Raw genomic sequence first — 57671 nt, forward strand, 5'->3', positions numbered from 1 at the left:
GATGAAGAAGGTACAGTACAACATGAAAGTATAAACAACATGCCATTAGGTAGAAATGTTAATGAGTACTTAAGATTAGTTGATGCGTTAACACATGTACAAGAAAAAGGAGAAGTTTGTCCTGCAAACTGGGAAGATGGCAAAGAAGCAATGCAACCAAATGCTAAAGGAACTGCTAAATATTTAGCATCTCAATTAAATTAAAAAGACCTTAGGGTAAATTAAAAAAATCCATATTCCAAAGTAACTTAAATAAGAGTTTTTAAATTTGGAATTTAAAAATTTTGAATATTAATAAGAATATGATTCAAGAATTAGATAAAGATAACTTAGAAGACATAATTACAGAAAACGATACTGTTATTGTACAATATACAGCGACTTGGTGTGGTAATTGCCGAATAATGAAACCTAAGTTTAAAAAATTAGCAACAGAAAATGAAGATGTTGTTTTTATTATGGCTGATGCTGAAAAATTTCCTGAAAGCAGAAAATTAGCTACTGTAGATAACCTTCCTACATTTGCGACGTTTAAAAAAGGTGAATTTAAAGGCCAAGTTCAAACTAACAAATTCGACGTTCTTAAAGAACTCGTCGAAGGCGCATTGTAATAAAAATTTTTCCCTTTGGGAAGATTAAAGATAGGATTATGAAATTACCTGTAATTAAACATTTAACGCAGTTCATTGAAGACAACGATGAAGACTATATTTTAGAAACAATTGAAACTTTAGAAAACCTAACGGAAGTTCCATCTCTTAAAGATGAAGAATTAGATGTAATTGGTGAGCTAATTTCGAATATGTATGGCGCACTTGAAGTCCAGAAAATGGTTAAAGGTGGAACCGCTAAAAAGGAAGCCTTAAACACATTTATGTCTCGCGTACTAGGTTCTATTGATAAATAATAGGAGAATTAGTAGAGAGAAAAAAGGTGGCTCATTTCTGAGTCACCTTTTTATTTGCTATTAATCACTATTTATTACTATAAATCAAAACGATCTAAGTTCATTACCTTAGTCCATGCGGCTACAAAATCATTAACAAAACGCGTTTCACCATCATTAGCTCCGTAAACTTCAGCTACAGCTCTTAATTCTGTATTAGATCCAAAAATTAAATCTGCACGAGTTCCTGAGAATTTCATTGCATTAGTCTTACGATCACGACCAATAAACTCTTTATCATCAGATGTTGCTGCTTTCCATGTTAAAGAAAGATCGAGTACGTTAGTAAAGAAATCATTAGTTAAACTTCCAACTTTATTTGTAAATACACCATGTTTAGAACCATCGTAATTTGCACCTAGGACTCTTAATCCACCAAGCAAAGCAGTCATTTCTGGAATTGAAAGCGTCATTAAGTTTGCACGATCTACTAGTAAATCTTCAGCAGCTACATCTAATTTAGAACTCATGTAATTTCTAAAGCCATCTGCTAATGGCTCTAAATAACCAAACGATTCTAAATCCGTTTGTTCTTGTGAAGCATCTCCTCTACCTTGAGTGAAAGAAACATTCACAGAATGACCAGCATTTCTAGCAGCCTCTTCAACACCAGCTGTACCAGCTAAGACTATTAAATCTGCCATAGACACTGTTCCTTTGAATTCATTTTGAACACCTTCTAAGACATTCAGTACGCTATTCAATTCTTCTGAATTATTAACTTCCCAACTGCGTTGTGGCTCTAAACGTAAACGTCCACCATTTGCTCCTCCGCGCTTATCTGAGCCTCTATACGTTGAAGCCGAAGCCCAAGCTGTAGTTACTAACTGCGAAACTGATAAACCAGAAGCTAAAATCATTTTCTTTAAAGACTCAATATCAGAATCACTCAAGGTATAATTTACTGCAGGAACTGGATCTTGCCAGATTAATTCTTCAGTTGGTACTTCAGGACCTAAATAACGAGAAATTGGTCCCATATCTCTATGGGTTAACTTGTACCAAGCTCTAGCGAAAGCATCTTCGAATGCTTTGTGGTCTTTATAAAAACGCTCAGATATTTCTTTGTAAACTGGATCCATTTTTAAAGCCATATCTGCTGTCGTCATCATTAAAGCTTGTGTTCCATTACCACCAGCTTTGGGTGCTCTTCGAGCATTAGAAGCTTCAGTTGGTGTCCATTGATGTGCTCCTGCAGGACTTTTTGTTAATTCCCAATCGTAATTTAGTAGTACATCAAAATAATCTGCATCCCATTGTATTGGATTTGGTGTCCAAGCGCCTTCTATACCACTCGTAATTGTATCGTCTAAAACACCCGATTGAAATGTGTTTTTCCAACCTGTACTCATTTCTTCAATTGAAGCTCCATGAGGCTCTACTCCAACATATTTTTCTGGATCTGCGGCACCGTGTGCTTTTCCGAATGTATGTCCACCAGCTACTAAAGCAACCGTCTCTTCATCATTCATAGCCATACGGCCAAATGTAATCTTAATATCATGTGCAGATTTTAAAGGGTCTGGTACTCCGTTTGGGCCTTCTGGGTTTACATAGATTAATCCCATGTGTACTGCACCTAAGTGACCTTCTAAATCACCATCACTTGTATCGTAACGCTCATCATTATCCAACCAACCTGTTTCACTTCCCCAATAAATATCTTGTTCTGGTTCCCAAACATCTTCACGACCACCTGCAAAACCAAACGTTGGGAATCCCATAGATTCTAAAGCGCAATTACCTGCAAGAATCATTAAATCTGCCCAAGAAATTTTGTTTCCATATTTCTTTTTTATTGGCCATAATAATAAACGTGCCTTATCTAAATTACCATTATCTGGCCAACTATTTAAAGGTGCAAAACGATGCGTACCCGAAGCTGCTCCACCACGACCATCACCTACTCTGTAAGTTCCTGCACTGTGCCAAGCCATACGAATCATAAACCCACCGTAGTGTCCATAGTCTGCTGGCCACCAATCTTGAGAATCTGTCATTAAATCAATAACATCTTTCTTTAGTGCTGCAAAATTTACACTCTTAAATGCTTCTGCATAATTAAAGTTTTCACCCATTGGGTTATTTTTTGTAGCATTTTGGCGTAAAATATTAAGCTTTAATTCATTTGGCCACCAATCGCGATTACTTGTTCCGCCACCAGCTGATTTTTTTTGTGTTCCACTTAAGAATGGGCAGCTAGCAGCATCGCTACTATTAATGTTGTAATTACCTTTATTATCCATATTTGATATTTAATTAAGTTCAATTTTGATTAAAGTTATGAAATATTAGACTTTAATTACAAAAGCCATATTTTTTTAACTAATCTTTTAATAGCTAAAATTAATAGCATTAGTTACTTCTATAGCCAAATTTAATATTAATACTGTTTGTAAAACATAACAGTTATAAGTTTTTACAAGTGAAAATTGAAAACAAACTTTTTTTTAAAACCAATAAATCCGTTAAAAACAAGTTTAACGGATTTATTAAATATAAAAAACTAACAACCTATAATATTAATCTAATTATTTTTCATCTGAACTTATTAAATAAGGAGTCTTTCCATCTGTAATTATGACTTTACTATTTGCAGATTTTGCTAATTGTAAGAATGCTTCAATACTTTTTATTTTAATAATAGCAGGTGTAAGACCTTCTGCAAGAATTTTTTGAGCATCTCTTATACCTTCTGCTTCAATAATTTTACGTTGCGCCTCTAATCGTTCTTGTTGTAAAGTAAATTCCATTCGCATAGCATCTTGCTCCGCTTGTAACTTTTGCTCAATAGATCTAGATAAACCTAATGGCAATTGAATACTTTTCATTAAAACAGCTTCTATAATAATTCCTTGTGGAGTAAGTGTTCCTTCCATTTTAGTTTTAATCGCTTCTTCTATATCAGCTCTTTTTCCTGAATGCATATCTTTTGCAAAAAACTGTGAACAAACATCAGAACTTGCAGAACGGAATACAGCCGACATAACGTCTTGATAGTTAGAGCCTATATTTTTTAACACCGTTGGAACCATTTCTACCTCTAATCTGTAAAGAATTGAAATCTCAGAATCCACACTTAAACCTTCTTTACTCGGTATTCTAAGCGCTAATTTTAAATTGTTAGTTTGGATAGATTCTTTAATGACTCTTGTTGTAAAAGGATTAAAAAACACGGTGCCTTGGGTTGTAACTTTTGCCTCTAATTTCCCTAATTTTTGTCTAACGCCTGCTTCTCCTGGTCTTATAACTGCACAACTCGTTGTTAAAAAAACTAATAGTAAAAGTGATATTTTCATTTTCATAGCAATATTTTTTACAAAGTTAATTCATACTGCAATAATATTTGCATTTAGAATTTTTATAGATATCATAAATTTAAGGAGGTAAGTGAATATAAAAACCTGTATATCAATAAATTAAATCGCTAAAAATATTTTATGCTTTTAGAAAACTTTAACATGGTTTGTTGAGAAAACAAATGTTGTCTTGAATAATTATATTGGTATAACGTATCTATATTTTTTGTAACTTATAGTATCATTAAAACATAGAATTATGAGCACTACAGAATACACAAAAGTTTATTACGGCAATTTTATTTTAGTAAATCGCGTTAAAAATGAGTTAGAAAATGTAGGGATTATTCCAATTATTAAGGACGAAGGTGAATCGCAACGCTTAGGTGGACAAGGTTCAATTGGTAATGGTTTCCAAGATCTATATGTACATATTGATGAGTTGGATAAAGCTATGATTATTGTTGAACGTGTTAAGGGAGAGATGGAGGCTTAGATAGTTTAGATAGTTTAGAAAAACTACTGTTTGAGGTTAAGTCTATCCTTAAATACCTTATAAAAAACATTAGTTATACAATCTTACTTTTATATATTAAAATAAGTTCTGTATAACTGACAATATTAGGTATTACCTAAAAACAAATAAGATTAAACAAAAAAATGCTGGCGTTAAAAACACCAACATTTATAGTTTAAACGAAAAAAGAAAACCTAGGCAGTTACAGCATACATCTTCTCTCTCATTTCTTTTATCTTCTTATCACTCATGTACTCATCAAAAGACATGTGACGATCTATAACTCCGTTTGGTGTTAACTCAATAATACGGTTTCCTAAAGTTTGTGCAAACTCATGATCGTGAGTCGTAAACATTACTGTACCCTTAAAGTTTTTAAGCGAATTATTAAACGCTGTAATACTTTCTAAATCTAAGTGATTTGTTGGTTCGTCTAACATTAGAACGTTGGCTCTAATCATCATCATACGGCTTAACATACAACGCACTTTTTCTCCACCAGATAAAACATCAGACGTTTTTAAAGCTTCTTCACCACTAAAAATCATCTTTCCTAAGAAACCTCTAATATGAACTTCTTCACGTTCTTCTTCTGTGGTTGCCCACTGACGTAACCAATCTACAAGCGATAGTTTATTATTAAAATACTCGCTATTATCTAATGGCAAATACGATTGTGTCGTTGTAACTCCCCAAGCAAAATTGCCAGAATCAGCTTTAGCTTTACCGTTTATGATTTCATAAAAAGCTGTTGTTGCTCTAGAATCCTTAGAATAAACAACTACTTTTTCGCCTTTGTTTAAATTGATATCAATGCCTTTAAATAAAACTTCAGTATCTAAACTAGCTGTTAAACCATTAATATTTAGTATTTGGTCACCAGCTTCACGATCGCGTTCAAAAATAATTGCAGGATAACGACGACTAGAGCGTCTTATGTCACCAATATTTAATTTCTCAATCATTTTCTTTCTACTCGTAGCTTGTTTAGACTTAGCTACGTTAGCAGAGAAACGACGAATAAATTCTTCTAATTCTTTCTTTTTGTCTTCAGCCTTTTTATTCTGTTGTGCATGCTGTCTTGCTGCTAATTGAGAAGATTCATACCAGAATGTATAATTACCAGAAAAATGATTTATTTTGCCGAAATCAATATCAGAAATATGTGTGCAAACAGCATCTAAAAAGTGTCTATCGTGAGATACCACGATGACACAGTTGTCGTAATTAGCTAAAAAGTTTTCTAACCAAGATATAGTTTCATAATCTAAATCATTGGTTGGCTCATCCATGATTAACAAATCTGGATTTCCAAATAATGCCTGAGCTAATAATACACGTACTTTTTGCTTACCATCTAAATCTTTCATTAAGGTATAATGATAATCTTCCTTAATGCCTAAATTAGATAGCATTGCAGCAGCATCGCTATCTGCATTCCAACCATTCATTTCTTCAAACTGAACTTGTAGTTCACCTATTTTTTCAGCATTAGCGTCTGTATAATCTGCATAAAGCGCATCGATTTGAGATTTTAATTTAAATAGCGGTTTATTACCCTTCAAAATCGTCTCTAAAACAGTGTCTTCGTTGTGCTTATTATGATTCTGTTCTAAAACAGACATACGCTTACCAGGCTCTAAATGAACATGACCAGAGGTTGCATCAATTTTCCCTGCGATAATATTTAATAACGTAGACTTACCTGCACCGTTGGCACCTATAATTCCGTAGCAATTACCATTATTAAATGTGGTATTTACTTCATCAAAAAGAACGCGTTTTCCGAATTGAACTGAAAGATTAGAAACTGATAACATGCTTAGTAATTTATATATCTTAACCTTATTGAAGATTAAGATGAATTTTTAAGAGTGCAAAAGTAGAAAATTAATGCGATTAGACGAAATTAATGCGCAGTATAACAAGATTTAACGCGGCATTAACAACAGTTAAAGCATGCAACACATATTTTTGTTCATCTAACCTTTAAAAGTGTGCTGAATCTAATAAGATTTTTATCTGTTTGTTTTGGAATGTCTATTATTGCTGTGGGTTGTAATCCTAACAATAATACAGATGTTGATTATGCCTATATAGGTGGAGAAATAATTAATCCGAAAAATAAAAATATTATACTTTATAATACCAAAGGTAAAGTCGTAGATTCTATTACCCTAGATGCCAATAATAGATTTATTTACAAAATCACTAATTTACAATCTGGTTTATATTCCATTACGCATGGTGGAGAATACCAAATGATACTTTTAGAGCCAAATGACAGTATTATGCTTAGGCTAAATACTTATGATTTTGATGAATCACTAGTTTTTACAGGTCATGGAGCCAAGAAAAACAATTATCTCATTAAAACGTACTTATCCAACGAAAAAGAAGCTAAGAAATTGGTGAAGTATTCTAAAATGGTGCCTGAAACATTCCATGAATTTTTAGAAGAACGACGTTTGCATGAGCTAGATGAATTTAATAATTTTCTAAAAGACAACGATGAATCTGAATTTTTCAAATCTATAGTAGAAGATAATATTAACTATAACACCTACGCAGATAAAGAAATTTATCCTTTTGCATATTTTGGAAACAACAAACTTATTCACACTAAAGATTTACCAGAAGATTTCTATTCTTATCGAAGTGAAGTAGATTACAACGCTAATCATTTGAGTAACTTTTTTGCATATAATCGTTTTTTATTTTCTCATATAGATAACCTAGCTATAGAGTCATATTATAAAAACAATCCATTTCATAGTAAATTTGACAGGCATGCTATGACTTATAATAAAACTAAATTAGATTTAATAGATTCTATAATTAGCGACGAGACCATAAAAAATAACCTGTTAAAATATAAAGTAAGAGATTATATAAGTTATAATCATACACAAGAAGAAGCAAAAGAATTACTAGACTATTATTTAGAAAAGAGTACTAACAGTATTGATAAGCAATATATGGTTGATTTAGTATCATCATTAAAATCCTTACGACTTGGTAATCCCATACCTAAATTAGCAGTAGTTAATTACAACGATAGTGAACATCTTTTAACTTCTATAATTACTAAACCTACAATTATATTTTTCTGGTCATCTAACTCAAAAATGCAGTATAGAAATAGTCATTTTAAGGTAAATGAATTAAAAAGCAAGTTCCCACAAATGGATTTTTTATCTATTAATGTTAATGACAATGATGATAAATACTGGAAAAATATAATAGACCAATACGACTTCCCTACTATTAATGAGTTTAAATTTAAAGATACGCATACAGCTAGAAAAATCTTAGCTGTTAATTATCTAAACAAGTGTATTGTAGTTGATGAACTTGGCAATATACTGCACCCAAACGCTAACATATTTAGCTCTGAATTTGAAGAAACACTTGAAAATCTTTTACTAAAAAAGCACCTTATTCAATAAGATGCTTTTTAATCTATATTTAAAACTGTCCTAGTTTCCTTTTTTATAATCAGCTAAGAATTTTTCTAACCCTATATCTGTTAATGGATGTTTTAATAATCCTGTTATAGAACTTAATGGACCAGTCATTACATCTGCACCAAGTTTTGCACAATCTATAACATGCATTGTGTGACGTACTGAAGCTGCTAAAATTTCTGTTTCAAAAGCATAGTTGTCGTATATATGACGAATTTCTGCAATAAGATTTAAACCATCTGTAGAAATATCATCTAAACGACCAATAAAAGGAGATACATAAGTTGCACCAGCTTTAGCTGCTAATAAGGCTTGTCCTGCCGAAAACACTAAAGTAACATTGGTTTTTATTCCTCTATCAGAAAAATATTTACAAGCTTTAATACCATCTTTAATCATTGGTAATTTAACTACAATCTGATCGTGTAATTCAGCTAAGGCCTCACCTTCTCTAACCATACCATCAAAATCTGTTGCTATAACTTCAGCAGAAACATCTCCATCTACAATAGTGCAGATATCGACATAATGCTTCATAATATTATCAGTACCTGTAATACCTTCCTTTGCCATTAAAGACGGGTTTGTAGTTACACCGTCTAAAATACCCATGTCCTGAGCTTCTTTAATCTGTTCTAGATTTGCTGTATCAATAAAAAATTTCATCTAATATAAGTTTGAATTGTTGTGTTATTTAGTTAGTGCAAATTTACAACTAAACAAGAGGTCTATTTTAATATATTAATTAAAATATATTAACAACTTACTAAAAGGTGGTATTGTACTACTCTAGTATAACCGTGTAAGTTTTGCTTGTACTATATTTACATAAAATTTCTGGCTCTTCATCTGTAAAAAGTCTAAAGGGGCCATCTACAGTAACAAAGATAGTGATGTCAAAAGTACCTTTAACTTCTGGTGTGCCTTCAATACTTATAGTTCTAAAATTAACAAAATAATCTAGGCCCAAAGGTAAGTCTTCGACTTCAAAATAATAGTCGTAATCTTCATCTCTTGGTTCATTAATTATCTGAGCATTTAGGTCTACATAATAATAGCTTTCTGTTGAGCCAATAGGGAATTGTCTATTATCCAATTCTGGTTCTCTAGGAAAAATGCAACCTAAAAAATCATTACAACTAAAAAATAAAGTAAAACAAATGGGAACGAGTAAAAATCTATAAGTTTTCATAAGCGCTAATTTCAAATTTAATACATCAAATAATGTACCATACTCTCTATAGCTTATAATGATTCATCAGCAATTTCTCATAAACCTTATCTGGAAGAATGCGTTTTAAAACAATAGAGAGTTTTTGCATAAATGCACCTACTTTGTAGTGAGTCTTGGGGTTCTCAGTTTTAATAATAGTGTAAATTGCTTCAGCCATTTGTTTGGGATCACTACCTTCATCTACATGTTCATTCATCATTTTTAATGAACTTCCATATTTTACTTTATAAGGTGAATCTTTCTTAACTGGAGCATGGTAACGACCTGCGGCAATATTAGTTGCAAAATCACCAGGAGCAACATTACACATGTTTATATTAAAATCTTTCAATTCCATTCTAAAAGCTTCTGTAACTAATTCTAACGCGCCTTTGCTAGCACTATAAATACCTCTAAATGGTAAACCCATATAACCAGCTATGGAGGTTACATTAATAATCAATCCAGAATTTTGAGCACGCATGGTGGGTAATACAGCTTTAATTACGTTAATCGGGCCAAAAAGATTGGTTTCAAAATTGCGTTTAATTTCTGCGTCAGGAATTTCCTCTATAGGTCCTGTAATACCTGATCCTGCGTTATTTATAAGTACATCTATTCTAGATTCAAACTTTAAAACTTCAGTAATACAAAGAGAAATAGTATTAATCTTTGTTACATCGAGCGCAACGATAGGAAATTTACTATTTGGATAATTATTTGGGTTTCGACTTGTACCATAGACTTTAAAACCTTTGGTTTGAAGATACTCACCGACTGATTTTCCAATTCCTGAAGATCCACCTGTTATTAAAACGACTTTAGACATAATGCTTAATAAATTATAATATCGAAAAATACAAATTCCAAAATTAGTAGAACTTGTAATGAAATATCACGCTTCTTTGAAATGTATAAAACCAAAAAAATCTCGATTCGCCAAGGCTTTCAAGATTTGAGTTTTTTACAAAAAAAAAGGCAAGCTACCTACATCACACTGCTACGACCATTTACCTTTGCTGCGTTCCCGCCCTGGAGGATTCAACAGGAGCTAGTTGTGTAGGACTTGCCAGCTGCAAAGATACAATCTTTTCATACTTTTACAATCATTTAACAATCATTTTTAAACTGAATTTTATTTAATAACTTGCCGTAAAATTGAAATATCATTATGCACTTATCTAAATATATAATTTTCACTTGTTTATGCCTATTATTAACTAACTGTGACGACCATAAAAAAACAGGATTCTCAATAAAAACGAATGTAAAATCAATAACGCTTGGTGATACATTAAGTCTATCTATTAATAATCCCAATAAACTTGAGATTATTAATGTAACCTATAAATTTGACAATAACCTTTTTAAAAACAACTCTGCAGTTAACAATGTGCGACTTGGTGCTAAAGAAATCACAGCAATTATAAGTTACGATGATAAAACGGAAACAATTTCTAAACTAATTACTGTTTATAATAATGTTATTCCTTCTAAATATACTTATGAAGTCGTGAATACCTATCCTCATGATATGTCCTCTTACACCCAAGGTTTAGAATTCTATAACGGTGAACTTTATGAAAGCACAGGTCAAAAAACAGAATCTAAATTAAGACGCATAAATTTTGAGACTGGTGAAGTTCTTAAAAACCTAAATTTAGAAGACAGGTACTTTGGTGAAGGGCTTACTATACTTAATGATAAAATCTACCACCTTACTTGGCAATCTAAAACAGGTTTTGTTTATAATGTAGATACTTTTGAAAAATTAAGCAGCTTCAAATACGGCAAAAGTAAAGAGGGTTGGGGGTTTTGTAACGATAGGAAAAAGCTTTACAAATCGGATGGTACAGAAAAAATCTGGTTATTAAATCCAGAAAACCTTACTGAAGAAAGTTATATAGAAGTTTACACTGAAAAAGGAAAAATACCAAGCCTTAACGAGCTAGAATGGATTAACGGCAAAATATTTGCGAATATCTACCAACGAAACGGAGTTGTAATTATTAATCCAAAAAATGGTGGTGTTGAAGGTGTTATAGATTTTGAACCACTTAAAAAACTAGTTACACAGCACGATGAACTCGATGTTTTAAACGGCATTGCTTATCACCCAGAACGTCAAACAATTTTTGTAACTGGTAAAAATTGGGATAAACTATTTGAAGTTACGATAAAGAAACAATAGGCGAAGTGTAATTAAGATGTCTATCTAAACATTCCATTTATTTAATGCAAATATTCAAAAAAACGATTACCGTTTCAAAAAAAGACTTAGATGATCTTAACCACGTTAATAATGTGCGTTATGTACAATGGGTTCAAGATATTGCCAAAGAGCATTGGCTAACCTATGTTTCAAAAGAGATTTTAAATACTTATTCTTGGTTTTTGGTAAATCATTTTATTGAATATAAAAGTCAGGCATTACTGGGTGATAAACTGCTTATAAAAACATTTGTTCCAAAAGTTGAAGGAGTGAGTACTATTAGACACGTAGAAATTACAAATGCCAAAACAGAGCAACTCATCGTTAGTTCTAAAGCAAAATGGTGCTTAATAGATTCCCAAACGCAACGACCTAGTAGAATAACAAATGAGATTGCAGAACTCTTTAAGTAACAATTCATACTATTTCAAAGTAGAAAGGGTCTATAAGGTTAAAGTTTTTTTAATGTTTTATGTTACTTAGATAGAAAAACCTTTCTTTAAAGTAACAATCAACTAACAATGCGACTATTATTAATATTAGTGCTATGCTTAAGCTTATCTTTTACAACAAGCGCACAAACCTTAAATGGTAAAGTTTACGATGCCACTACCACCGTAAATGGCATAAAAATTTTCAATAAAACACAAAAGAGACTCACTGCAACTGATAAAGAAGGAAACTTTGATATTATTGCTAAAGTAAATGATACCATCGTTTTCGAATCTTTATTTCATCATCCTAAAGCGGTTGTTTTAAGATCTTATCATTTTAATGAAATAGCTGTTTTTGAGCTAAAAAAACTAATTAACGAACTCGATGAAGTTGAAATAAAAGCAGAACCAAAACAGCCTGTATTTAAAGTAGAAACTTATAATACAGAACTTAAAAATATAATTGCTGAAGACATTAAACGAAATCCAGAAAAATACCAGTCTGCAGGTGCTACTTATGGTGTTGATTTTATCTATTTAATCGGTCAAATAGGAAAACTTTTTAAGAGTAAAAAATCAAAATACAGAAAAAACTATAAGCCAATATCCTATGAGCAGCTAGATTCCTTAACAATAAAAAGCTACCTTTTTAATGATAATCTCTTCACTAAAGACTTAAAAATACCACTTCAAAATAAATATTTATTTTTTGAGTTTATTGAAGCTAAGCAGATAAGTTCAGAATTACTTTTAGAAAAGAATAAGATGCAACTACTAGATAAATTAGTAGTAAATAGTCAGCTGTTTATAATTCTTTTAGAACAATACGGTAATCAAAAGAAAATAAAAGACTAACGCTTTAGACTATAATTCTCTTGATACATAATAAATCCTAACTTCAAAAGTTATATTTTTAGCCCTAATTATAATTATCTCTTATGAAGCAATTGCTATCATTCTTTATTTGTTTAGGAGTCTTACTATTTTGGAGTTCTTGTCGTAATGATTTTGAATTTTCCCAAAGCACTGGTAATTTAGAATTTGCTAGAGATACCGTCTATTTAGATACCGTTTTTACAAATATTGGTTCGAGCACCTACAATCTAAAAGTTTATAATCGTAGTGATGATGATATCGTTATTCCTACAATTCAATTAGAAAATGGTACTAATTCATTTTACAGAATGAATGTAGATGGCACTACTGGTTTAGAAGGAGCACAAGAAGGTAAGTTTTTTGAAGATATAGAATTATTAGCTAACGATAGTTTATTCATTTTTATTGAAACCACTATAGATATTGAATCACTTTCTGCTTCAGACACGCAATTTTTGTATACAGATCGTATATTATTTGATTCTGGTAGCAATCAACAAGGTATAGATTTAGTAACCTTAGTAAAAGATGCTGTTTTTATCTATCCAAATAGAGATGCAACAACAGAAATTATAGAAACCTTAACTTTTGATGTTGATGGTGATGGTTCACCAGATGAAACCACATTGCAAGGCCGTTTTTTAGAAGACACAGAACTCACATTTACTAATGAAAAGCCTTATGTTATTTATGGATATGCTGGTGTAGGTGCAGGTCAAACATTAACTATGGAAGCTGGTACACGTGTATATTTTCATTCTGAGTCTGGTATTATAATTACAAACAGTGGAACCCTTAATATTAATGGAGCACTAAGTACAGATCAAGATCTTTTAGAAAACGAAGTTATTTTAGAAGGTGACCGTTTAGAGCCTTTATTCACTGATGTTCCTGGCCAATGGGGAACTATTTGGTTATTTAATGGTAGCGAAAATAACACGATTAATTATGCAACTATTAAAAATGCAACTATAGGAATTTTAAGCGAAGGAAACCAGGACGCAACTGAACCTAAACTCACAATTTCAAATTCTCAGATATATAATTCTAGTAGCTTTGGTATTTTAGGAAGAGCAACTTCTATTACTGGAGAAAATGTAGTTATAAATAACTCTGGTCAATCCTCTTTTGCAGGTACAGCTGGTGGAAGATACAATTTTACACATTCTACAATAGCAAATTACTGGAACAGTAGTTTTAGACAATTCCCTTCCCTTCTACTCAATGATTTTATCTTACAGTCAGATGGTTCAGTGGTTACTAATAGTTTAGAGGAAGCTAATTTTACAAATTGTATTATCTATGGAAATGATAATCCTGAATTTATTTTAGAACAAGAAGGAGATGACTTTAATTTTAAATTTACCAATTGCTTATTACGATTTGATAGTGACAATTTAGAGGGAACTACGAACTACAATTTCGATGATATTCTATTCTATGAAAATAATCGCTTTAACCAAAACCCAAGTTTTGAAGACGCTTTTGAGAACTTAATGCGTATTAGTGACGATTCTGGCGCAAATGGCAGAGCTCTATCCTTAATACCTGCAGGAACTGATATTTTAGGCAACATTAGAGGTGATGGTGTAGAACCAGATTGCGGTGCTTACGAGAGTATTGTTTTTGAAGATTAAAAAACACATGTTTTTGAAACAAAAACTAAATTATTTAAAGTTTTTAATTGAAATCGCCAAATACTTATGGCCAATATTTAATGGCTTAGTAGCACTACCCTATTTTATTGCAGTAATCGCAAAAATAAGTCGTCCAGAAGTCAATAATTTACCAACAGATTATCTCATCGTAATTGGCATAATTTTATTAGTGTCAATAGTTCTAAATCGTTTATGGATTTTAAAACTAAGAAAAAGCCTTTCAAACTAAATTGAAAGGCTTTTTTTGTATAAATAGAATATAGTATTAAGCTGTAAACAATGGTCTACCTCCCATTAAGTTATTCACTTTTTTAGCAACACCTTCTAAAACAGTTTCGTTATTGTGGTTATTAATAACTTCATCAATTAAATCTACAACATAAGACATATCATTTTCTTTTAAACCTCTGGTTGTAATAGCAGGTGTGCCCACTCTAATACCTGAAGTTACAAATGGTGATTCGGTATCAAACGGTACCATGTTTTTATTAACCGTAATATCGGCTTTTACTAAAGCATTTTCAGCATCTTTACCTGTTATGTTCTTATTTCTAAGATCAATAAGCATCATGTGATTATCTGTTCCGCCAGAAATTAAATCGTAATTTTTAATTACAAAAGCTTTTGCCATGGCGTCTGCATTATGCTTTACTTGTAACATATAATGCATAAACTCATCTGTTAATGCTTCTCCAAAAGCAATGGCTTTAGCTCCAATAGCATGCATTAATGGTCCACCTTGGTTTCCTGGAAAAATACCAGAATCTAATAGCCCTGACATTTTACGTAGGTTTCCATTTTTTAGTTTTAAACCAAATGGGTTTTCAAAGTTTTCGCCCATCATTATCATTCCACCACGCGGTCCACGTAGTGTTTTGTGGGTTGTAGTTGTTACAATATGGCAATGCGGTAATGGGTCATTTAAAATACCTTTTGCGATTAATCCAGAAGGATGAGAAATATCACCTAATAAAATAGCACCAACACTATCAGCAACTTCTCTAAACTTAGCAAAATCCATATCTCTAGAGTAAGCAGAAGCACCAGCTATAATCAATTTTGGCTTTTCTTGTTGCGCAACATCATTCAGCATATCATAATCAATAAGACCCGTATCTTTTTTTACACCATAAAATTTAGGGTTATACAACTTACCAGAAAAATTAACCGGAGAGCCATGAGTTAAATGGCCTCCATGAGATAAATCAAAACCAAGAATAGTATCACCAGGTTTTAAACACGCATGGTAAACAGCTGTATTTGCTTGGCTTCCAGAATGTGGTTGCACATTAGCATAAGCTGCGCCGAATAAAGTTTTAGCACGCTCTATTGCAATAGTCTCTACTTCATCAACAACTTCACAGCCTCCATAATAACGCTTACCAGGATAACCTTCAGCATATTTATTAGTCAATACAGAACCTGTAGCTTCCATTACTTGGTCACTTACAAAATTTTCTGATGCTATAAGTTCTATACCATCAGTTTGGCGTTCTCTTTCAGCTTGTATGAGTTCAAAAATTTGTTCGTCGCGTTGCATAAATAAAGTCTTTGTTAAATGAATACAAAAATAGTGAATACATTAGTTTAAATATTAAAAAACGTGTAGATTTGATTAGAAATTAATGAACATTTAATCAACAATTATAATATGCCATTATCAGCTAATAATCCAGACAGAATTTCATGGTTACACGTTAACAAAGATTCAGATTTCCCTATTCAAAATATTCCTTTTGGTGTTTTCTTAACTAGAGACGACATTATTACTATTGGTACAAGAATAGGCGATACTGCAATTGATCTTGGCGCATTACATCAATTAGGTTATTTTGAAGGTATTCCACTAACTGATGATATCTTTTTACAAGATACTTTAAATGATTTTATCGCGGATGGTAGAAAAACATGGCGTTTAGTTAGAGACAGAATTGCTCAGATTTTTGATATTGATAATGATAAATTAAAAAACAACAATCCTCATAAAGAAACGATTCTATTTCGTTTAGATGAGATTGAAATGAAATTACCAATTCAAGTTGGTGATTATACAGATTTTTATGCCAGTAAAGAGCATGCTACTAACGTAGGTACCATGTTTAGAGATCCTGAAAATGCATTGTTACCTAATTGGGTGCATATGCCTGTAGGTTATCACGGTCGTAGTTCTTCTATTATTTCATCAGGAATTCCTATACATCGTCCACAGGGACAAACGATGCCAGAAGGTGCAGATAAACCAATTTTTGGACCATCACGCTTAGTAGATTTTGAATTAGAAATGGCATTTATTACAACAGATGCTAATGATTTAGGTGAACCAATTCCTATTAACGAAGCGGAAGAATATATTTTTGGTTTGGTTTTATTCAACGATTGGTCTGCGAGAGATATACAGAAATGGGAATATGTACCATTAGGTCCTTTCTTGGGTAAAAGCTTTGCATCGTCAATGTCACCTTGGATTGTAACATTAGATGCTTTAGAACCTTTTAGAACAGAGAGTCCTAAGCAAACTCCTAAACCGTTAAAGTATCTTCAAACCAAAGGAAAAAAGAGTTTTGATATTAATTTAGAAGTAGGCATACAACCAAAAGGAGCAAAAGAGACGACGGTTTGTAACTCTAACTTTAAGCATATGTATTGGAACATGTCTCAGCAGTTAGCACATCATACGGTAAATGGATGTCCTGTTAATTCAGGTGATATGATGGGTAGTGGAACAATCTCTGGTCCAACGGAAGGCTCATATGGTTCAATGCTAGAGTTATCTTGGAAAGGTACTAAATCACTAAAAATGAAAGATGGGAGTGAACGCAAATTTATTAATGATAACGATACGGTAATTATGCGAGGCTATTGCGAGAGAGATGGAACACGTATTGGTTTTGGCTCTGTTAAAACACAATTATTACCTGTTTTTAATCCTAAAAAGAAGAAATAATAATATTTTACTATTTAGAAATAAAGAAGCTCGTGATTCATAATTACGAGCTTCTTTATTTTAAAAAGGCGCATTACATGTAAAACTAATTTGCTCTTTTTTCATAGGATGCTCAAAACTCAACCACTCTGCATGAAGATGTAGTCTATTTGAAAGTACTCCATATAAATCATCACCGACTATAGCCATATTTAAACCTTTATAATGCGCAGCGTGCACTCTAAGCTGGTGCGTCCGACCAGATATAGGATAAAAATGAATTCTAGTTTTACCGTTTTCAACTTTTAAAACCTCATATTGGGTTCGAGCCGCTTTACCATACTCGTAACACACCAATTGTCTTGGTCTATTATCTAGGTCTACTCTTAGTGGTAAATCTATTGTACCTTCTTCTGTCTTTAATTCACCTTCTAATAAAGCCACATAGCGTTTTTTAATGGTTCGCTTTATAAACTGTTTTTGAAGATGTTTATGTATCCTTTCATTTTTAGCGACTATTAACAGACCCGATGTAGACATATCTAAACGATGCACCAATAATGGCCCTGTTGCATTTGGCAGATAAGCTTTCATTCGAGATAAAACTGAATCCTTAATAGTTTTACCAGGTACAGATAAGAATTCATTAGGTTTATTTAAGACCAATAAAGAATCATCCTCATAAACAATCTCTATTTCACCCGTAAAAGTTCCTGATGTTAAAATAGGATTAGGCTCTACATTTAAACCTTGCATCATATGACCTAATATGGGTTCACATTTACCACGACAAGACGGATAGTATTGTTTATGCTTCCTTACTTCAGATTTTGGTGAACTTCCCCACCAAAATTCAGCCATAGCTATTGGAGTCATCTCATTTTTATAAGCAAATTGAAATAGTTTTGGTGCGGCACATTCACCAGCACCAGCAGGTGGTTGTCCTAAATCAGTTGTATTGAAAATATCAATTAAATCTTTAGATGTTCCCTTGTGATTTAGAAAGCGATATTTCTCATGCAATTGCTTTTGTAATACTGCAGACCTCACTTTACGTTCCGCTTTTAAACTATCTATTGGTTGTTGAAATGTTAGTAAGTTGGTTTCAGTAGCTTTAATTTTAGCATTCCAATCTTTTTTTAAATCCCTTAGCCTAAAGTGATAATAAATACTTTGCTTTTTTAAATCTTCTATTAAATCCGCATAAGCTTCAATAGATAAATTAGCTTTGCCTTCTATCCTTTTCTCATTTCGTTTTTTCTTTTCAAACTTTATAAAGGCTTTAAAATTTTCTAAAGCTTTCTCATAACTAAGTTTTATAGTATCAATATTTTCTTTTGCGTCTAAATAATCACTGTTTGCTTCTAAAACTTCAATTTCTGAATTAAATACGTTTAATTTAGCTTCGCCTAGTTTGTAAAACCCATCAGGATTCAAATTATCATAAATAGGAGGCACAAATCCGTTTAAAAAATTATGCTCTGCTAGCTTACCAGAAAATGCCGCTAAATAACCTATTTTACCAGATTTACATTTTACAACCATAACTCCAAACATTTTACCTATTTTTAGCCCAGATTTAGCTCCATCTAAACCAAAATTATGATTAAATTCAGATTGTGACATTAAGTAATCTTGAAGTTCTTCAGATGCTTTTACTGTTAAAGGATGTGGCGTATAATAAAATGGATAGGTAAACGCTTTGGGTAAAATCTCAGTGTTTTCAGTATCTATAGAATGAAAAAAGTTGCCGTCGCTTGCAAACATTAGTTGGTATTATTTAAGCTGCAAAGAAACAAAATAATAAATCAAAATAGTACTTTTTGAGTTTGGCATCAAAATTGAAATTACAACTATAACCTTAACAATTAAACACAAGATTATGAAACGATTTTTACTTTTAACAGTCCTAGTTTCGGTACTGGTATCTTGTAGTACCAAGAAACAAATTGAACAGGCCATTAGTCAAGGAAACTATGATGTGGCTATTAATGATGCTTTAAGGCGACTAGAAAACAATAAAGACAAAAAGCGTAAACAAGAGTATGTAAAAATGCTTAAAGATGCTTACGGTAAAGTCTTAGCAGAAGATTTGGCTACAATTAAGCAATTAAAAAAAGACGGCAACCCTGAGTTGTTTGATGATATCTATGAGAGCTATATAGATTTAGACACCAGACAAAATGCAATAAAACGCATTATGCCATTACAAATAAATGGTAAGCCTGTAACCTTTACGTTTAATGATTATAGTGATGCTATTGTAGATTATCGTTATAAAACATCAGATTATATTATTGATAAAGGTATAGAAATATTAGATCTTAACGGAAAGCAAAATGCTCGTAAAGCGCATGGCTTATTTGAGTATGTAGAATCTATTAACCCAAATTTTGAAGAAGTAAGAGATTTAATGGAAGAAGCACATTATAAAGGAATCGATTATGTTTTTGTTTCAATAAAAAATAATACTGAACAAATTATACCAGAACGTTTAGAGGCTGAATTATTAGATTTTAACACGTATGGACTAAATCAATTCTGGACAACCTACCATGCTGTAGCAGATGATTCTTTGAATTATGATTTTGCCATGGAATTACAATTAAAACAAATTAATATTTCACCAGAACGAATTAATGAGCGCCAATTATTAAGAGAAAGGGACATTGTTGACGGATGGGAATACGAATTAGATGCCAATGGTAATGTTGCTAAAGATAGCTTGGGTAACGATATTAAAGTCGATAAAATTATAAATGTACGTGCTCGATTAGTAGAAGTCATTCAAACCAAATCTACACAAGTTATTGCAGATGTTGTTTATAACGATTTAAGTAAAAATCAAATCATTGACACATTTACCATAGACAGTGGCTATGTTTTTGAAAACATCTTTGCCCGTTTTAAAGGTGATAGACGTGCTCTAAACAGAGACGATGCAGATCTTATAAGGCTGCAACAGATTAACTTTCCTACCGATGAACAAATGGTATATGATACAGGTGAAGATTTAAAACTGAAACTAAAGGATATAATTAGTGCCTATCGCTTGGGTAATTAATTAAAAGCCTCTCAAATTTGAGAGGCTTTTTTTATATATAATTTCAGTTTTAAAGATATCTTTGAACTATTAAATTTGAAACATGGAAATAGTCTTCGCCACAAACAATCTCAACAAAATAAAGGAAGTACAAGCTTTAATGCCTAAGCATATTAAACTACTTAGTCTAGCAGACATAATGTGTATAGAAGACATACCAGAAACACAGCCTACAATTGAAGCTAACGCAATACAAAAAGCCGAGTACGTTAAAACTAACTATGGTTATGATTGTTTTGCGGATGATACTGGTTTAGAAGTTAAAGCTCTAAATGGTGAACCTGGTGTTTATTCAGCCCGTTATGCAGGTTCACAGCGAAATTCTAATGATAACATGACTAAGGTATTAACTGAGTTAAACACTAAAAGCAATAGAAACGCACAGTTTAAAACCGTAATAGCACTACATTTAAACGGTGAGTTAAAAACGTTTACTGGAATTTGCAAAGGTGAAATCACCAAGGAAAAACATGGTAAAGACGGATTTGGCTACGACCCAATTTTTAAAGCTGAAGGTAATATTAAGACCTTTGCTGAAATCTCATTAGAAGAAAAAAACAAAATTGGTCATCGTGGTAAAGCTGTTAGTCAGCTCATAGAGTTTTTAGAGAGATAAGAATTGCATCTATTCTTAACCTCAATAAAGCAAAGATTTAGATGAGGTTAATTTTCTTTTATAAATTTAGTTCTAGTTAATTACGAAAAAAAAATAACGATGAGAAAAATACGCTTACTTTCCTTAATTATTATAACTACAATGAGTTCTTGTAAAGAAGATGTAAACAGGAAAGAGAGCGAAGAAACAAAAGATAAGATCTCAATTAAAGAAGGATTAAACGAAATTCATTTTTTCACTACAGATAGCATTAAAATATATGGTGACTTATATAAACAGAGTAATACAGCTCCTACCCTTTTAATTTTTCATCAAGCTGGTTCAAATGCTAAAGCAGAATATAATAGCATTTTACCAGAGCTAGAAAAACAAGGATTCAATATTCTAACAATAGATCAGCGTGTTGGTGGAAATCATTTTCACGGAGGCACAAACAGAACCGTAAACGAAATTAAGAACAAGCAATACAATTATTGTGATGTCTATCCAGATTTAGTTGCAGCATTAGCTTATATGAAAAATAGCCGTTTTAATGGTAAAATAATAATTTGGGGAAGTAGTTATAGCGGATCTTTAGCGATAAAACTAGCCAATGAAAACCAAGACATTATAAATGGTGTTTTAGCTTTTTCACCTGCTTCTGGTGGACCAATGGAAGCTTGTAAACCAGATGCTTATTTTGAATCTTTAAAATTACCGTTACTACTTTTAAGACCCTTCTCAGAAATGCAAAGTAGACAGTCTCAAGCTCAGTTTGATCTAGCAAAGCAGTATGGTCATCAAACTTATATTGCTCAAAATGGCGCTCATGGGTCTTCTATGTTAGATGCTCGCCGTGTAGAAGGTAGTACTGTAGACAACTGGAAAACAGTAAACACTTTTTTACAACAGTTTAAATAAGATGGCTAAAGTTTTATATCGTATTTATGTTATAGAATTATCGAAACGTGTCTATACAGAAAACACAAAATTTAGAAATGCTAATCCTCAATTTAATGGTGTATTAGAATGTTTATACGTTGGTATGACTAGCAAAATGCCTAAAGAACGTTTTTCTCAACATAAAACTGGTTACAGGAATAAAAAAGGACATAAACTATCGTCTAACATTGTAGAAAAATATGGCTTGTATTTGCGACCAAGCCTCTATAATCATATTGATCCATTTTTCACTAGAAAAGAAGCACTTGTAGCCGAAGAACAAATTGCATTAGAATTGCGCAGAGAACGTTACGCTGTTTGGTTTAACTAAACAACTAAAAAACTCTTTAGTGTTTCCTCATAAATTTTTTCATACATAGGTACAACATTGTGTAAATCAAACTTCTTTGATTGTTGTTTTGCATTTGCTTTAAATTGATCTAAAACATCTAGATCAGATAAGATTTTAAGTGCGTTTGCCGTCATATCTTTAATGTCATTTACATCACTTAAATATCCTGAATATCCATGTTCATTAACTTCTGGTAAACCACCAGTATTAGTAGATATAACTGGCACACTACTTGCCATAGCTTCTAAAGCTGCTAAACCAAAACTTTCTGTTTGTGATGGTAATAAAAACAAATCACTAAAACATAAAACACGATCTATCTCATTACTATTTCCTAAAAACACAATACGGTCAGAAATACCTAACTCTTCAGCTAAACGTTCTGCTGGTTCTTTTTCAGGTCCTTCACCAACCATCATAAGTTTTGCAGGAATTTCATTTTGAATATTATTAAAAATCCTAATAACATCTGGGATCTGTTTTACTTCTCTGAAGTTACTAATATGTGTTACAATGCGTTCATTATCCTCTGCCATCATAGCACGTTGGCAATCCGTAAAATTACTTTGATGTTTTTCTAAATCAATAAAATTAGGGATAACTCTAATATCTTTCTTAATATTAAATAAGCGATTCGTATCTTTTTTTAAATTTTCTGAAACAGAAGTCACTGCATCTGACTTATTGATACTAAATGTTACAGCCGGCTTATAAAATGCATGGCTTCCTACTAGTGTAATATCAGTACCATGTAAAGTAGTTACTATTGGGATATAAATACCTTCATCTTTTAGCATCTGCTGAGCCATATATGCGGCATATGCGTGTGGTATAGCATAATGTACATGTAACAACTCAATGCCGTGTAGCTTAACCATATCAACTAACTTACTAGACAAAGCTAACTCATAGGGTTGATAATGAAATAATGGATATTCTGGCACATGTACTTCATGAAAATGAAGATTACTACCTAGTAATTCTAGCCTTACTGGCTGCTTATAAGTTATAAAGTGTATCTCATGACCTCGTTTTGAAAGTTCTAAACCAAGTTCTGTAGCCACGACTCCACTACCTCCAAAGGTAGGATAACAAACAATTCCTATTTTCATGTAAAAGTTGTAAATATTTAAAGTTAATAAACTATAAAGTCTCAATTTTATTAAAATCCTTACAGTTTTATCTAAAATTATAAAGTTATATATTTTAAAGAATTAGGTTTCAACTTTAAGTGCTTTTTAACTTTATAATTTTAAGCACTTAATTTATTCAATAATCGCCTCATAAATTAAACGTTGAATTTCAGTTCTAATATTTTCACGTAATAATAAATTTTTACCAGCCTCTGGATACGTTCTATTCGCTAAAAAGATATAGACAATATCTTCCTCAGGATCAGCCCATGCATATGTTCCAGTAAAGCCAGAATGCCCAAAACTTGTCATAGATAAACATCCACAAGTAGGTCCTTCTTCACCTAACTGTGGTTTATCAAAACCTATCCCTCTTCTATTGTCTGAATCGCAGTAATAACAGGTATTAAATTTATCTACAGTTTCGTTTTTAAAGTAACGTTTGCCACCATAAAACCCTTTCTGTAAGTACATTTGCATTATTTTGGCAACATCATTTGCATTGCTAAAAACACCTGCATGTCCTCCAACACCTCCTTGCATGGCTGCTCCCATATCGTGTACATAACCGTGTACTTTTTTATAGCGGTAATAATTATCGACTTCTGTTGGGACAATATCCTTTAAACTAAATTTTTCTCTCGGATTATAAGTGGTGTAGTTAGCACCTAATGATTTATAAAAACGATCTTGAGTAATCTCACTTAAAGATTTATCATAAAACCCCTCTAAATATGATTTTAGAATGTAATAAGGCAAGTCACTATAACGATAACGTAACCTAGAAAGTAAGTCTGTTTCAATAATTATTTTTTGAATTGAATCTTGGTAATCGTTACGCATAAAAAGCGTATTAATGACTTCTACATTAAACTCCTTACTTCGTTTTGATCTGTAATATTTAGGGTCTGGCTTTTTAGTGACACTATCTAATGTGGCATAATAAAAAGGAATCCAAGGTTTTAGTTGCGCGTAATGAGACAACATTTTTTTAAGTGTTATGTTTTCTTTGTTAGAACCTTTGTATGCAGGTAATAGTTTTCCTAATTTTGAATTTAAAGATATAGAACCTTTCTCTTCTAGCTCCATTACAATTGGCAATGTTGCTAATATTTTTGTGAGCGATGCAACATCATAAACATCATCAAAATCTACTTTGTTTTTTTTAGAATAGGTATGGTAACCAAAATTCTTATTGTAAATCACTTTACCTTTTCTTGCCACCAATAATTGAATACCCGGAGTCATTTTGTTATTAACAGCGTGGTTTGCAACTGAATCAATTCTACTTAGTAATTTTGAATCCATACCAACAGTCTCAGGCAAACCATAGCTTAAACTTGATAACTCGTTATAAATTTTACCAGTTCCTACTGGAAAAAATGGACCAGTACTTACTGGTAATTTACCTTTAGCTGCTATTGCACCAAAAACGAGTTGTGCCGATTTTTGTTGTCCAATAACGCTATTTTGATAGCTCATTACAATCCCTTCTATATTATCAACTGAAGCTAATTGGCTTAAAGCATAAGGTCTTGCAAATACATCTAGAACCACTGTATTAGTTCTCGCTATTTCATAAAGCCATACAAGTTCTTTATCAGAAAACTCAAAGTTTTTCCACGGGTTAGCATTTGATTTGTGAAAACCAACAATTACAGTATTGTAGTTTTGTAATTTGATTATTAGTTCATCTAGCTTATCTGCTTTTATATGATGAACTTTAGTGTATTTTTTTAATTCGTCTAAAAACACAGAACCTTTATCATCACCTAAGGATATATAAGCTACTTTTTTTGTTTCTAAATCTCGCAGTGGTAATATGGATTTTTCATTCTTAACAACTGTGATAGCATTCTCAATTAAAGCCTCGTATAACACATCGTCCTTTAATCTGTTTAAATCTTCATGAAGATTGTACAATCCTATTGGACTATAATTATTTAAACCAACCTTGTATTTAGCCATCAATACCTTTTTTACAGAATGTGCTAAACGCTCTTCAGTTATTAATCCTTCGCTAAAGGCCTCCATGAATTTGGCAACTGCTTTTCCTGGATTTTCAGACATAAGCATTACATCATTGCCAGCAAGAAAAGCCATTAAATCTATTTCACCACCCATAGATATAGATTTAGTCGTAACTCCATCTATTCCTTTTGAAACATAATCTGCAGCACCTTTCATAGTCAATGCATCTGTAAAAATGAGACCCTTAAAACCCAACTCATCTTTGAGTATATCTGTAACAATATGTTTTGATAACGATGAAGGAAACCCTCTCCTAGATTCTAAACTTGGGACATTAAGATGCGCCACCATAACACTAGATAAGCCTTCTTTTATTAATGTTCTGTATGGATATAATTCTACTGAATCAATGCGCTTTTCACTAAAAGAAACAGTAGGAAGTGTTTTATGAGAATCTGCTTCTGTATCACCATGACCAGGGAAATGCTTTGCATTGGCTAAAACACCAGCACTTTGTATGCCTTTCATAAAAGCTAAGCCTTTTTCAGTGACGTTATCTCTATCTTCACCAAAAGAACGATTACCAATAATAGGATTTTTAGGATTTGTATTAATATCTACAACTGGCGCAAAATTAAAATGCACACCTAAACGCTTACAATGTTCACCAATTTGTCGACCAGTCTGCTCAACTAATTTAGTGTCTGAAATAGCACCAAGTGTCATATTCCAAGGAAAAGCATAAGTAGAATCTAATCGCATACTCAAACCCCATTCTGCGTCCATACCCACTAAAAGTGGAATATTAGTAGTTGCTTGTAGTTCGTTATTAAGTCTTGCTTGTCTAATTGGTCCTCCTTTAGAATATATTAAACCACCAATTTTATCGTTTTTAATAAGATTTATAATTTCCTGTTTTTTTAAGCCATCACCATTAGAAAAAATCTGAACCATAAATAATTGCCCAATCTTTTCTTTAGTTGACAATGAACCATATATGCTATCTACCCATTTTTGCTGGGCAATCGGGTCTTCTGAAAGTAACGGATTATTGACAAGGTCTTGCGCAAGGCTGATTTGAAAGCAAGTACATAAATAAATGAGGGCAACGTAACGCATGGGCAATCTTATTTCGTTTGAAGGTTTTTTTACTAAATAAACTTTAAAAAATAATGCAAATTGACTGTCAATCATTTTCAACTTCATTTAGTAATAACGAATACTATGCCAAAATAGCATAATTAATTAGTAAGTTAAAAGACTTTAGGAGAGAATTATAAACTGCTTTATCATCAGCTAAAAATTGAATAAACTTATACTGTTGATTATTCCAATAAATCAATATGACGATCATGATAACCTAACAAATACAATACACCATCTAACCCTATGCTAGAGATAGAACTTTGCGCATTATCTTTTACTTTTGGTTTGGCATGAAAAGCAATACCTAAACCAGCAAGATTAAGCATTTGTAAGTCATTTGCACCATCACCAACAGCGATAGTTTGACTTATATTAATACCCATTTCATCCGCTATTAATTGAAGATATTCAGCTTTTTTATTGCCATCAACAATATCACCAATATAACCACCAGTTAACCTACCATCCTTAATTTCTAACTCATTCGCATAGACATAATCTATATCTAATTTTTCTTGCAAATAGTGACCAAAATATGTGAAACCACCAGATAAAATAGCCGTCTTAAAACCATAGCTATGTAATGTATCTATTAATCGTTTTGCACCTTTAGTTATTGGTAAATTAATAGCGACTTCGTTAAGAACGTCCTCACTTAACCCTTCTAAAAGTTTCATACGTCTTTTAAAACTTTCATTAAAGTCTATCTCACCTTGCATTGCAGATTCTGTAATGGTTCTAACTTCCTCACCAACACCAGCAAGTTCCGCTAACTCATCGATAACTTCGGTTTGTATTAAGGTAGAATCCATATCAAAACAAACCAAACGCCTATTTCTTCTAAAGATATTATCTTCCTGAAATGCAATATCAACATCTAAATCTCTAGAAAGTTGCATGAATTTTTCTGTCAACTCAGTTTTATTCTCTATTTTTCCTCTTATAGATAATTGAATAGATGCTCTAGGATAAGTCTCTGTTCTAACAAGCGATGTTCTTCCTGTTAGCCGTTTAATAGAATCTATATTTAGGTTTTTTTCTGAAATTACTTTAGTGACTTCAGAAATTTGCGCTGCGTCTAATTTTTCGCCTAAAATGGTAATTATAAAACGATCCTTACCTTGAAGATTGACCCATTTTTCATAATTTTCTAAGGTTATTGTTGAAAACTTTGCAGTGATACCTAACTCATAAGCTTTAAACAATAAATCTTTCTGAATAGCAGAAGACTGTTCACCAGAAGCAATTTCAAACATTATACCTAATGACAGTGTATCATGTATATTAGCCTGACCGATATCTAATACTTTAGCACCATATTGAGCTAAAACACCAGTTAAATTAGAGGTTAATCCTGGTTTGTCTTGTCCAGAAATATTAATTAAGAAAATATCAGTTGCCAAAACTTAGTATATATTTTAGATTTATAGTTAGGCTTATTTTAAAAATCGACTATGCCAGCTTTCACTAGCTGGCACTTCCCAATTCTCATTAAATTCGGCAATATTATGAACTAAGTTATTAAACACAATCGTATTTTTAGAGACAGATTTATTTTTTGCCATAGCCTTAAAGTCGAGTAATGTCTTGTAGGCAATAAATTCTCCTTGTTTGTAAGAAACATTCATTTTATCCATTAAATCTACATTATATTGCTTCTCTAATTCTTGTATGAAATGAACAGAAGCATCGATAGAACACCCAGTAGCATTGTTTATGCTTTGGTTTAATGAAATAACGATAAAACGTTTATATACAATCTTATAGCCAGATTGTAAATCTTTTCCGTGAGCAGTCCAAACTTCAATAAAAGTCTCAAGTTGACATTCTAATTGTGTGAGTTCTACATCAGAAAATGAACGGTTAGCTTGGTATATCCAAACACGAGATTCTTCTGGCAATGTATCAAAATCTACTAGCATAAGTTTTTTAATTTCAGTTACAAAAATAAAGCTTTACATCCAATCTTTATTCTCAGACTCTACTTTAAAAAGTAAATAATTCTTAATATTAAATGCCATAGACAACTCTATATGTGGAATCGTTAATGGTTTTGAAGCCGAGAAAATTACAACAGATGCTAATCCTCTACTTTTCTGAAAAATAGATTGATTTAAAGTCACTGCTTGCACTTTTTTAATTTCTAAAAAATCAGTACTGGTATCTATAAGCTTTCCACCTCCAACAACAATATAATCATCATCTAAATGGTAATAGGCTTTTTTGTAGGCATAAAGCGCGTTAGCTATAATATATACAACCAATGGTATATTTATAAACAATAACGTCTTTGGTCCAAAATAGAGTCCAGCATTAAGTAAAACAACAACTAAAGCACTTGTAAATAACAATCTGTGCATTAAATATTTATTTGGCTTATTCTTTAGTAATCGTTTTTGGACATCTGGATAAAATTGATCTAATAACTCATTGATTTGCAACTTCCCTAAACCAACAATATTAAAATTAATTTGTTGCTTTTTATTAGCCATAGCTTGGGTAAAAGCTAATTTATACAAGCCAAAAGCACGCTTTAATCTATTGGTAGATATTGTTGAATTTTGAATACGACTAGCAGATAAACTCAAATTTATCTTATTTAATAAGCCTTTTGATATTTCTAAGCCTTCAGTTTTACGCTTTACGGTTAAATTAAAGTTTTGAACAAACATTCTAATCATAGACAAAAAGAATGATGAAATTAATAATGCGACTACTATCGTTACATTAAAAAGTAGCAATGCCATAAACGACTCACCGTCTAACTCAAACCAAGAACCAAACCTTGATGTTAAATTTAATTGATTCACAAACTCCTTAAGATCCTGATAAATACTAATGATAAAGGCGAAAATTAGTGCAAAACTTTTAAAATGATTTTCACTAACTCCTTCTAGTAATAATTTTTTAATTGAAGCTTTAAAGTAAATAACCTCCTCTACCTGAACATTTTTGCCTACGTCATTAGCTCTAGATGATAACATTAAGATTGACTTTAAAGCTTCTGCTTTAGGTCTTGAGAGCGCAGAGATTTCAATTTCAGTTTTGTCATCACCTGCGGTTTCTATTGATAGTGACACGACATTAATAAGCTGTTGCAGCACATTTTGTTTTATATATACATTCTGAATTTTTGAAGTAGAAACCGAAATCTCTTCTTTATTAAATATGCCTTTTCTTAAAAAGAAGTAATCGTCTTTTACATAGAATTTAAAATTCAAATATCTAAAAACAGCTAGTAAAAGAAAAACTACAATGATACCTAAAACAGGTAAAACAACCTTTAAACTCGTAAAGTCTGGTGATTTATCACTTTGCAAAAACTTAAGAACTAAGGCTGCAAAGATAATTATCATCGCCTTAAATATTTTGAATATACTAACTCCAAAAATGACAATAATCCCTTTAGCAGATTGTCTTGAAGGGATTTCAAAATTATGAGCGCTCATTAATAATTTTAATTAAAAATGCATATTGAGTATCTGCAACGTCCTTAGGCAGACCTTTAACAGCTATGTCACCACCTGATTGACCTGCTGAATAAATTTTTAAAGTAGACAGTCCTAGTTTACGCGCTAAAAAGGAACGTGCTATTTCTATGTGTTGAATTCTATTATATGGAAGCGTTACTGTTTTATTTACCAAATAACCATGACTGTAAGTCATATCCTTTTCGCGCATGGCATACATTCGTTTTTTGAAACCTATGTAATACATTACAATTGAAATGATACATAAAGTGCAAATCAATCCTATGAGATACCAGAACACTTCGTTTATACCACTATCGTCCGCAAAACTATACAACGCTAAAAGAATACCAACAAATATTGCGTAGATAAAGCAGATATTAATCAGTATAATTTTAAAATATTTAGCAGAAATAGGTATTAAGTCTAAATCTTCTGACTTAGGAAGTATATCTATATCAATTTGAATGTTAGAAAATAACGACATTATTTTATGAGATAAAACTATGAGTTAGCAATGAGCTCTGCAACATCTAAGACTGTTACAGTGCCTTCTTTTTCTTTGGCTTTAATACCATCTGTCATCATTGTGTTACAGTATGGACAACCTGTAGCAATAATATCTGGATTTGTTTCTAATGCATCTTCAGTTCTCAGTACATTAATTTCCTTATTCCCTGGCTCAGCATCTTTAAACATTTGTGCACCTCCTGCACCACAACATAAGGCAGTACCTTTGTGACGTTTCATTTCAGTTAACGTTGCATTGGTCGTTTTAAGGACGTTTCTTGGTGCATCATAAACTTTGTTAGCACGACCCAAATAACAAGGATCGTGAAACGTAATACGTTTTCCTTTATAGGTATTACCTTCAATGGTTAAGCGACCAGCCTCCATTAACTCTTGTATATATTGTGTATGATGAATAACGTCATAATTACCACCAAGACTAGGGTATTCATTCTTTATACAATTAAACGAGTGTGGGTCACAAGTTACAATACGTTTAACTTCGTAAGCATTAAGTACCTCAATATTCATAACGGCTTGCATCTGAAATAAAAACTCATTTCCTGCACGCTTAGCTACATCACCAGTATTACTTTCTTCTGTACCTAAAACAGCAAAATCTACATTAGCTTTGTGTAATACTTTTACAAAAGCCTTGGTGATTTTCTTTGCTCTATCATCATAACTACCAGCAGAGCCAACCCAAAATAAGATTTCTGGTTGCTTTCCTTCTGCCATAAACTCTGCCATGGTTGGCACTTTAAGTTGCTCGCTCATATGCTTCTATTCTTCTTTTGCCCAATTTAAACGGTCCATTTGGTTATAAGGCCAAGGTGCACCATTGTTTTCAATGTTAGTCATCATATTATTTAGTTCCATTGGCGCAGCACTCTGCTCCATCACTAAATAACGACGCATATCTAAAATAATTGATAATGGGTTTATACTAACAGGGCATTCTTCTACACATGCGTTACATGTGGTACATGCCCATAATTCTTCATTTAATATGTAATCACCTAAGAGTTGCTTTCCATCGTCTTTAAACACACCGTTATTAGCATCTATATTCTTACCAACTTCTTCTAAACGATCTCTTGTATCCATCATTATCTTACGTGGTGATAATTTTTTACCAGTAAGACTTGCAGGACATGCTGACGTGCAACGTCCACATTCAGTACATGTGTACGCATTTAGGAGCTGAACTTGACTTAAATCCATAACATCACTCGCACCAAATTTAGCTGGCACTTCGTCTTCAGCAGTTTCTGCAGGTGCGGCATATGGGTCTGCATCAGGATCCATCATCAGTTTGACTTCATTTGTAACAGCTTCAAGATTATTAACTTTTCCTTTTGGCTCAACACTTCCATAATAGACATTTGGAAATGCTAAAAGAATGTGTAAATGTTTAGAGAAGTATAAATAATTTAAGAATACTAATATCCCAGTAATATGCAACCACCATGCAACACGTTCTATATTATGAAGTGCATCTAAAGAAAACCCTTCAAACCAAGGTGCAATAAATTGAGAAATTACATTACCAGAATCCATTGTTTGAAAAGCCGTATCTGTAGCGTTCATTACTAAGAATAAACACATTAAAACAACTTCGAAATACAAAATAATATTACCATCGCTCTTTGGCCAACCCTTCATTTCTGAACTTAAGAAACGTTTCACTTTAATAACATTTCTACGTAACCAAAAAATAACTACGGTTATCAAAACAGATACTGCTAAAACTTCAAAAGAACCAATTAGAAATCCATATACAGAAGTCGGTAAAATTTCTAAACCTATACGATGTGTACCAAAAATACCATCTATAATAATTTCTAAAACTTCAATATTTATAATTACAAAACCAACATACACAACAACATGTAAAAACCCAGAAACAGGTCGCTTTACCATTTTACTTTGACCAAGTGCTATGCGTACGACGTTTGTCCATCGTTCTGATTTGTTATCACTAGCATCAACTGCTTGTCCTAATTTAATATTACGAATAAGCTTATTAATGTTTCTAGCAAAATAGCCAACTCCTAAAATTAGGATAATAGCGAATATTATGTTTGGTATATATTCCATATTTGAAATAATCTAATTTTTTTGATCTTCGGTTGGTGCTTGGTAAGGAATTTCTTTTTTAGATAGGATACGTCTGTATCTTGCAGGATGTAACTTAATATCTAATAGTAATAATTCCATTTCTTTAGAAGCTCCTTCTAAGTTATTGTAAAGCGTATCATCCTTTAAAAGCTTACCAATAGTACCTTCGCCATTATCTATGCTAGTTAATAAACTTTGCATACTTACTAAGGTCTTATTTAAATCTGCAACCGTATTAGAAAGTCCTGCTCCTTTTAATTCTTCAGCTAACTCACTTAAATCTTTACTTGTTTTATCAAAATTATTTAAGATAGAGGCTATTTTTTTATCGTTTTCTTTAATAACTCCTTGTATTGAATAGGATAGATTTTTAAAAGACTTTAATGTCATATTTAATTCCGCTATTGCACTTTTTATACCAGTATCTGACTCGTCTATCACCAATGTATTTAAACTTCTCATTAGTGTATCTGCTGAACGGAGTGTAATATCTAAATCTGTACTTACTTTAGTAAAGTCCTTTTCTAAAGACGACACTAAACCTGACTTAACTTCTGATTTGATAAAATCTCCCGGTTCTGCTTTAGCACCATCATTAGAATCTATTATAGCTAATCCATTACCAGTCATTAAACCGGTCTCATACAAGCGTATAAGACTACTTTTAGAAAATTCTAATTGTGGATTTACTGAAAATAAAACACGTGTTTTACCTGTTTCAAAATCATAAATTATGTCTTCAATTTTTCCAATTTTATTTCCTTTTACAGTCACTGGAGATGACATACTTAAGGCATTATAATCAAATTCAGTGTAGTAAGAATCTGTGCTTGATAAAATATCACCACCTTTTAAATACGAAAATAAATATATAAATAAAGCGATGCCAGAAAGTACTAATATTGCTGTTTTAACTTCTCTTGATATTTTCAATGGGCTTTGCTTTGATGAGTAACAAAATTAGTAATAAATTTAAAAAAAGACCGAAGGTTATACTTATTTAATTTGAAGCTGTATTTAGGGCTTCATCTATTGGGACTCTTTTACCATTTTTAAAGGCTACTACAAAACTAGACGAATAACCTTTAGACTTAGCTTCTTCTTGCATTTTTTTAACTTTGTTATAATCTGAAGTAACACCGTAATAATACTTGTAAAGTTTTCCAACCTTATCTTTAGTAATACCCGAAAGTCCACTAAAATTATATGACTTTGGTGCTAAATCTTTAGAACTTGCGGCAATCTGCACTTTAAAGGTAACATCTTTATATAACAATGGTATGTCTTCTAATTCTGGATTTAAACCTATTATACTACTCCCAACATTTTGATCAATCTCCTTTTTATAAGCTATAATAGCATCCTTTAAAGCAGTTGCAATCTTTGTTTGTCCATTTTTTGAGTTAAGGTAAGCACCTTCATTTTTATTTGTAATAAACCCAGTCTCCACTAAAACACTTGGCATATAAGTATTATGCAACACCCAAAGGCTTAGTTGCTTTATCCCTCTACTCTTTCTTTTAAGCTGTCCACTAAAATTATCTTCGATTTTTCTAGCCAACTGTATACTTTGTTCTATGTATACTTCTTGCTCTATACCAATGGCAATGCTAGACTCTGGAGAACTTGGATCAAAACCCTCATAATGCTCTTCATAATTATCTTCTAAGAATATCACCTCATTTTCTGCTTTAGCAACAGCCATATTTCGCTCAGAATTTTTAGCACCTAAAACATAAGTTTCCGTTCCATAAGCTTGGGTGTGATGTGCATTACAATGTACAGATACAAATAGATCTGCGTCAGCTTTATTGGCAATCTTCGCACGATTTCTTAACGTTACAAATACATCTGTTTTTCGTGTATATATAACTTTATAGTTTGGGTTTTTCTCTAAGGCCTTACCTACTTGTAAAACAATTTTTAAAGCAATATTTTTTTCTATATATCCGTTTTTTGTAGGCCTACCTGGATCGTGACCACCGTGACCTGCGTCTAAAACAACGACAAACTTATCGTTCTGAGCTTCTAAACCACCTTGTGATGTTAAAGAATTGATAAATGTGACAACTAAGAATACTATTATATATTTACGGTACGTTTGCATATTTAATTTAACGGTTTATAAACTCTAAATATTACACTAATGTTAATTTTTAAAGTTTATGGTGTTAATGGATTAATGACAAAAAAATAGTTTTACTTTTGAGGGGTCAAAAACCGAGCCATACTTTTACAAAAATACACCTAAAAGGATTGCGTACAAATAGTCTACACATACTTTTTACCTTGAGTTTTACAGTGTTTATCAACATGTTTAGCTTCGCACAAGAATTACCTCCAAAGAAGAAAGATATTCCGCCTAAACGTATAAAAGATTCTACAACTATTAAAGTAGATTCGCTCTTTAACACCAAAGAAATAGACTCTACAAAACAAGATTCCGTAAAGAAAACCGAATTTTTAAAAGATATTGTTACCTATAAAGCTAAGGACTCTGTAATTACAGACATTATTAAACAGAAAATATTTCTGTATAACGAATCTCAAATCAATTACCAAGATATGGAGATTACAGCAGGTGTTATGGTTATAGATTATGGTAAAAACTTAATTTATGCTGGTAGAATGAAGGATTCTACAGGTTATACACAAAAGCCAATATTCACACAAGGCTCTAATGTTATAAAACCAGATTCTATTATATTTAATTCTAAAAACAAGAAAGCAATAATATTTAATTCTGTCACAGAGCAAAGTGGAGGTACCATAATTTCTGAGCGTACCAAAAAAGAGAATGATTCTGTGTTTTTTATTGGTAGAGGAAAATTTACAACTTCAGAAAACATTGAAGATCCCGAATATTACTTTTTAATGGATCGCGCTAAAATTGTACCTAATAAAAAGATCGTTACAGGTTTTACACAGATGTTTATTTACGACGTGCCTACACCAATTGCTATGCCTTTTGCGTTTTTCCCTATGTCTAAAAAACAAACCTCTGGTATTATTTTTCCATCATTTGGAGAAGACACAGGTAACGATAGAGGTTACTTTTTACAAAATGGTGGGTACTATTTTGCAATAAACGATTATGTAGATTTAGCCGTGTTAGGTGACTATTATACTAACGGAAGTTATGGACTTAGACTAGAAAGCACCTATGCAGCACGTTACAAGTTTAGAGGTAATGTGGCCTTTAGATATGAAAATTTACTAAACAGCGAACGTGGTTTTCCTGATTTTGCACAAAATACGATCTACAACATCAGATGGTCTCATAGCCAAGATGCAAAAGCCAATCCTAATTCTAGATTTACTGCATCTGTAAATTTAGGAAGTAGCCAGTTTTTTCAACAATCTATTAATCAGATTAATCAGGCGAATATTTTAACCAATACCCTTGCCTCTTCTGTATCGTACTCTAAAACGTTTCAAGGAGAACCACAAGTTAACGTCAATTTAACCGCATCACATTCACAAAATACAAATACAGAATCTGTAAACTTAACGCTACCTACTGTGCAAGCATCTATGGGTAGAGTCTTTCCGTTTGAGCCAAAAGCCGGAGTAAAAAAAGGTATAATACAGAATATTAACTTTCAACTAAATTCTAGAGGAGAATATCGCATCAATACAACCGATTCTTTATTTGGTAAAAGTGAAATGTTTGACGACGCATTAGCTGGTATGCGCCACAGTATTCCTGTGAGTACAAATTTTAAAGTGTTTGAATATTTTAACTTTGGCGTTAATGCTAATTTTGAAGAAACTTGGGCGCTAAATACCATAAATCGATTTTTCGATGAAGGAACAGAAGAAGTTGTTACTGTAGACCAAAATGGCTTTGACCGTTTTTTAACTTATAATGTTGGCGCAAGTGTTGGTACAACCTTATATGGTATGTATAACTTTGAAAAAGAAGGTAAAGACCCAAAAATACAAGCTATACGCCATGTTATAAGGCCGTCTTTAAGCTACTCGGTAACACCAGCTTTTGATCAGTATTACGAAACCTATGAAGTTATTGATGCTGATGGCACCACAACTGAAGAATTTACGCGTTTTGAAAATTCACTTTTCGGAAGACCTGGTAATAACTTTTCGAGTAATGTAGGTATTGCCGTTGGTAATAATATTGAAGCTAAAGTACGCTCTAAAGACTCCACTAAAACCGAAAGTGAAAAGGTGTTTATTTTAAATAATTTAAACTTTGCGACATCCTATGATATGGCTGCAGATTCACTAAGATGGAGTCCTTTGAGAGTTACTGGTGGAACTCAGATCCTAAACAAAAAAATGACCATAAACTTTGGGATGACCTTAGACCCTTATGCTTTAGATAGTAACAATAATAAGATTAACACTTATAATGCAGATAATGGAGGTAGCTTGTTTCGTATGACCTCTGCGAACTTAAATCTTAACTACACACTTTCTAACGACACCTTTTCTGGCAAAGGAAAAGACGACGAAGAAGATGAAGAAGCAAAAAGACGTGCAGCAACGGCTAATGGTAGAACCGATGACCTCTTTGGTAAAACACAAGATTTCGCAGACAAACGCCTCGGAGACAAGGATAAAAGCAAGGATAATAACGAAGAAAATAATGCGTTTTACAACTATAAAATGCCTTGGAGTCTTAGGCTCGTTTATGCCCTTAATTATACAAATGTAAGACGCGAAAATCGTGTTTCGTCTAATTCTTTAATGTTTTCTGGTGATGTAGAATTAACTCCTCGTTGGAGCTTTGGTGTGTCTTCTGGTTACGATATACTAGATAAGGGAGTGACATTTACACAACTGCGTTTTGAACGTGATCTATTGAGTTGGAGAATGAATTTTACATGGGTTCCTATTGGTAATCAGACCTCTTGGAACTTCTTTATTGGTATTAAATCTAACTTACTAAAAGACATTAAGTATGATCAGCGACGTCAGCCAGATCAAAATCTTGGAAACTAACGTCTTTAAAAGTTTAGCATCGTAACCGCTTTGTTTTAAAAACGATAATTTACTAGCTAACTTGTTTAAGTATAATTTGTATTATTAAATTTGACGTATTGCCTAAACTAGTACTAAGTTTTCTGCTTACGTAGAAAACAGATTCTGAAACAAATTAAACATAACATGAAAAAAATAATAAACACCTCAAAAGCACCAGCACCAATTGGTCCATATAACCAAGCGGTATTATCTGGCAATACACTTTACACATCTGGGCAAATAGCATTGCATCCTGAAACTATGGAATTGGTTTTAGACGATATTAAGACCGAAACAAAACAAGTGATGGAAAATATGCGTGCTGTTTTAGATGCTGCTGATATGACGTTTGAGAACGTTATTAAGTCCTCTATATTTATTAGCGACATGCACAACTTCTCGCAAATTAACGATGTCTATAGCCTATATTTTGATGAAGCAACTGCACCAGCGCGTGAAACCGTAGAAGTGGCAAATTTACCTAAGTTTGTAAATGTTGAAATTAGTATGATTGCTGTAAAGTAAGATACTTTTTTAGTCAACTTTTTGAAACCTTATTAAGGGACCATCACCCTCTGCACCACCATCTAATACTAAAATTTCTCCTTCGTCTTGAAAACGAAAATCAAAATTTAATTCTATTTCGTAAAAAAGTTCTTCTCCAGTAGTTGAGGCAATAGTTGTAAAAACAGATAACATAGTTAGTGTTTGATCTACAACGGTCATATCATACTCTCCTGTTTCTAAAAGATATAAAGGGTTTCCCTCTGGATTAGTTGTATTTTCGATTAATAGTTTATCATTATCTATATCAAATTTCCATATTATTTCTCCTAGTTCTAATGGCTGAGCTAGAAAACCTGTTCTTAAATTAATCATATGCCAATTTCCTTCTAAAGGGTTTACTGTCTCGGCTATTTCTTGATCATTACTGCATGTTAATGTAATCCCAAAAATTAAAATAATATAAAATTTTTTCATGATATTTTTTATTGTCAATACTATTTCTTTTAAAAATATTAATTTAATAAAAAAAAGCGACTTGCCCTAAACAAATCGCTTTAATTAACTAACCAATCCTAAAACTTTAATTGTTTTTTATACAGCGTATAGCTGCACCAAGTGTTATAGATGTATCTGAATAAAATAACGTTGGTCCATCAAATAACTGAACCCATCTTCTTGTTGTAGATGAGTTAATAGGACCACTAGCAACATCTGAGGTTAACCAAGTACAAACTGATTCTGAAGCTGTAGCAGTTCCGCCAGCAGCAATGTAGCCATTAGGCAAACCCTTAAAACCAATAGCATCAGATCCATTACCAGAAAAATCAGACCAACCAGAATCAGATTTTAGTGCTGTTGCCACGTTACCAGAATAACCATTAGCATTCAAATAACTTTCTAACACAATAAAATCTTGTTCAGAAGGAATACGCCATCCCTCTGGTGCTAATTTCCCAGTCTCAATAGCAAAATGATTATACATTGCGCCATAATAATCAAAAGGTAATTCAGCGTTAACAATAGCGTTTAAATCTGTAGTATTTGCCCATTGGTAAAGCTCCTCTTGGTTAGGTAAACTTCCCCAATCCATACCAAAAACCCATTCTGTTAGTGGTGTACCATCATTGTATTTTGTGGTTTTTAAGTTTTCTAACATCCATGTTTGGTTGCCAATAACAATAGTTTGGTACACATTGCCATCTGCATCTGTAACAGTTGTTGGTTCTTGTTGTGTATTAGTATCATCGTTGCTAGAGCAATTCATAAATACAAAAGCTGAAAGCGTTAAAATGGTAAGTTTTAGTAGTCTTGTCATAATAGTATAAGTGCTCCGTTTTTAGATGTAACAACACCGATTATGATTCTCCTGAAAATTCTTACGGAAAGTTTGAAATAAATTGTGTTTTAATTTTGGGTGAGGGTTTGGTTGGGTCGCTTAACTTAATGATATGAGTCCGTTTCAATGACTTATATCAGACGTTAAGCGAAGGTATATTTTTTCAACTGCATTATCAATACGTAACTTTACGTATTTTTAAAGTGCTTATTTGCTTATCATTAAACCGTTTGTAAAAACACTTATGACTATTAATCTTATAAAACAAAATTTTAAAAATTAGAATTGTTATAACATGGTTTTATAGCAGCGCAAAATAAAGAAGGCTGTCAGTTTCTGTTTATATAAACTACCATAGCATTATTATTAACTTAAAACATTACTTATGCGAATACAAGTAAAAGATTTTATGTGGGCTCTGGTCACAACTGCAATGAGAAAAGATAAGGTTCTAGAAATTAGAACGCTTATTAAAGAAAAAGGAATTAATGCTATTCCCTTTATCACATATTCTAATGATACACTGCGACCGACGATGCCACTTTAGAAGATGTAATGACTTCTTAGAATGTTAATGTTGTTTATGCAGACTCAAGCGATTAGTTAGCTGCCAAAATGATGCTAAAACATAATGTGCATCTAATCGTTGTGATGGATGACAAAAAAATAAAAGGTATGATTAGATCTTTAGATTTTGTGAAATTAGTTGCTGAACATTCGGTGAGATCAATACAATTTTCTGTTCTAAAAGCAAAAGCTAAAAATCACTATTTTAATTCTTTAATTAATTTTTTAATATCCTTATTTCTTAATAAGCCACCAAAAGTTACATCACTCATATGCAAATGAGGCATATCATTCGCTTCTATTATTACGGGTCCTACAGGGGTAATTGCAACATCCCAACCTATAAACCCGTCTGGTAAAGCACGAACTCCTTTAATTACCTCTTCACAAGACTCTTTAAAAAATGGTATTTTAAAACCCTCTAATTTAAAACCACTAGTAGGATGCTTATAAATTGTTTTTCCTCCATATTCTTGCAAATAAACTCCTGATTTATGTAAAGTGCCATCTTGCATATTTATCCCAATACAAAAACCACCCGAACTCGCATTATCTATAACACTATCTCCTACACCAAACCTCATTAATGCACTTACTATCTTTATATTCTCATTAGAATCTATAAGTGAAATTAACCTTAATGTATTAATTGATTTTTTATGAATTTCATTAATAGCAGCGTGTTGTTTTATACATATATTATGCACATAGTTAGTATTAATAAGCAAATTGAAGATAGAAGTTAAGTTTTGTTTTAATTCATCTCTTGTTAATTTAAAGCAACCTTTACCTCCATAATCTGAATGTGGTCTTAGAAAAATATCTTCAATATTACATTCATCAAACACATTTATAAAAAAGTTGAAAAAATCCTGTTCGTTATTTAGTTTTGTTTCGATAGTATTATAATAAAAGCTATTTTCTAAATTATGACTTATTAATTTAGGTGTTCTAACTTCTGTTGCACTAAACATCTGTGAGAAAGAAAGTTTATTTGTTAAAGGCAGTTTATACAAAGGATTATGTAAGCGCTTACTTTTCCTTATTAAATTCATTTCTGAAGCACCCAAATAATCTAAGTAATTTGTAGCATCTTTTTTATATAAATACTTAAAATAATAGTAGGGTATCTCCTTTTTGACTTTATATAAATGGCTTATCTCTTTAATAATTTTAAAAACAGACTTTTTATTCTTGTCTTTTACAATTACTTTAATTCGATTTCTATTTTCAACACTCAGCATACTTATTATAATTATTTACAACTTAATTATATATATTTCTCCAACCGCATTATTAATAGGTAACTTTTAGTAGTAATTCTTTTCTATAAAACTCCATTACAATTACTTATATCTAACAGTATTGAAACAAGTTAATCAAAAACAAGCGAAGGTCTGTTTTTTGAAACGTATTATCACCACGTAACTTTACGCATTTTACTGTATTACTCTTATTTTTGTTTTTTAAATATATCTCTATTGAAACTCAAAAAAGCAGAATTAAAAGACTTTTTAGATAGTAAAGTAGCCCTTTACAATCACCCAAATTTTATTGAGAGCGATCCTATACAAATTCCGCATCAATTTTCTAAAAAAGAAGATATTGAGATTGCTGGTTTTTTAGCAGCAACTATTGCTTGGGGAAATCGTAAAAGTATTATTAATAATGCCAATAAAATGATGGAGTTATTAGACCACTCCCCTTTTGAGTTTATAATGCAGCATCAAGAGACCGATTTAGAACGTTTACAAGGTTTTGTGCATCGCACCTTTAACGGAGATGATTTTACGCAGTTTATTAAAAGTTTACAGCATATCTATAAAACACATAATGGTTTAGAAGCGGTTTTTGCAAAACATGCTAAGAAAGGGTCGCTTCAGAATAGCATTCATCAATTTAAAACCACATTTTTTGAGCAACCACATTTAGCGCGTACTAAAAAACATGTTAGTGATCCGCTTAAAAATTCAGCCGCCAAACGTATTAACATGTATTTACGTTGGATGGTGCGTAATGATAACAATGGTGTAGATTTTGGAATTTGGTCATCGCTTTCTGCATCGCAATTAAGTTGCCCTTTAGATGTACATTCTGGTAACGTAGCACGTAAACTAGGTCTTTTAAAACGTAAACAAAACGATGGCAAAGCTTTAGCTGAGTTAGATAAAGCACTACGTCGTTTAGACCCAACAGATCCTGTAAAATACGATTTTGCTTTATTTGGTTTAGGTGTTTTTGAAGGATTCTAAAATTGATTTGTTATTCCTATCTTTAAATCTTTTTCAAATAAATTATCGACATTAATTGGAGTGATTACTAGAATTGGAATAATAGAGAGAACCGATCGTTTTTAAAACACATATTCTCGATACTAATTTTATGATTTATAATCTTAAAATTCACTCGAACTGACGCAGCAACAAAATAGTAAATAAGTCCAAACAAGCAATATTCAAAATATGAAATTTCAATTATCACTAGCACTACTTATCTGCTTTTCTTTTAGCTTTTCTCAAGATTTAAAAATCCCAGTAGATACAGCTTATATCACCAATAGTTCTGTAACAATAAAAGGGAAACCAATTAATTACAGAGCAGAAACTGGTTTTCAACCGGTTTGGGATAATGAAGGCCATTTAATCGCCTCTTTATACTACACGTATTACAAACGCACTAATGATAGTAATGGTGAAAAGAGACCTATTATTTATTCTTTTAATGGTGGTCCTGGTTCTGCTTCTGTTTGGATGCACATTGCCTATACAGGTCCAAAAATCTTAAAAATAGATAATGAAGGTTATCCTGTACAGCCTTATGGAGTAAAGGACAATCCTAATTCTATTTTAGATGTGGCTGATATTGTATTTATTAATCCTGTAAATACAGGTTATTCTCGAAAAGTAGCTAATAAAGATGGGAAGATGCCAGACGATAAATTGTTCTTTGGTGTTAATGCAGATGTAAAGTATTTAGCAAGTTGGATGAATACATTTACCACACGTCACAACCGTTGGGAATCTCCAAAATATATTATTGGCGAAAGTTATGGTGGTACACGTGTTATGGGTTTATCCTTAGAGCTACAAAATAGCCAATGGATGTACTTAAATGGTGTTATTTTAGTATCACCTGCAGATTATAAAGTGCTGCGTGTTGGTGGCCCATTAGCATCAAGTTTAAATTTACCATATTACACAGCTGCTGCATGGTATCATAAAATGCTACCTCCTGTTCTTCAAAATAAAGATTTATTAGACCTATTGCCAGAAGTTGAAGATTTTGCGGTTAATGATTTAATGCCTGCTTTGGCTAAAGGTGGTTTTATTTCAGATTTAGAGAAAAAAGCAATTGCAAAACAGATGAGTTATTATTCTGGCTTATCGGAAAAGGTGATTTTACAACAAAACTTAGATGTGCCTAACCGTTTTTTCTGGAAAGAATTACTTAGAGATAAAACTGGTGAAACTATTGGTCGTTTAGATTCGAGGTATATTGGTATTGATAAAGTTGAAACTGGAGCAAGTCCAGATTACAGCGCAGAATTAACGTCTTGGTTGCATTCTTTTGCGCCAGCTATTAACTATTACATCAAAAACGAGTTAGGCTTTGAAACCGATGTTAAATACAACGTGTTTGGCAACGTTGGTAATTGGAATAGCGATAATGATAATACTAGAGAAAATTTGCGCCAAGCTATGGCACAAAACCCATATCTAAAAGTAATGACACAGTCTGGCTATTACGATGGTGCAACGACTTACTTTGCAGCTAAATATTCGCAATGGCAAATTGACCCAAGTGGTAAAATGAAAGATCGTTTTTCATTTAAAGGTTACAGAAGTGGCCATATGATGTACTTACGAAATGAAGATTTAATTAAAGCCAATGCTGATTTACGAGACTTTATAGAGAGTTCACTTCCCAAAGGTAAATCAGCTAAGTACTAAAGAATTAGAGTAAAAAAACCCTTTAAAGAGCGTGAAAACTCGATGAAGCGCGCGTTTATTTGTGTATATTAGTTTTTTATGACTAACATTGTAGGCTAATTTATTTTAATTGTACTTAAGGAATGTTATTCATTCACTGTAAAATCAATTACTATTATTGACTTAGATGTAGATGGACAAACCACAACAGAGATTAAAAAAGGAAAAAGAAACCTCGTTCAAAAGGATTTATGAGCGACTAGGTAGAAGGGCTATAGTTGGTTCTATAATCGCTACTGTAATCGTTTCTACTCCCCTTTTATATGCTTTGCATGAGTATGTACCAGAAACTAAAATTTGGAAGACTTTTTTGTTTACCTATGAAAGTGGTGTCTGGCAGGAAGCTAAATATGCCATGTGGGTTTATACCAGTAAAATCATACCACTTATTTTATTAACTATTTGGTTTTTTACATGCAGACATTGGTGGTATCATGCCTTATTAGTACCTATTATTATGTATGCTTTTCAAGCTGTTACGAGCTGGAATTCAGAAGCTGGACATATAGATGAAGGAACATTTGTTGTCTTACTACCTATTTTAGTTGTTATAGTGCCATCTATTTATTTAATCAGAGCAAAAATGTTTAACACGATTAATGATGCTAACAAAACATTAGAAGAACTAGAAGAAGAATTTAAAATTAAACCAAAAACACTTTGGGGCAAGGTTAAACAGTATTTTTAAACTATTGTTTTTACTAGGTTTTTTCACCTAAGAGATTACTAATAGAAAACAGTAATGTTAGTTATAAATACAAACATTAGGTAAACAGCTTAATCTACTACATTAAGCTAATCGCATTGCTTTAAATTTAATAAACTTAGATATTTTTAATATAACGAAAAAGGCTTCCGAATTGGAAGCCTTTTTTATACTACTATAAAGATTTATTATCCTTTTAACCAAGCTGCTCTTAATGCTTTCTGAGCATCTGTAGCATTTACATCTTCAATTAAGCCTTCGCTTTTTGCAGTTGCTTTTGTTAATGCTGTTTTTATCATTACAGGCTTTCCGTCGCGTTCTAAGTCCATTGTAATGTCTTGTCCTTCTTGCCATCCAAACATACCACCAATAACTTGTTGTGCATTTTGAAGCGTTAAATCTGCGCCATTCACTTTTTTAATAACATCACCAGCTTGGATGCCTTGTGAGGCCCAAAATGAATTCTTTAATGCCACTTCTGTAAAGAAAATTCCTTTACCAGGTTCACCACTAAAAATAATATTTTGTCCGCCAGCAAAAATGTAATTAGTTGGACCTTCAGATTCACCTAAAGTTAAACCTGTCATTGCAAAAAAGTCATTATAATTAATTGGCACATCACCTTCTACATGTGTCTTTAAGAACTCACCAACACTCGGATAAGACATTGCTGTAATTTCAGCAATAATATTATCATCTACAAATGGTTTTTCTTTTCCGTATTTAGCAGATAATTCTTTCATTAATGACAACATACTTCTGTTACCATCACTTTCTTTGCGCATTAAGATGTCTATACACATACCAATTAAGGCACCTTTCATATAAACATTAGAATATTGAGGTGCATATTTTTCTTCTAATACGTTTTCACTCATAATAGTAAAACTCATAGCATCATCCATACCCTTAGAGATCCCTATTTTTTGCATTATTGTAGCGTAAAATGCATCGGTATCAACTAAACCTTTATACACCTGAAAATGTTGTGCAAAATATTCTGTTACACCTTCATACATCCAAAGGTGCTTAGAAAATGTTGGTTCATTGTAATCAAAATAATGTACATCTTCTGAGTGCACTGATAATGGAGTTACAATATGAAAAAACTCATGAGCAACAACATCTACTATAGAAGCTGCTAAGCCTTGTTTACTAGAAGATTCACTAAGAACTACAACTGTTGATGTATGGTGTTCTAAAGCTCCAAATCCTTTTGGTGACGTTTCAGCACCATCAGATAAATACAAATAAATATCGTAACGAGGCGTTGCATTCACATCTCCTAAATATTCTTTTTGAGCTTGCATCATCTTAAATACGGTCTCTTTTTGGCTTGCTGCGGTATGTACTTTATTTGGAGAATACACACTCAATACAATTTTAATATCACCAACCATAAATTCTTCAACATCTAAATCTCCATACATCATAGGATTATCTGTAATGTCAAAATAACGCTGTGCAAAATAACTCGTCGTAGCAGACTTACCATCTGCACTGGTTTTAGTTCCTTTATCTTCTAAAGCAGACGTTCTTACAAAATCAATAGGTGCTGTAACATCTAAAGCATATTGGCTGTTTTTTAACGAATCAAAATAACCGATAAATCCATGTAAGTTTAATACATAATTTGTTGGCTCTATATTTGTACCAGCTGGCGAAAAAGGTTGTTCTCCTCCAATACCACCACTAGTTTCAATATCAAACGTATCGTTAACATAGTAAGTGATTTTATCTAATTTAGTAGCATCCTTTATAGTCCATGTATTGGTATCTACTTTAGTTACTTCTAATGCGTTACCATTATAGTCTAGCGCCTTAAGATCATCAACATACTTACCAAAATCACTTACAGAATAGGTTCCCTGTACTACTCTTGGTAATCTGTAGGTTACACTCTCTGTAGTAAAACGACCAGGATTAATAATCACTGGCACTTTATCATTTACAACAGCTGTTAAGTCTAATGCTGTTTCGATTGGGTTACTCACCGCTAAATCGTTTACTGTTGGTTTAGCAGATCCACATCCTACTAAAATTAAGCTTAAGCCAAGTATGGCAATATAATTCTTCATTTTTAAAATTTTAATTTTTTAACAAGTCGCACAAATCTACAATCTGTTACCATTATAAACCTAAAGGTTTTGTTAAATTCGCATCATGCAACACGATTTAGTAAGCATTATCATCCCATTTAAGAATACAGAGTTATACATTTCTGAATGTGTTGATTCTATTCTGAATCAAACTCACCAAGATTGGGAGGCTATTTTTGTTGATGATCAATCAGATGATACTAGTTATTCAATTATTGAACGTTATACTGAGAAAGACGCTAGAATAAAGCTTTTTAAGAATAAAGGTAATGGTATTATTGATGCGCTAAAAACAGCTTTTAGTAAAAGTTCTGGTCAATACATAAGTCGAATGGATAGTGATGATATAATGACTACCATGCGACTAGAAACCATGATAGATGGTCTAAAAATTTATGGAAAGAAACATCTTGCCGTAGGACAAGTACACTATTTTAGAGCAGATGGTCTCAGTGATGGTTTTGCACGTTATGAGCAGTGGTTAAATAGACTCACTGTAAACGGGAGCAATTATTCTGAAATTTATAAAGAATGCGTTATTCCTTCTCCATGTTGGATGTTGCATCGCGACGATTTTATAGCTTGCGATGGTTTTGAACCCAATCGCCATCCTGAAGATTATGATTTAGCTTTTCGGTTTTATAAAGCAAACTACACATGCATTCCATGTAATCAAGTACTACTGCATTGGCGAGATTATAGCACACGAACCTCTAGAACGCATGAAAATTATGCAGATAGCTCATTTTTAGATTTGAAAATCCATTACTTTTTAGATTTGAATTACGATAGCAAACGACCATTAGCCGTTTGGGGAGCTGGCACAAAAGGAAAAACACTTGCAAAATTACTAATAGCGAACAAAATTCCGTTTTATTGGGTTTGCGATAACCCAAAAAAAATAGGCAAACACATCTATGACCAAAAGCTTTTAAACTTTAACCATTTAGCTGAATTAAAAAATCCTCAAAGTATTGTAACGGTAGCCAATACAGATGCTCAAAAGGAAATTAAGCTTTATTTTGAAAGCCACAATATGCAATCTATGAGCGATTATTTCTTTTTCTGTTAAATTTCTCAAAAGCAAAATACTGTTATCGTTTTTCATTTTCTATATTTGACTAATTAATAAGCCCAAACACAAGAATGCAGTTTAAACACCCAGAATTATTATACGCTTTATTTTTTCTGGTTATTCCTATTCTTATTCACTTATTTCAGTTGCGCCGTTTTCAGAAAGTAGAATTTACGAATGTAAAATTCTTGAAGTCTGTAAAATTACAAACACGAAAAAGTTCGCAATTAAAAAAGTGGTTAATACTATTTACACGAATGCTACTTTTGGCATGTACTATAATAGCTTTTGCTCAGCCTTTTATACCAAATACTGAAGATTTTAATGAAGCACAAGAAACTGTTATCTATATTGATAATTCGTTTAGTATGCAAGCAAAAGGTAGTAACGGTACTTTACTCAACGCCTCTATTCAAGACCTTATAAACACATTTGGTGAAGATGAACAGATTAGTTTATTCACTAATGATGAAACATTTAGAAATACAACAGTTAAAGTTTTAAAAAATGATTTAATCCAATTATCTAACTCAACAAGTCAACTTAATTATGATGCCGCACATCTAAAAGGGCAACAATTATTCTCTGATGATAAAGCAACTTCCAAAAATCTTATTTTAGTTTCTGATTTTCAACAAAACGGAAATCCTATCACGTTTGCTAACGATAGCTCAATGCAACTAAAACTAGTTCAGCCAAAATCTGGTTTAGTATCTAATATTAGTATTGATAGTGTTTACACTTCTAATACAACGGCAGAAACTATAGATATAAATGTTGTACTTACCAATCAAGCAGAGCCTGCAGATAATGTTTCAATATCCTTATTTAATGATGACGCTCTATTAGCTAAAAGTGCTGTTACAATTAATGAAACTGCTGAAACTGTATTCACGATAGCAAATAATACCATTATAAACGCAAAACTTGTTATAGATGATACTGGTTTACAATATGACAATGTCTTCTATTTTAACCTAAACTCTAAACCAAAAATTAAGGTTTTAACTATTAACGAGTCTTCAGACGATTCATTCTTAAAACGTATTTATACAACAGATGAATTTGAGTATAATTCTTTCAGACTAAATGCACTTAATTTTAATCTTATTCCTGATCAAAACTTAATCGTTTTAAATGAACTTGACAACATCTCAAATGCGCTTAAAGCCGCACTGAATGTGTTTAAAAAAGATGGTGGATTCATTTTAATAATTCCTTCAGATAAAATTACATTAGATTCTTATAATCAAATATTTACAGATTTAAATATCTCTAATTATAATATTGATAAAACTACAAAAAAACAAATTACAAGTATTAATTATAATCATCCTTTATTAGCGAATGCTTTTTACAGTAAAGTCACTAATTTTCAATATCCAAAAGTGAATGCTTCATATCGTTTTACTTCCAATTCAAATAGTGTGTTGTCGTATGAAGATGGCTCACCCTTTTTAGTTGGAAACGCTAGTGCTTTTGCTTTTTCTTCAGCCTTAAATAAAGGCAATTCAAACTTTAAAAATTCTCAACTTATAGTACCTGTTTTATATAATATCGGTTTACAGAGTTTAAAACTTTCTAAATTATATTATACGATTGGAAATCCAAACTCAATAGCCATTAATACAACTATCGGTCAAGATGACATCTTAACACTAAGTTCTGAAGAAAGCTCTGTAATACCGTTACAAAAGACATATAGTAAGTCTGTTGTATTACAGACTGAAGATTACCCAAACAGAGCTGGCATTCTTAATGTAAAGAATAAGAATAACGTATTACAGAACCTAAGCTTTAACTACAACAGAAATGAGAGCAACTTAAGCTATTATGATTTAAATACAATAAGTAACGTAACTCTTGACACGAGCTTGGCAAATACTATAGAGACTATAAAAAGTAATGCAAATGTTAATGCGCTATGGAAATGGTTTGTTATTTTTGCACTAGTATTTCTAATTATTGAAATGCTGATTCTAAAATTTCTTAAATGAACGCACTCATAAAATCTGCAACCATCGTTGATTCTAAAAGTGATTTTCACAATGAAAAGGTCGATATTTTAATTGAAAAAGGCCGAATTTCAAAAATTTCTAAACAAATTTCCAATCCTAATAAGTACAAAGAAATAAAGCGACACAACTTGCATGTTTCTCAAGGTTGGTTTGATAGCAGTGTTTCTTTTGGTGAGCCTGGTTACGAAGAACGAGAGACTATTAGTAACGGTTTAAAAACTGCTGCACGTTCCGGTTTTACATCTGTGGCCTTAAATGCTAACGCTAATCCTGTTATAGATAGTTATGCAGACATTGCGCTTGTAAAAGCTAAATCTAACGATAATGCTGTTAAATTGTATCCGATTGGTGCATTAACAAAATCTAGTAGCGGAATTGATTTAGCAGAATTATTTGACATGACCAACGCAGGTGCAGTAGCTTTCTACGATTACCAAAACCCTATTTCAAATCCTAACCTAATGAAAATTGCATTGCAATACGCAAGCAACTTTGATGGTTTAGTGTGTTCTTTTCCACAAGAAAATAGAATTTCGGGATCTGGTGTCGTAAACGAACATATTAATAGTACAATGTTGGGTTTAAAAGGAAATCCTGCGCTTTCTGAAGAACTACAAGTCGCTAGAGACTTATTTTTAGTAGAATATACAGAAGGTAAATTACATATACCTACAATTTCAACTGCAAAATCTGTTGAACTAATAAGAGCTGCTAAGACAAAAAACCTGAATGTATCCTGTAGTGTTGCAATACATAATTTAGTTTTAACTGATGCTGTTTTAACTGATTTCGATACGAATTACAAAGTATTGCCGCCATTAAGAACTCAAAACGATTGTGATGCGTTAATCGAAGGATTAAAAGATGGAACCATTGACATGGTAACCACAGACCACAACCCTATTGATATTGAGTTTAAAAAAATAGAATTCGATTTTGCAAAATACGGGACTATCGGTCTTGAATCTGCTTTTGGGGCGCTGCAAACCATTTTTACAACTAAAAAAACAGTGGCACTTCTAACACAAGGCAAATCTAGATTTGGTATTTCTGAAACAAGTATTAAAGAAGGTGAACTAGCGGATTTAAGTCTATTTAATCCTGATGTGAGTTATGAGTTTAGCAAAAATCATATCAGTTCTAAATCTAAAAATAGTGCCTTCCTTGGTAAAACTTTGAAGGGTGAAACTTATGGCATCATTGCCAACAAAAAAATTATTTTACGTAATGGATAAGACTACTATTGAAGAAGGTAAAACTATGGCTATTGTTGCTTACATAACCTTTATAGGAACATTGATTGCCTTTTTTATGAACAAAGATAAACGTAATTCATTTACGTCATTTCATATTAGACAAGGTTTAGGTATTTGGTTACTTTACTTGGCATTAGGCTATATTATCGGAGTCTTTGATAGCTGGATGATTACGTATTCTTTTTGGATATTTTTCTCAGCATTATTTATCTATGGCGTTTTGGGTGCGGCATCAGGTAAAGAAAATAAAATACCTTTATTAGGTGATTTTTTTCAGAAGTTATTTAAATCGATAGGTCAATAAATATGTCACAACTTCATTACATTACAAGACCATCGTCTTTAAAAGAAAACGCTCCATTATTAATTATGTGCCATGGTTACGGTAGCGATGAAAATGATTTGTTTTCATTTGCTTCAGAATTACCAGAAGAACTATTTATTATATCCTTAAGAGCACCTTACACTATACAACCATACGGAAATGCATGGTATGCTATTAATTTTGATGCTGACAAAGGGAAATGGAATGATGCAGTACAAGCTAAATCTTCTGTAGAACTCATATCGGATTTTATAAGCTATGCGTGTAACACGTATGCTATAAATTCTGAAAATGTAACGCTTTTAGGATTTAGCCAAGGAACAATTTTAAGTTATGCTGTTGCACTAAATCATCCTAAAAAAGTAAAAAACATCATTGCTTTAAGTGGTTATATTTACGAAGATATTTTACCAGATACTATAAACAAAAGTGACGTTACTCACTTAAACTTTTTTTGTTCTCATGGCTCAGCAGACCAAGTTATACCAGTAGATTGGGCAAGAAAAACACCTAACTTCTTAGATGAATTAGGCATTAATAATACTTATTCGGAATATCCTGTTGGACATGGAGTAGATCCTCAAAACTTTTATAATCTTAAAACTTGGTTAGAAAATTACATCTAATTAACCTTTGGGTACATAAAGTACTCCACGAGTTTATAGTTTAACTCACCTTTTTCATTGATATCATACTTCAAAAATATTTCACCCCAATATTCGCCGTCAGTAAAATTAGTAACAATCCATTTGTGGTTTAAAATTCTAACTTTATTAATTAGTAGTTTAGTATTTGTCATTGATACGAATGGGACTATTGGATGGTCTTCACCTTCATAATCATTCATATCATATAATCCTTCTGTAATCGCATTGACTAATTTATCCGTATCGTATCCTTGTGATTCAAAATATTCTATCGCACCTTGATTTCTATCAATATTAAAATAATTAAGTTCAAAATTCTGGTCTTCTAAAGTTATAATAATTGAATCCCTATCAACTATTTTAGTTTTATAGGTTTTAATATCTTTTTCGTATTTATCTATAATATTTTTTGAATTGACATATTGAAAAAGAATCAGTAACACTGAAAAAATAAATAAATACATAAAAATTCTACTCTTCATATCTAAATGGTAATTTGTAAGTTATCGTATGCTAAAAAAACGTTATTAGGTAATTTTTGTTGTACATCATCATGAAAACCTAAATGATGGCTTATATGAGTAAGATAGGCACGTTTAGGCTTTACTTTTTTAATAAATCCTAAAGCTTCTTTTAAGTTAAAGTGAGAAATATGTTCTTTTTTCCTTAAAGCATTTATAACTAAAACATCGAGGTTTTGTAATTTATCAATCTCTTTATCCGACACGGTTTTCATATCCGTTAAGTAAGCAAAACGGTCAAATCTAAAACCAAAGACTTGTAACTTATAATGCAATCCATCAATTGGCATCACATCTATATCTCCTAAAGGAAAAGAATTATTAGTTATTTCGATTTGGGTAACATTTGGAGCACCTGGATACTTATTTTCGGTTTCAAAAATATAATCAAAACGCTTTTCTAAAGATTTAAAAACACGCTGATGAGCATAAAGCGAAATATCACCTTGCCTAAAGAAAAAGGGTCTAATATCATCTAACCCCATGGTATGATCCGCATGCTCATGCGTAAAAATAATACCATCAATTTTTGAAACATTAGCCGTTAACATCTGCTGCCTAAAGTCTGGACCACAATCAATTACATAAGTATAATCATTCCATTCTATTAAGACCGAAACTCGTAATCTCTTGTCTTTTAGATTAGCACTTAAACATACAGGATGTGTGCTTCCAATAATGGGAATTCCTTGAGAGGTTCCTGTACCTAAAAATGTAATTTTCAATCCTGTTAATTTTATAACAAAAATAAGGTTATTTTTTTGTTTGCAATAGTAAATCGATACCTTTACCAAGAGGATATAATCCCAGAATCTATGAAGGACATAACGTATACAGGAGACACAGAATTTCAAAATATTCCGTCTCTTAAAGACAAAGCCTTGCGTATTAATCTTAATAAAGATATTTATGGAACCTTTGCCGAAATTGGTGCAGGGCAAGAAACTGTAAGACAGTTCTTTAGAGCTGGTGGAGCTTCAGGAACCATTGCAAAAGCAATGTCTGCATACGACAAAGACTTTAGTGATGCCATTTATGGTATTGAAGATGATAAGCGTTATGTCACTGAAGCTAGACTTAGAAAGATGTTAAACCATGAAGTTGGTTTAATGGAGCAACGTATTACAAGAGATAAAGAACCTGAAAAATTATTTTTCTCTTACGCCAATACGGTAGCTACAATAGATTTTGCTAAGAAATACAGAGGTCACGGTTGGGTAGGTATAAAATATCAAGTGGCACCAGACCAAGAATACAACGATATTGTACTTCATATTCGTTTTAAAGAAACTGATGCGCGTTTACAACAAGAGACATTAGGTAAATTAGGAACCAATCTTGTTTATGGTGCATTTTACAAATACAATCAGCCACGTAAACTTTTACGTTATTTATATGATCATTTAGACAAGGATCAACTCGAGATTGATACTATCAACTTTTCAGGACCAGTTTTTGAAAATGTAGACAATCGCTTAATGAGTTTGCAACTTGTTAAAAATGAAATGACAGATGCTGTAATGTTCGCTCCAGATGGTAATAACGTGCTGCCTGCTCGTGTACTTTACAAAAAGAACATATTAACGCTAAGAGGTAGCTTTAGACCTGTAACTAAAGTAAATATGGATATGTTTCAGAAATCTTATGACATGTTCATTAAAGAAAACAAGGTAGATAAAGAAAAAACACAAGTGATTTTTGAAATTACCTTATCTAACTTAAGAGCTGAAGGTGAGATTGATGAGCAAGATTTTATGGATCGTGCTAAATTACTATGTTCTTTAGGCCAAACAGTATTGATTTCTAACTTCCAAGAATATTACAAACTAGTAGAATACTTCTCGCAATACTCTAGAGCTAGAATGGGATTAGCTATGGGTGTGAATAACCTTGTAGATATTTTTGATGAAAAATATTACCGTCATTTAAGTGGTGGCATATTAGAGGCTTTTGGAAAATTATTCTACAAAGATTTAAGGGTGTATTTATACCCTATGGAAAATAAAGATGGTACACTTACTACAAGTGAAAATCTTAAAGTACACCCAAGAATGAAGGAGCTATATAAATTCTTTAAATACAATGGTAAGGTCGTAGATATTAATGATTATGACACATCTATATTATCTGTATTCTCTCGCACAGTACTTAAGATGATTTCGAATAATGAAAATGGATGGGAAGAAATGCTTCCTGAAGGTGTTGCAAAATTAATTAAAGAAAAAAGCTTGTTTGGGTTTGAATCTGAAGAGGTAATGCACAAAAATTAATTGCAAACTATTGTTATAAAAAAAAGCGACCTTAAAGTCGCTTTTTTTAATTTCTAAATAATCTTTTATTCAGGTAAAATCTGATCTGTATGAGCCTTAGTTTTTACCTTAGTAATAACACCCTCTAAAATTCCATTTTCATCGATAACAAAGGTGGTTCTGTGGATTCCATCATATTCTTTTCCCATAAATTTCTTAGGCCCCCAAACTCCAAAAGCTTCTATAACTGCTTTATCTTCATCTGCTAATAATGGATATTTAAATCCGTACTTAGTCTTAAAATTAGATTGTCGTTTAGCACTATCTGCACTAACACCTAATATATCATAACCTTGAGACTGAAAACGCTCGTAGTTGTCATTGAGATTACAAGCTTCTACAGTACAACCTGGCGTACTTGCTTTTGGATAAAAGAAAACAACTAATTTTTTCCCTTTATAATCTTCTAATGCTACTGTATTTCCTTGTTCATCTTTAGCTGAAAAATTTGGTGCCTTATCACCTGTTTTTAAATGCGTCATATTGCTTAAATTTGTGTTTCTGTAAAAATACGATGAATGACTAAGCTAGAAAAGGTAGAATTTGTTATAAATACGTTAAAACAACTCTACCCAGAAATCCCGATTCCCTTGGATCATAAAGATCCCTACACACTTTTAATTGCAGTTTTAATGTCTGCACAAAGCACAGATGTGCGTGTTAATAAAATTACACCTTTATTATTTGAACGTGCAGATAACCCATATGATATGATTAAACTCAGTGTGGAGGAAATCAGAGAAATCATAAAACCCGTTGGCTTATCTCCTATGAAAAGTAAAGGTATTCATGGCTTATCTCACATATTAATAGATAAGCATAATGGTGAAGTGCCAAAAACCTATGAAAATCTAGAAGAATTACCTGCTGTTGGTCATAAAACGGCTGCTGTTGTAATGTCTCAAGCTTTTGGGATTCCTGCGTTTCCTGTAGATACGCACATCCATCGCTTAATGTACCGTTGGAATCTAACTAACGGTAAAAACGTAGTGCAAACGGAAAAAGATGCTAAACGGTTATTTCCAGAAGAACTTTGGAATGATTTACACCTTCAAATTATTTGGTATGGCAGAGAATATTCGCCTGCTCGTGCTTGGGATTTAGAAAAAGATAGCATTACTAAAACTATTGGTAGAAAATCGGTTTTAGATGCTTATTATAAAAAGAAGAAATAGTTTTAGTTGTATAATTCTTGATGATTGAATGGGAAATACCAACTCATGAAAAAATTACTTTTAATTGTTTTAGCTATCACTACCACATCATGTATTCCTACCAAAGTAGCTCCACGATTTAAAGGTCATAAAGTAATACAAGCCAAAAAATTTAAACGAAAACTACCACGCGAAACATCATTTATCTTTAAGGACCTCTAAAAATGCTGAAGACTTTTATCATTATATAAATACTAAACATCAACTTAACCATGTAAATGTTTGTCTAAATACAACTTTTCAAATTGAAAATGAAACTTTTTATCTTACGTATAACGAAACTGATATTGAGGACAAAAAGTTAAATGTATTAGGTTTTGCGACAGATGGTTGTATTAAAATGGAATTAACCCTATTTTTAATGATGGATATACCCAAAGAAAAGGCCATTGGTATATTATATTAACCGTTTACGACGATACGGTTAAAAATAGTCTTTTAGATACGCATCCAATGAAAAGTAAGGTTATAAAATACTTAGAGACCTTGAGAAAAGAATATCTAACAACACAGAATTACGAAGAACTATTATTTACAAAAAAATCCTGATGCTTTCACATCAGGATTTTCTCTTTTAATTGAAATGATTTAAATATTAAAACATTTCAATTAATTTAGAAGTGCTTCAAACTTCAATTTATTATAATTTATAACACTTAAAGCCTTAGAATAATTCAAAAGGAAACTAATGGTTTCTTCTTTTGGATTTAGGTTAACATTTTTTGGGGAAGCGTTAGAGTAAATTTTTGCCATATTAACAATTTAGGTTTTATTACATGACTTAAACGCAACTTAAAATGCTTTATTGTATCAATTTGTTAAAATGATATTGTTTTGCTCAATTACCTTCCTCATATTAATAAGAGCATAACGCATTCTTCCTAATGCAGTATTAATACTAACACCTGTGCGCTCCGATATTTCTTTAAAGCTCATATCTTGGTACATACGCATTACTAAAACTTGTTTTTGATCTTCCGGAAGTTCTTCTATTATACGTCGTACATCAGATTCTACTTGGTCTTTAATAAGGCTTTTTTCAGCATTTAAGCTAGAATCGCTTAATACTGAAAAAATACTAAACTCACCAGCATTATCAAATTTTGGCATACGACTGTTCTTTCTAAAATGGTCAATAACCAAATTATGAGCAATACGCATTACCCAAGGTAAAAATTTACCTTCTTCGTTATACTTGCCTCGTTTAAGATTTTTTATAACCTTAATA

The 57671-nt window shown here is 32.1% G+C and carries 55 protein-coding genes, 1 other RNA gene and 1 pseudogene (1 of these 57 only partly in view); 29 read left to right on the top strand and 28 right to left on the bottom strand.

Annotation, left to right across the window (positions count from 1 at the left end):
- The 3 genes and pseudogenes from B2U95_RS04145 to B2U95_RS04155 form a co-directional block, all read left to right on the top strand.
- Positions 1 to 204: pseudogene (locus B2U95_RS04145) on the top strand (peroxiredoxin); the annotation flags it as partial.
- Between the two features lie 98 nt (positions 205 to 302).
- On the top strand, positions 303 to 611 hold the full coding sequence (locus B2U95_RS04150; protein WP_296313241.1) for a thioredoxin family protein: 309 nt from the start codon (positions 303 to 305) through the stop codon (positions 609 to 611).
- A 38-nt stretch (positions 612 to 649) separates the two neighbouring features.
- Complete coding sequence (locus tag B2U95_RS04155) at positions 650 to 907, top strand: DUF6952 family protein (protein WP_296313151.1); 258 nt, start codon at positions 650 to 652, stop codon at positions 905 to 907.
- 77 nt (positions 908 to 984) lie between these two features.
- Here the strand turns inward: B2U95_RS04155 and katG are convergent, their stop codons facing one another.
- Together katG and B2U95_RS04165 are read right to left on the bottom strand one after the other, a co-directional pair.
- Entirely contained in the window at positions 985 to 3192 is a 2208-nt protein-coding gene (gene katG, locus B2U95_RS04160; protein ID WP_296313153.1) for a catalase/peroxidase HPI, read from the bottom strand.
- Positions 3193 to 3477: 285 nt separating this feature from the next.
- Positions 3478 to 4251, bottom strand: a complete 774-nt coding sequence (locus B2U95_RS04165; protein ID WP_296313154.1) for a prohibitin family protein — start codon at positions 4249 to 4251, stop codon at positions 3478 to 3480.
- 253 nt (positions 4252 to 4504) lie between these two features.
- Here B2U95_RS04165 and B2U95_RS04170 point away from each other — a divergent pair, with 253 nt between their 5' ends.
- Positions 4505 to 4741, top strand: a complete 237-nt coding sequence (locus B2U95_RS04170; protein WP_296313156.1) for a putative signal transducing protein — start codon at positions 4505 to 4507, stop codon at positions 4739 to 4741.
- A gap of 215 nt (positions 4742 to 4956) precedes the next feature.
- Here B2U95_RS04170 and B2U95_RS04175 read toward each other — a convergent pair whose 3' ends face one another.
- Complete coding sequence (locus B2U95_RS04175) at positions 4957 to 6582, bottom strand: ABC-F family ATP-binding cassette domain-containing protein (RefSeq protein WP_296313158.1); 1626 nt, start codon at positions 6580 to 6582, stop codon at positions 4957 to 4959.
- Positions 6583 to 6759: 177 nt separating this feature from the next.
- Between B2U95_RS04175 and B2U95_RS04180 the strand changes: the two genes are divergently transcribed.
- Positions 6760 to 8211 carry a TlpA family protein disulfide reductase gene (locus tag B2U95_RS04180; protein WP_296313160.1) on the top strand — a complete coding sequence of 484 codons (1452 nt, stop codon included), beginning with the start codon at positions 6760 to 6762 and terminating at the stop codon, positions 8209 to 8211.
- A gap of 30 nt (positions 8212 to 8241) precedes the next feature.
- Here the strand turns inward: B2U95_RS04180 and fsa are convergent, their stop codons facing one another.
- The 4 genes from fsa to ffs form a co-directional block, all read right to left on the bottom strand.
- Positions 8242 to 8895 carry a fructose-6-phosphate aldolase gene (gene fsa, locus B2U95_RS04185; protein ID WP_296313161.1) on the bottom strand — a complete coding sequence of 218 codons (654 nt, stop codon included), beginning with the start codon at positions 8893 to 8895 and terminating at the stop codon, positions 8242 to 8244.
- A 118-nt stretch (positions 8896 to 9013) separates the two neighbouring features.
- The gene (locus B2U95_RS04190; protein WP_296313163.1) at positions 9014 to 9421 is read right to left on the bottom strand and encodes a hypothetical protein; all 408 of its coding nucleotides are present in this window, start codon (positions 9419 to 9421) and stop codon (positions 9014 to 9016) included.
- A gap of 46 nt (positions 9422 to 9467) precedes the next feature.
- Positions 9468 to 10271: an SDR family oxidoreductase gene (locus B2U95_RS04195; RefSeq protein ID WP_296313165.1), complete on the bottom strand. Its 804-nt coding sequence runs from the start codon at positions 10269 to 10271 to the stop codon at positions 9468 to 9470.
- A gap of 144 nt (positions 10272 to 10415) precedes the next feature.
- Positions 10416 to 10514: signal recognition particle sRNA small type (ffs, locus tag B2U95_RS04200), an RNA gene on the bottom strand.
- 99 nt (positions 10515 to 10613) lie between these two features.
- Here ffs and B2U95_RS04205 point away from each other — a divergent pair.
- From B2U95_RS04205 to B2U95_RS04225, 5 genes are all read left to right on the top strand, one after another.
- The gene (locus B2U95_RS04205) at positions 10614 to 11633 is read left to right on the top strand and encodes a glutaminyl-peptide cyclotransferase (RefSeq protein ID WP_296313168.1); all 1020 of its coding nucleotides are present in this window, start codon (positions 10614 to 10616) and stop codon (positions 11631 to 11633) included.
- A 44-nt stretch (positions 11634 to 11677) separates the two neighbouring features.
- A complete protein-coding gene (locus B2U95_RS04210; RefSeq protein WP_296313169.1) occupies positions 11678 to 12067 on the top strand; it encodes an acyl-CoA thioesterase in 390 nt (129 codons plus the stop codon).
- Between the two features lie 108 nt (positions 12068 to 12175).
- Positions 12176 to 12943, top strand: a complete 768-nt coding sequence (locus B2U95_RS04215) for a hypothetical protein (RefSeq protein ID WP_296313171.1) — start codon at positions 12176 to 12178, stop codon at positions 12941 to 12943.
- 83 nt (positions 12944 to 13026) lie between these two features.
- Entirely contained in the window at positions 13027 to 14601 is a 1575-nt protein-coding gene (locus B2U95_RS04220; RefSeq protein WP_296313172.1) for a hypothetical protein, read from the top strand.
- 13 nt (positions 14602 to 14614) lie between these two features.
- Positions 14615 to 14851, top strand: coding sequence for a hypothetical protein (locus B2U95_RS04225; RefSeq protein ID WP_296313173.1), 237 nt, complete (start codon positions 14615 to 14617; stop codon positions 14849 to 14851).
- Between the two features lie 36 nt (positions 14852 to 14887).
- On the opposite strand, the gene glyA is transcribed toward B2U95_RS04225, so the two are convergent.
- Positions 14888 to 16162 carry a serine hydroxymethyltransferase gene (gene glyA / locus B2U95_RS04230; protein ID WP_296313175.1) on the bottom strand — a complete coding sequence of 425 codons (1275 nt, stop codon included), beginning with the start codon at positions 16160 to 16162 and terminating at the stop codon, positions 14888 to 14890.
- Between the two features lie 111 nt (positions 16163 to 16273).
- On the opposite strand from glyA, the gene fahA reads away from it, so the two are divergent.
- A complete protein-coding gene (gene fahA, locus B2U95_RS04235) occupies positions 16274 to 17566 on the top strand; it encodes a fumarylacetoacetase (protein ID WP_296313177.1) in 1293 nt (430 codons plus the stop codon).
- Positions 17567 to 17626: 60 nt separating this feature from the next.
- On the opposite strand, the gene B2U95_RS04240 is transcribed toward fahA, so the two are convergent.
- Complete coding sequence (locus B2U95_RS04240; RefSeq protein WP_296313179.1) at positions 17627 to 19312, bottom strand: RluA family pseudouridine synthase; 1686 nt, start codon at positions 19310 to 19312, stop codon at positions 17627 to 17629.
- Positions 19313 to 19427: 115 nt separating this feature from the next.
- On the opposite strand from B2U95_RS04240, the gene B2U95_RS04245 reads away from it, so the two are divergent.
- The 4 genes from B2U95_RS04245 to B2U95_RS04260 all read left to right on the top strand — a co-directional run bounded on the left by B2U95_RS04245 (position 19428) and on the right by B2U95_RS04260 (position 22516).
- A complete protein-coding gene (locus tag B2U95_RS04245) occupies positions 19428 to 20609 on the top strand; it encodes a hypothetical protein (protein ID WP_296313180.1) in 1182 nt (393 codons plus the stop codon).
- An 82-nt stretch (positions 20610 to 20691) separates the two neighbouring features.
- The gene (locus B2U95_RS04250) at positions 20692 to 21264 is read left to right on the top strand and encodes a non-canonical purine NTP diphosphatase (protein ID WP_296313182.1); all 573 of its coding nucleotides are present in this window, start codon (positions 20692 to 20694) and stop codon (positions 21262 to 21264) included.
- Between the two features lie 99 nt (positions 21265 to 21363).
- Positions 21364 to 22164, top strand: a complete 801-nt coding sequence (locus B2U95_RS04255; protein ID WP_296313184.1) for a hypothetical protein — start codon at positions 21364 to 21366, stop codon at positions 22162 to 22164.
- A 1-nt stretch (position 22165) separates the two neighbouring features.
- The gene (locus tag B2U95_RS04260; protein WP_296313186.1) at positions 22166 to 22516 is read left to right on the top strand and encodes a ribose-5-phosphate isomerase; all 351 of its coding nucleotides are present in this window, start codon (positions 22166 to 22168) and stop codon (positions 22514 to 22516) included.
- Here the strand turns inward: B2U95_RS04260 and bshA are convergent.
- The 10 genes from bshA to B2U95_RS04310 all read right to left on the bottom strand — a co-directional run bounded on the left by bshA (position 22513) and on the right by B2U95_RS04310 (position 34995).
- Positions 22513 to 23649, bottom strand: a complete 1137-nt coding sequence (gene bshA / locus B2U95_RS04265) for an N-acetyl-alpha-D-glucosaminyl L-malate synthase BshA (RefSeq protein ID WP_296313188.1) — start codon at positions 23647 to 23649, stop codon at positions 22513 to 22515. The genes B2U95_RS04260 and bshA overlap by 4 nt on opposite strands.
- Positions 23650 to 23802: 153 nt before the next feature.
- Positions 23803 to 26760 carry a glycoside hydrolase family 3 N-terminal domain-containing protein gene (locus tag B2U95_RS04270; RefSeq protein WP_296313244.1) on the bottom strand — a complete coding sequence of 986 codons (2958 nt, stop codon included), beginning with the start codon at positions 26758 to 26760 and terminating at the stop codon, positions 23803 to 23805.
- 206 nt (positions 26761 to 26966) lie between these two features.
- Positions 26967 to 28190 (bottom strand): phosphoserine phosphatase SerB, encoded by a 1224-nt coding sequence (gene serB / locus B2U95_RS04275; protein WP_296313190.1) that lies wholly within the window; start codon positions 28188 to 28190, stop codon positions 26967 to 26969.
- Between the two features lie 33 nt (positions 28191 to 28223).
- The gene (locus tag B2U95_RS04280; protein WP_296313191.1) at positions 28224 to 28709 is read right to left on the bottom strand and encodes an ABC transporter ATPase; all 486 of its coding nucleotides are present in this window, start codon (positions 28707 to 28709) and stop codon (positions 28224 to 28226) included.
- 33 nt (positions 28710 to 28742) lie between these two features.
- Positions 28743 to 30236 (bottom strand): PH domain-containing protein, encoded by a 1494-nt coding sequence (locus B2U95_RS04285; protein ID WP_296313193.1) that lies wholly within the window; start codon positions 30234 to 30236, stop codon positions 28743 to 28745.
- On the bottom strand, positions 30223 to 30744 hold the full coding sequence (locus tag B2U95_RS04290) for a PH domain-containing protein (RefSeq protein WP_296313197.1): 522 nt from the start codon (positions 30742 to 30744) through the stop codon (positions 30223 to 30225). The genes B2U95_RS04285 and B2U95_RS04290 overlap by 14 nt, the downstream gene beginning before the upstream one ends.
- A gap of 17 nt (positions 30745 to 30761) precedes the next feature.
- Positions 30762 to 31544, bottom strand: a complete 783-nt coding sequence (locus tag B2U95_RS04295) for a (Fe-S)-binding protein (RefSeq protein WP_296313199.1) — start codon at positions 31542 to 31544, stop codon at positions 30762 to 30764.
- Between the two features lie 6 nt (positions 31545 to 31550).
- Positions 31551 to 32867: a (Fe-S)-binding protein gene (locus tag B2U95_RS04300; protein ID WP_296313201.1), complete on the bottom strand. Its 1317-nt coding sequence runs from the start codon at positions 32865 to 32867 to the stop codon at positions 31551 to 31553.
- A 12-nt stretch (positions 32868 to 32879) separates the two neighbouring features.
- A complete protein-coding gene (locus tag B2U95_RS04305) occupies positions 32880 to 33821 on the bottom strand; it encodes an MlaD family protein (protein ID WP_296313203.1) in 942 nt (313 codons plus the stop codon).
- Between the two features lie 67 nt (positions 33822 to 33888).
- Positions 33889 to 34995 carry an N-acetylmuramoyl-L-alanine amidase family protein gene (locus B2U95_RS04310; RefSeq protein WP_296313205.1) on the bottom strand — a complete coding sequence of 369 codons (1107 nt, stop codon included), beginning with the start codon at positions 34993 to 34995 and terminating at the stop codon, positions 33889 to 33891.
- A 206-nt stretch (positions 34996 to 35201) separates the two neighbouring features.
- Here B2U95_RS04310 and B2U95_RS04315 point away from each other — a divergent pair, with 206 nt between their 5' ends.
- Together B2U95_RS04315 and B2U95_RS04320 are read left to right on the top strand one after the other, a co-directional pair.
- The gene (locus B2U95_RS04315) at positions 35202 to 37853 is read left to right on the top strand and encodes a putative LPS assembly protein LptD (protein ID WP_414727661.1); all 2652 of its coding nucleotides are present in this window, start codon (positions 35202 to 35204) and stop codon (positions 37851 to 37853) included.
- A 165-nt stretch (positions 37854 to 38018) separates the two neighbouring features.
- The gene (locus B2U95_RS04320) at positions 38019 to 38399 is read left to right on the top strand and encodes a Rid family detoxifying hydrolase (RefSeq protein ID WP_296313209.1); all 381 of its coding nucleotides are present in this window, start codon (positions 38019 to 38021) and stop codon (positions 38397 to 38399) included.
- Positions 38400 to 38408: 9 nt separating this feature from the next.
- On the opposite strand, the gene B2U95_RS04325 is transcribed toward B2U95_RS04320, so the two are convergent.
- Positions 38409 to 38855: a hypothetical protein gene (locus tag B2U95_RS04325; protein ID WP_296313210.1), complete on the bottom strand. Its 447-nt coding sequence runs from the start codon at positions 38853 to 38855 to the stop codon at positions 38409 to 38411.
- A gap of 106 nt (positions 38856 to 38961) precedes the next feature.
- Positions 38962 to 39696, bottom strand: a complete 735-nt coding sequence (locus tag B2U95_RS04330) for an FISUMP domain-containing protein (RefSeq protein WP_296313213.1) — start codon at positions 39694 to 39696, stop codon at positions 38962 to 38964.
- A gap of 406 nt (positions 39697 to 40102) precedes the next feature.
- Between B2U95_RS04330 and B2U95_RS04335 the strand changes: the two genes are divergently transcribed.
- Positions 40103 to 40264, top strand: coding sequence for a hypothetical protein (locus tag B2U95_RS04335; RefSeq protein ID WP_296313214.1), 162 nt, complete (start codon positions 40103 to 40105; stop codon positions 40262 to 40264).
- A 220-nt stretch (positions 40265 to 40484) separates the two neighbouring features.
- On the opposite strand, the gene B2U95_RS04340 is transcribed toward B2U95_RS04335, so the two are convergent.
- The gene (locus tag B2U95_RS04340) at positions 40485 to 41528 is read right to left on the bottom strand and encodes a sugar-transfer associated ATP-grasp domain-containing protein (RefSeq protein ID WP_296313216.1); all 1044 of its coding nucleotides are present in this window, start codon (positions 41526 to 41528) and stop codon (positions 40485 to 40487) included.
- A 237-nt stretch (positions 41529 to 41765) separates the two neighbouring features.
- Here B2U95_RS04340 and B2U95_RS04345 point away from each other — a divergent pair, with 237 nt between their 5' ends.
- The 3 genes from B2U95_RS04345 to B2U95_RS04355 all read left to right on the top strand — a co-directional run bounded on the left by B2U95_RS04345 (position 41766) and on the right by B2U95_RS04355 (position 44961).
- Positions 41766 to 42536, top strand: coding sequence for a TIGR02757 family protein (locus B2U95_RS04345; protein ID WP_296313217.1), 771 nt, complete (start codon positions 41766 to 41768; stop codon positions 42534 to 42536).
- A 210-nt stretch (positions 42537 to 42746) separates the two neighbouring features.
- Entirely contained in the window at positions 42747 to 44234 is a 1488-nt protein-coding gene (locus tag B2U95_RS04350) for a S10 family peptidase (protein WP_296313218.1), read from the top strand.
- A gap of 172 nt (positions 44235 to 44406) precedes the next feature.
- A complete protein-coding gene (locus B2U95_RS04355; RefSeq protein ID WP_296313219.1) occupies positions 44407 to 44961 on the top strand; it encodes a hypothetical protein in 555 nt (184 codons plus the stop codon).
- A 206-nt stretch (positions 44962 to 45167) separates the two neighbouring features.
- On the opposite strand, the gene B2U95_RS04360 is transcribed toward B2U95_RS04355, so the two are convergent.
- The gene (locus B2U95_RS04360) at positions 45168 to 47057 is read right to left on the bottom strand and encodes a peptidase M61 (RefSeq protein ID WP_296313220.1); all 1890 of its coding nucleotides are present in this window, start codon (positions 47055 to 47057) and stop codon (positions 45168 to 45170) included.
- An 85-nt stretch (positions 47058 to 47142) separates the two neighbouring features.
- On the opposite strand from B2U95_RS04360, the gene B2U95_RS04365 reads away from it, so the two are divergent.
- From B2U95_RS04365 to B2U95_RS04385, 5 genes are all read left to right on the top strand, one after another.
- Positions 47143 to 48150, top strand: coding sequence for a glycosyltransferase family 2 protein (locus tag B2U95_RS04365; protein WP_296313221.1), 1008 nt, complete (start codon positions 47143 to 47145; stop codon positions 48148 to 48150).
- A 74-nt stretch (positions 48151 to 48224) separates the two neighbouring features.
- Positions 48225 to 50150, top strand: a complete 1926-nt coding sequence (locus B2U95_RS04370) for a BatA domain-containing protein (RefSeq protein WP_296313222.1) — start codon at positions 48225 to 48227, stop codon at positions 50148 to 50150.
- Positions 50147 to 51406 (top strand): dihydroorotase, encoded by a 1260-nt coding sequence (locus B2U95_RS04375; RefSeq protein WP_296313224.1) that lies wholly within the window; start codon positions 50147 to 50149, stop codon positions 51404 to 51406. The genes B2U95_RS04370 and B2U95_RS04375 overlap by 4 nt, the downstream gene beginning before the upstream one ends.
- Positions 51399 to 51731 carry a hypothetical protein gene (locus tag B2U95_RS04380; protein ID WP_296313225.1) on the top strand — a complete coding sequence of 111 codons (333 nt, stop codon included), beginning with the start codon at positions 51399 to 51401 and terminating at the stop codon, positions 51729 to 51731. Before B2U95_RS04375 ends, B2U95_RS04380 begins: the two co-directional genes overlap by 8 nt.
- A 2-nt stretch (positions 51732 to 51733) precedes the next feature.
- Complete coding sequence (locus B2U95_RS04385; protein ID WP_296313226.1) at positions 51734 to 52378, top strand: alpha/beta hydrolase; 645 nt, start codon at positions 51734 to 51736, stop codon at positions 52376 to 52378.
- Here the strand turns inward: B2U95_RS04385 and B2U95_RS04390 are convergent.
- Together B2U95_RS04390 and B2U95_RS04395 are read right to left on the bottom strand one after the other, a co-directional pair.
- Positions 52375 to 52881 (bottom strand): hydrolase, encoded by a 507-nt coding sequence (locus B2U95_RS04390; protein WP_296313227.1) that lies wholly within the window; start codon positions 52879 to 52881, stop codon positions 52375 to 52377. The two genes, B2U95_RS04385 and B2U95_RS04390, sit on opposite strands and share 4 nt — an antisense overlap.
- Positions 52882 to 52883: 2 nt before the next feature.
- Positions 52884 to 53645 carry an MBL fold metallo-hydrolase gene (locus B2U95_RS04395; RefSeq protein WP_296313228.1) on the bottom strand — a complete coding sequence of 254 codons (762 nt, stop codon included), beginning with the start codon at positions 53643 to 53645 and terminating at the stop codon, positions 52884 to 52886.
- 90 nt (positions 53646 to 53735) lie between these two features.
- On the opposite strand from B2U95_RS04395, the gene B2U95_RS04400 reads away from it, so the two are divergent.
- Positions 53736 to 55190, top strand: coding sequence for a TonB-dependent receptor (locus B2U95_RS04400; protein ID WP_296313229.1), 1455 nt, complete (start codon positions 53736 to 53738; stop codon positions 55188 to 55190).
- 65 nt (positions 55191 to 55255) lie between these two features.
- Here the strand turns inward: B2U95_RS04400 and bcp are convergent, their stop codons facing one another.
- Positions 55256 to 55711 carry a thioredoxin-dependent thiol peroxidase gene (gene bcp, locus B2U95_RS04405; RefSeq protein ID WP_296313230.1) on the bottom strand — a complete coding sequence of 152 codons (456 nt, stop codon included), beginning with the start codon at positions 55709 to 55711 and terminating at the stop codon, positions 55256 to 55258.
- Positions 55712 to 55747: 36 nt separating this feature from the next.
- On the opposite strand from bcp, the gene B2U95_RS04410 reads away from it, so the two are divergent.
- Both B2U95_RS04410 and B2U95_RS04415 read left to right on the top strand, forming a co-directional pair.
- Positions 55748 to 56404, top strand: a complete 657-nt coding sequence (locus B2U95_RS04410; RefSeq protein WP_296313231.1) for an endonuclease III domain-containing protein — start codon at positions 55748 to 55750, stop codon at positions 56402 to 56404.
- 45 nt (positions 56405 to 56449) lie between these two features.
- Positions 56450 to 56605 (top strand): hypothetical protein, encoded by a 156-nt coding sequence (locus B2U95_RS04415; RefSeq protein ID WP_296313233.1) that lies wholly within the window; start codon positions 56450 to 56452, stop codon positions 56603 to 56605.
- A gap of 447 nt (positions 56606 to 57052) precedes the next feature.
- On the opposite strand, the gene B2U95_RS04420 is transcribed toward B2U95_RS04415, so the two are convergent.
- Complete coding sequence (locus B2U95_RS04420; RefSeq protein ID WP_296313234.1) at positions 57053 to 57196, bottom strand: hypothetical protein; 144 nt, start codon at positions 57194 to 57196, stop codon at positions 57053 to 57055.
- Positions 57197 to 57253: 57 nt separating this feature from the next.
- Positions 57254 to 57671, bottom strand: partial view of an RNA polymerase sigma factor gene (locus B2U95_RS04425; protein ID WP_296313236.1) — the 3' portion only. The gene runs 167 nt beyond the window's last position; the window shows 418 of its 585 coding nt (coding positions 168-585); its start codon lies off the right edge, out of view; the stop codon is at positions 57254 to 57256.

This window comes from Winogradskyella sp. UBA3174 (genome assembly GCF_002364335.1).
In the GTDB taxonomy this organism is placed as follows: domain Bacteria; phylum Bacteroidota; class Bacteroidia; order Flavobacteriales; family Flavobacteriaceae; genus Winogradskyella.

Coding starts and splice junctions, on each gene's coding strand:
- bshA (WP_296313188.1), bottom strand. CDS start 23,649: ATGAAAATAGGAATTGTTTGTTATCCTACCTTTGGAGGTAGTGGAGTC.
- B2U95_RS04380 (WP_296313225.1), top strand. CDS start 51,399: ATGGATAAGACTACTATTGAAGAAGGTAAAACTATGGCTATTGTTGCT.
- B2U95_RS04195 (WP_296313165.1), bottom strand. CDS start 10,271: ATGTCTAAAGTCGTTTTAATAACAGGTGGATCTTCAGGAATTGGAAAA.
- B2U95_RS04420 (WP_296313234.1), bottom strand. CDS start 57,196: ATGGCAAAAATTTACTCTAACGCTTCCCCAAAAAATGTTAACCTAAAT.
- B2U95_RS04210 (WP_296313169.1), top strand. CDS start 11,678: ATGCAAATATTCAAAAAAACGATTACCGTTTCAAAAAAAGACTTAGAT.
- B2U95_RS04340 (WP_296313216.1), bottom strand. CDS start 41,528: ATGCTGAGTGTTGAAAATAGAAATCGAATTAAAGTAATTGTAAAAGAC.
- fahA (WP_296313177.1), top strand. CDS start 16,274: ATGCCATTATCAGCTAATAATCCAGACAGAATTTCATGGTTACACGTT.
- glyA (WP_296313175.1), bottom strand. CDS start 16,162: ATGCAACGCGACGAACAAATTTTTGAACTCATACAAGCTGAAAGAGAA.
- B2U95_RS04205 (WP_296313168.1), top strand. CDS start 10,614: ATGCACTTATCTAAATATATAATTTTCACTTGTTTATGCCTATTATTA.
- B2U95_RS04290 (WP_296313197.1), bottom strand. CDS start 30,744: ATGTCGTTATTTTCTAACATTCAAATTGATATAGATATACTTCCTAAG.
- B2U95_RS04315 (WP_414727661.1), top strand. CDS start 35,202: ATGTTTAGCTTCGCACAAGAATTACCTCCAAAGAAGAAAGATATTCCG.
- B2U95_RS04285 (WP_296313193.1), bottom strand. CDS start 30,236: ATGAGCGCTCATAATTTTGAAATCCCTTCAAGACAATCTGCTAAAGGG.
- B2U95_RS04170 (WP_296313156.1), top strand. CDS start 4,505: ATGAGCACTACAGAATACACAAAAGTTTATTACGGCAATTTTATTTTA.
- B2U95_RS04165 (WP_296313154.1), bottom strand. CDS start 4,251: ATGAAAATGAAAATATCACTTTTACTATTAGTTTTTTTAACAACGAGT.
- B2U95_RS04365 (WP_296313221.1), top strand. CDS start 47,143: ATGCAACACGATTTAGTAAGCATTATCATCCCATTTAAGAATACAGAG.
- bcp (WP_296313230.1), bottom strand. CDS start 55,711: ATGACGCATTTAAAAACAGGTGATAAGGCACCAAATTTTTCAGCTAAA.
- B2U95_RS04240 (WP_296313179.1), bottom strand. CDS start 19,312: ATGTTTGCAAGCGACGGCAACTTTTTTCATTCTATAGATACTGAAAAC.
- B2U95_RS04260 (WP_296313186.1), top strand. CDS start 22,166: ATGGCTAAAGTTTTATATCGTATTTATGTTATAGAATTATCGAAACGT.
- B2U95_RS04400 (WP_296313229.1), top strand. CDS start 53,736: ATGAAGGACATAACGTATACAGGAGACACAGAATTTCAAAATATTCCG.
- B2U95_RS04190 (WP_296313163.1), bottom strand. CDS start 9,421: ATGAAAACTTATAGATTTTTACTCGTTCCCATTTGTTTTACTTTATTT.
- fsa (WP_296313161.1), bottom strand. CDS start 8,895: ATGAAATTTTTTATTGATACAGCAAATCTAGAACAGATTAAAGAAGCT.
- B2U95_RS04375 (WP_296313224.1), top strand. CDS start 50,147: ATGAACGCACTCATAAAATCTGCAACCATCGTTGATTCTAAAAGTGAT.
- B2U95_RS04350 (WP_296313218.1), top strand. CDS start 42,747: ATGAAATTTCAATTATCACTAGCACTACTTATCTGCTTTTCTTTTAGC.
- B2U95_RS04330 (WP_296313213.1), bottom strand. CDS start 39,696: ATGACAAGACTACTAAAACTTACCATTTTAACGCTTTCAGCTTTTGTA.
- B2U95_RS04415 (WP_296313233.1), top strand. CDS start 56,450: ATGAAAAAATTACTTTTAATTGTTTTAGCTATCACTACCACATCATGT.
- B2U95_RS04325 (WP_296313210.1), bottom strand. CDS start 38,855: ATGAAAAAATTTTATATTATTTTAATTTTTGGGATTACATTAACATGC.
- katG (WP_296313153.1), bottom strand. CDS start 3,192: ATGGATAATAAAGGTAATTACAACATTAATAGTAGCGATGCTGCTAGC.
- B2U95_RS04295 (WP_296313199.1), bottom strand. CDS start 31,544: ATGAGCGAGCAACTTAAAGTGCCAACCATGGCAGAGTTTATGGCAGAA.
- B2U95_RS04280 (WP_296313191.1), bottom strand. CDS start 28,709: ATGCTAGTAGATTTTGATACATTGCCAGAAGAATCTCGTGTTTGGATA.
- B2U95_RS04300 (WP_296313201.1), bottom strand. CDS start 32,867: ATGGAATATATACCAAACATAATATTCGCTATTATCCTAATTTTAGGA.
- B2U95_RS04370 (WP_296313222.1), top strand. CDS start 48,225: ATGCAGTTTAAACACCCAGAATTATTATACGCTTTATTTTTTCTGGTT.
- B2U95_RS04215 (WP_296313171.1), top strand. CDS start 12,176: ATGCGACTATTATTAATATTAGTGCTATGCTTAAGCTTATCTTTTACA.
- B2U95_RS04385 (WP_296313226.1), top strand. CDS start 51,734: ATGTCACAACTTCATTACATTACAAGACCATCGTCTTTAAAAGAAAAC.
- B2U95_RS04245 (WP_296313180.1), top strand. CDS start 19,428: ATGAAACGATTTTTACTTTTAACAGTCCTAGTTTCGGTACTGGTATCT.
- B2U95_RS04410 (WP_296313231.1), top strand. CDS start 55,748: ATGACTAAGCTAGAAAAGGTAGAATTTGTTATAAATACGTTAAAACAA.
- B2U95_RS04220 (WP_296313172.1), top strand. CDS start 13,027: ATGAAGCAATTGCTATCATTCTTTATTTGTTTAGGAGTCTTACTATTT.
- B2U95_RS04270 (WP_296313244.1), bottom strand. CDS start 26,760: ATGCGTTACGTTGCCCTCATTTATTTATGTACTTGCTTTCAAATCAGC.
- B2U95_RS04355 (WP_296313219.1), top strand. CDS start 44,407: ATGGACAAACCACAACAGAGATTAAAAAAGGAAAAAGAAACCTCGTTC.
- B2U95_RS04310 (WP_296313205.1), bottom strand. CDS start 34,995: ATGCAAACGTACCGTAAATATATAATAGTATTCTTAGTTGTCACATTT.
- B2U95_RS04390 (WP_296313227.1), bottom strand. CDS start 52,881: ATGAAGAGTAGAATTTTTATGTATTTATTTATTTTTTCAGTGTTACTG.
- B2U95_RS04175 (WP_296313158.1), bottom strand. CDS start 6,582: ATGTTATCAGTTTCTAATCTTTCAGTTCAATTCGGAAAACGCGTTCTT.
- B2U95_RS04360 (WP_296313220.1), bottom strand. CDS start 47,057: ATGAAGAATTATATTGCCATACTTGGCTTAAGCTTAATTTTAGTAGGA.
- B2U95_RS04155 (WP_296313151.1), top strand. CDS start 650: ATGAAATTACCTGTAATTAAACATTTAACGCAGTTCATTGAAGACAAC.
- B2U95_RS04320 (WP_296313209.1), top strand. CDS start 38,019: ATGAAAAAAATAATAAACACCTCAAAAGCACCAGCACCAATTGGTCCA.
- B2U95_RS04150 (WP_296313241.1), top strand. CDS start 303: ATGATTCAAGAATTAGATAAAGATAACTTAGAAGACATAATTACAGAA.
- B2U95_RS04250 (WP_296313182.1), top strand. CDS start 20,692: ATGGAAATAGTCTTCGCCACAAACAATCTCAACAAAATAAAGGAAGTA.
- B2U95_RS04335 (WP_296313214.1), top strand. CDS start 40,103: ATGCGAATACAAGTAAAAGATTTTATGTGGGCTCTGGTCACAACTGCA.
- B2U95_RS04255 (WP_296313184.1), top strand. CDS start 21,364: ATGAGAAAAATACGCTTACTTTCCTTAATTATTATAACTACAATGAGT.